A 57,671-nucleotide genomic window follows, 5' to 3' on the forward strand; every position below is an offset into this window, starting at 1 on the left:
TCGCGAGAGCGAAATGAATTACTTCGAACAGTTAAACGTTTCGGCAGGACATTATGGAAAAAATGGTCAGGCTAGCATCGCCGAAGTTTGGTCGAAACTAAGATGCATTGCATCAAATTATTAGGCGATAAACTCAGCGCAAGGAGTTTTGATAGTCAGGTCAATGAAGTTCATGCACGTATAGCCGTGTTAAATAAATTTACAGAATTAGGCAGACCTCATACCCAAGTTGTCACTTAAATTTGAGCAACTTAGGAAAGCTCTATCTTTAAAATCTTTATGCAACAAAGCCACTCAACAGCACAAATTAATGTGTATCATAAAATGAAAAAAATCATCAAATTGATGAAAACCAGTATCTCTCAAAATATTCTGTGAATTTTAGATCTCTTTCATAAATCAAAAAATGTTCAATATTAGATTTTTTAAATCAGCACGGCCTCATTTTATTGATTTAGTTTTTTACCTTTTCGTAGGCAATCTCTCTACTTTTGAAAGGTCAAAATGAGGATCTCAAAATATATTTTGAGTCCGCAAGAAAAACCTTTTGTTTCCCATACACGACTTCCTGAGCCAGTTTTAAGCACTGCTTTAAAATGCAGCGCAAGGGATGGGAAACGTGTGGCATCCATGCCACCCTCATGAATCCAATATTTGCTAAAAATCTATTTTCAATTTTGGTTTTAAGAACAATTTTTAGTTTTTAAAATGATTTATGAAAGAAATTTTTTATAAAGCTTAAATTTTCGTAAAAAATGCAATCTATTGAAAAATAGTAATTTCATACTCAATAAAAAAAACCTCAAGAGTAATCTCTTGAGGTCATGAATATTTTAAAGCAGTATTTTATGCGGAAGCTTGTATACGTGTATTCGGTGACAATAAGCCATGTTTAATTAACCTAGCTCGAATAATATTACGGCTTACACCTAATAATTTAGCCGTGTGTAATTGATTTTGATGACAATACTCATAAGCTGCTTCAGTAATCTCTGCTTCAAACTGTTCATCAAGATCTTCAATGCCCTGCTCAAACCAATTAAATAATATATGTTTTAGTGTTTGATCCGAATTTTGATAAATAGACAAATTGTATTCACTAGATAACAAAGAATGTTTGAAACCAGATAGCTGAAAATCATAACTTTGAATCACACCATTTTTACACACCAGCAAAGCATGATGTATGGCATTTTCTAATTCACGAATATTTCCAGGCCAATGATAATCTTGCAATAACTGTTGAGCTTCTGGACTCAATTCAGGTGATTTACGTTTCAGACTCTGTGAGTAATCATCAATAAAATGTTGTGCTAATGGAAGGATATCCCCTATACGTAAGCGTAATGGCAAAATATTCAAAGAGGCGACTTTTAATCTAAAATATAAATCTTCTCTAAAATTTCCAGCATATACGGCTTCTTCAAGACGAATATTTGTTGCGGCAATTATCCGGACATCAATCTTATGCGTCTTTCGAGAACCTAAACGGACGATTTCATTTTCTTGTAAAATACGTAAGAGTTTAACTTGAATGTTAGGTGATAAATCTCCAATTTCATCTAAAAAAATCGTTCCTCCCTGTGCTGCTTCAAACCAACCAATTTGCTGGTTAATTGCCCCGGTAAAAGCACCTTTTTCATGTCCAAATAGTTCTGTTTCTGCCAAAGTATCGGACAACGCCCCACAATTCACCGCGACAAAAGGCTGATGTTTTCGGTTTGAAAGTAAATGAATTTTTCGAGCAACCAACTCTTTACCAGTACCTGTTTCACCAATAATCAGAGCAGTCGCCTCACTCGGGGCAATTTGTTCGATATAAGACATAAGCCGTTTTGAATTTTGGTCCTCAAATACATATGCACTGGCTTTCACCGTACGCATCAGTTGACGAGATTCGGGATGTTTTACGATATCCAAATTAATCTCCAAAATTCAAAATAAATAAGTTAAATGCAAACCGATTTATCAAATATAATCATATTGATAAAGAAAAAAATGATCTATATATGATGTTTCAATAATTACATCAGTAAATAAGTTCAGTAATGGCTATTAAATAAGTTTTAATAATAAGAAACCAATAATATTAACTGCTATTAATATTAAATTTAATTATTTACCTTTTTACTCTGATTTATTCCACACTCTTTATAATGTTCGTAATAAGTGTTTCTGTTTCAACAGAAAATCAATATTTTATTCTTCCGGAGAATACCAATGAGCCACAATTTTACTGTAAATAATTGAATTTAAAAATTATTTAATTTTAATAATGTTTGTACTCAGCTTAAATGAGATCATAAATTTGAGAATGAAGTATGGATATTTTTTGTTTTTTACTTACCTATGGTAATAGGCAATTTCTTAGAACAAATCTAAGTGCGGATACTTTTGGGATAGTACGGCTTTCTTATTCTAACTGAACGTTCATGTGACGATTCATAATGTGATCCTCATTTCAATTCATATCAAAAATTGGAAATGAAAATCCTCTTTATATTTCTAACCTAATGCTAACCCAAATACAGGATAAAAAATTGTGAATATTTTAAATAAGAGTCATCGTCTTTGTAGTCTTTCAGATGTCATTCCATCTGCACAATTTTTAGCTCAACAGTTCGCCCAAACTGCTATACACCGAGATAGAACTGGTGGTACGCCAAAATATGAACGAGATCTAATCCGTCAAAGTGGGTTATTGGCTTTATCCATTCCTCAGGAATTTGGTGGTTTTTCAGGTACATGGAAAGATACCTTTGATGTTGTCCGAATTTTTGCTCAGACTGACAGTTCAATCGCTCATGTCTTTGGTTTTCATCACTTATTACTTGCAACTATCCGCCTATTTGGCAATGCTCAACAATGGCAACGATGGTATAAAGTCACTGCAGAAAAATCATGGTTTTGGGGTAATGCCTTAAACCCACTTGATAAGCGGACAATTGTTAAACATCAAAATGGATGGTACGAATTTTCAGGGAAAAAAAGTTTTTGTTCTGGTGCTTTAGATTCTGAGATGTTGATTGCATCAGGCATTGATGAAAATAATGGTAAATTACTGATTGCTGCTGTGCCTACTTCCCGTTCAGGTATTACACTCTATCATGATTGGGATAATATTGGGCAACGCCAAACAGATAGTGGGAGTTCAATTTTTGAACGCGTACGTGTCGAAGCTAAAGATATGCTGCTCGATCCTGGGCCGTTAAGTACCCCTTTTTCTTCTCTTAGACCTCTGATTGCCCAGCTGGTTTTTGTCAGCATGTTTTTAGGTGTTGCAGAAGGTGCTTTTACAGAAGCCAAGCATTATACAAGAAATGAATCTAAGGCCTGGTTTTTATCAGGTGTTGATCAAGCAAATGAAGACCCATATATATTGCGTCATTATGGTGAATTTTGGTTAGCATTAGAGTCATTAAAATTACTTAATCAAAATGCTATCGCTAAATTACAGCAGGCATGGGATATCGCTGAAAATTTAACAGAAGCACAACGTGGAGAGGTTGCTCTGGCTGTAGCTACAGCAAAAGTAGCGGCAACTCGTACCAGCCTGGACATCAGTAATCGCATTTTTGAGGTTACAGGAGCCCGAGCCACACATGCTGCTTTATGCTTGGATCGTTTTTGGCGTAATGTTCGAACCCAAAGTCTGCATGATCCCGTGGAATATAAAATTAAGGACTTGGGGCAATGGGCATTGAATGATATTTATCCCAAAGCATCCTTCTATTCATAATCATATTAAAACTCAGCAAATCTCTCATAAAGAACAGATCGGTCCATGTATATGGAAGAAGGAATAAATTAGATGCATCAGGATATTATTACGCTACCCGAAATTAAGGAACGGAGCCATTCACATAAAGCGACAGCACAGGTTTTTCATGATCCTGAATCAAAAAAATTACTGGAATATATTAAACAAATAGCCCCAAGTGAAGCCAGTGTACTCATTCATGGGGAAACCGGTACAGGCAAAGAGCTGATTGCACGCCAAATACATGATCATAGTCATCGCAGAAATAAACCTTTTATTGCAGTCAACTGCGGTGCATTTTCAGAAACACTGGTTGAAAGTGAGCTTTTTGGCCATGAAAAAGGAGCATTTACGGGAGCACTTTCAAGTAATGCTGGATGGTTTGAGGCAGCAAATGGAGGAACGTTATTATTGGATGAAATTGGAGACCTATCAAAACGCATTCAAGTCAAATTGCTTCGAGTACTACAAGAACGTGAAGTCGTGCGGCTAGGTTCACGTAAAAGTATTCCCATCAATGTTCGAGTACTGGCAGCAACCAATGTTAATCTGGAGCAGGCTATCCTCGCTGACCAATTCCGTGAAGATTTATATTATAGATTAAATGTTATTACTTTAAATATTAAACCATTACGTGAACGTAAAGGGGACATTTTACCCCTAGCCTATCATTTCATTGATAAGTACCATGCCCAGCTTGGTTATAATAAAGCTGAGTTTTCAGATGCTGCAAAAGATAAAATCAGAAAATATTCATGGCCTGGCAACATCCGTGAATTAGAAAATGCGATTCATCATGCCCTGCTTATTTGTCAAAATAACATGATTGAAAGTGATGACCTTAGCCTGCTTAAATCACCTTCACAGTCACATCAACCTAAGCTAGATGAACATAAAATTGAACCAGTAATTGATCCAAAATTAAAAGAAGTTTTTCATAGCCTATTCCAGCAACATCAAGGGAAAGTTTATGCTCAGTTTGAAGATCAATTATTGCGCATTGCATATCATTATTGTCATCAAAATCAGGTTAAAACAGCACAACTATTGGGACTAAGCCGCAATGTAATTAGATCACGTCTTATTGAATTAGGTGAACTCATTGTGAGCAAACGTGGAGCAGAATAATTGAAATTCATGGAATTTTAAACATGCAACTCTGATTTTCACCTAGAGCTGCATGTTCTACTATTGAGAACTTTGATTCTATTCTTTACTTCCACCACCTATTTGCCATACATAAACCGGTTCTGTTCCATTAACTTCCCAGTCCCCTATAATTTTTTCTTTATAAATAAGTGGATTATGAGAAGACACTGTACGAGCATTACGCCAGAAACGATCTAAGGATTTTTCACGACTCGCTGCTGATGCACTTAATGCATTAAACAAATTACTGGTTAACTCTAATACTAAATCTGAAATTACAACTTGTCCTTGTGCAGATTCTATCTCGGCCAGAAGATTAGCTTGTTTTTCCGATTCCTGATCCAGAGAAAAATGTGATTGATATGCCTGCTGAGATGCTCTGGCAGCTTGCAAAGCTATAGCTTCAGCTGCATAGGCCTGAGCGGATGCCTTCCCAATGACTTGCAAAACTTGAACATCCTGATCCACACGACTTCCATTACCATGACTAAACACGCGTGTCCGTTGGCGGACTTGATGGCTAAATTCTTCAACAGCTGCGTGTGCAATACCTGCAAGTGTAGATAGATGAAATAACTGATAAAATGCGGTTTGATATTTGAATCTGGTATTAAAGGAAATCACCTCATCTACTTCAGCATTCAATAAGGTTGTGGTTCCGCTTCCCGTAGTTCGTTGACCAAAACCATCCCAGTCATCCTCAATTTTCACCCCGTGCTGTGCTGTACGAGTTGCAGCAATAACAGATTCACCCGTATCAGCATCTTGAGCATATAAATCTAACCAATCCGCAAAAATGCTGCCAGTAGTGTAATATTTTTTCCCACTGACTAACCATTTTTCACCTTCCTGAAAGACTTTGGTAATCACATCACCAATTTTTACCGGACCAACTTCTGTCCAGGCATTACCAACGATTTCACCATCAGTAAAACGCTGAAACCAATGGCTCTGATCTATATCTCGATGCGCATTCAGTCGATCTTCTACGAATGCAAAATGACCACGCAATGTTTGAGTTACATTGGAATCCGCTTTAGCCAACTCAATTAAAAGCTTAAACAATTGAGGAATAGAAGCACCATCCCCTCCCTGTTCAACTGGTACACGGACTGCTCCAAAACCTGCTTTTTTTAACCAATTGATTTGCTCGAAAGGTAAAATACGATCCTGTTCACGCTGTACTGTCCCTTCTGCAATTTTAGTAAAAATGGGACGATATTTTTGTGCAAGTACTTCATAATCCGCACTATGGTTTAAATCAGTAATATTTTGCAAAGTTGTCATATCTGCTTCCTGTATACATCTTTAAACAAGATGTTAAAAATAGAATTTTCTTATGGTTGATTTGGCCAATTTTAACCCGCTGCCTTAATTTGCTCTTTTTCTTGTGCTTCCAGTTCACGCACTAGAGGCAGAACTTTTGCTCCAAAGTATTCAACTTCTTCAATAAAGTGTAAAAAACCAGACAAGATCAGATCTACACCCGCCGCTTTTAATGCAACAATACGCTCAGCAATTTGCTGCGGTGTTCCAATAAGATTGGTTTTAAAACCATCGTTATACTGCACCAGGTCTTCAAAAGTTGATTTTGCCCAGTTGCCTTCACCCTCTGGACTGGCTGCACCAGCCTGACGCGTTGCATCACCAAATGCATGAACCGCTTCTGGATTGGCTTTATCTATGATTTCCTGTAGAACAGCTCTTGCTTCTTCTTCTGTATCTCGAGCAATAATAAAAGCATTCACACCAATCTTGACTTGATGATTATTTTTTTGAGCTTTTTCACGAATATCTTGAATTTGTGCTTCGATACCTTCAACCGTATTTCCATTGGTAAAGTACCAGTCCGATACTCTTGATGCCATATCTCGTGCAGCACGTGAGCTCCCGCCTTGGAAGATTTCCGGGTGCGGTTGCTGCAATGGTTTTGGCTTCAATGTGTAATCTTTGAACTGATAATATTTACCCTTAAAATTAAAGTTATCTTGAGTCCAGATTCCTTTTAAGGCGCGAATAAACTCTTCAGAACGGGCATAGCGTTCATCATGCGTAGGCCATTCTTCACCAATCGCATCAAACTCTCCCTGAAACCAGCCACTGACTACGTTAATAGCGATACGGCCTTGAGTTAAATGATCAATTGTTGCCAACTGTTTCGCAGCTAATGCGGGTTTCCAAGGACCAGGTAAAATAGCTGCAATGACTTTTAATTTTTCAGTTGCAGCCAAAATTGCATGACTGAATGAAACTGATTCATGCTGAAATTCAGCACCATAACCCGCAGTAAAACGGATTTGAGACAATGCATAATCAAAACCACTTTTTTCTGCAACCTGTGCCAAACGACGGTTATAATCAATATTCCACTCAGTACGTTGTTCAATATTACTGACTACAAGGCCACCACTAACATTAGGCACCCAATATGCAAAACGGATGTCGTGAGAATTATTCGTATTTTCTATAGCCATGTTAAAACTCCTTAATTTGTATCATTAGAAAATAAATTAAATAGATAAGAACTAACCCACCTTTTGGGTCACTTTTAAATTTGGAATATGTTTAAAAAACAGGGTGCGATTATCGCTAATATACTGATTAAGCTTAATATCTTTCTCAGCCTGATCTTTACTACTAAAAGCTAAATTGCTGGCAAATAATAATTGGGGAATTGAGCGGCTCACAGCAAGTTTGATTCTTTCAATTAATAATTGATCTACGATTTGATAATTTTCGAAATCTTTGTCTGTTGCAAACACGCCTATAGGTAAAATCTGGGCTTGAAAAAAGCTGAATAGGGGACGAAATTGATGATCAAGCATTAAGGCATGACGCTCACTGCCCCCAGATGCAGCCAATAATACTGGCTTATCAACTAATGCAAATTGATCGACATAGTCGAACAAATGTTTAAATAACCCCGTATATGAAGCCCGGTATACTGGACTAGCCACAATCAAAGCATCTGCTGTTTCAATAAGATCAAGTGCCTGCTGAACTTCAGTTGCAAGCAAATCCCGTCTGGTGGCACCATTCACTAAATGACCAATTTCACTTAATTTTACATATTTTATTTCGATATCAATGTGTTGCTGTAACTCGGCTAATATTGCATCGACCAATGCTTCTGTTTTTGAAGGTGTTTGAGCTGAGCCTGTAACAGCCACTAGCTTTAAAGGGTGAAAAGAAGATATTAAACTCATCATAAATAACCTGAATTGGGCTTAAAATACATAAATCAGTATTCCGTTTAGGTTTATATACGCGAAAATCATGCCAATATATTTATACTTATATTTCAATAACTTAAATAAAATAATATTAAAACCTATTTCTTCTTAAATACATTATTTGTTGGAATAGTGTTCCCCTAACAACACTTATTTATTTTGTCATACAAAAAAAAAGCGCTGATAAATCAGCGCTTTTTTATAAAACTTAGCAGCATATTTCAAGTGACCTTGAAATATGACCTAAAGAACTGTTATCCACAGAATCATACTGCTTTACCTAAATAGGCCTTTTGAATTTCGCCAGCTTCATACAATTCCCTTGTTTGGCCTGAAGCATAAACTGATCCATTGTCAATTACATAAGCATAGTCTGTATATTCAAGTGCCAAACGTATATTTTGCTCTGCAACCAGAAAACTTGTACCTTGCTGCTGACGTAATTGTTGAATTAACTCGAAAATTTCATAACTGATTTTTGGTGCTAATCCCATAGATGGTTCATCCAGTAAAACCAATTCAGGCTCAGTCATCAATGCCCGACCGATGGCCAACATTTGTTGTTCTCCACCTGAAGTATAACCAGCTAATGTCTGCTTTTTATCAGCCAGCCTTGGAAAATAATGATAAATTTTTTCCAAAGCCTGATTGAGTTTTTTCGTAGATAAGTGTTGTATAAAGCCGCCTGTCCGTAGATTTTCATCCACTGTTAAATGTGCAAAACAATGCCTGCCTTCAAGAACTTGAACCAAGCCTTTTTTCACAATATCACTCGGATTTTTACCACGGATTGACTCTCCCTGATATTCGATCTCACCTTGCTGAATTTTTCCATTATCTGCAAAAATCAGCTGCGATATTGCTTTGAGTGTCGTGCTTTTCCCTGCGCCATTTGCACCTAATAAGGCTACAACTGAACCTTTAGGTACAGTCAAACTGACTTGTTTTACAGCTAAAATGCTTTCTTCATAAACAACTTCAATATCTTTGACATTTAATAGCGGGCCAGTTTTGGCTGATTCAATCGTGTTTGATAATCCGGACATGCCGCAATCCCTCTCTTAATCTTCAGTAGCACAGTTCCGGACAGTAATACCCTGTTCTTTAGCATATTGTTGTGATGATTTTTCAATGATAGGGCGCAATAATTCACGATCTGCCTGTACCCAGTCACTAATCACTTTCCATGCTTGGCCATCCCATTGTTGGAAACGCACTGCTCCACCACCTTCGTGATCTTCACAGGACAGTTTTAGAGGTTGTACCAAACCATAAGCACCAAGTTCTTTTAAACGCTCATCTGTTAAATGGATGTTTTCAAAGCCCCAGCGAACTTCTTCACCCGTTAAAGGACGCTTACCAAATTTTTCTTGAGCTACACGAACAGCTTCTACATTTAAAATACCATTCACAACGCCAAGGTTATAATAAACCGTACCAAAACGTTTTTTATCAGCTAAGTCTGACTGGCCTTTATCTAAAACTAAAGATTTGATTTCTTGTAATACTGGAAAATTAGTTCCTGATGGATGGGTGGTGATAGAAATAAAGCCATTTGCAGCATTACCTGCTGGCGCTGCATCTTCTTCAGAGTTTGACCAGATATTCCCAATAATTTTATTTGTTGGATAGCCAACTTTTTGTGCCGTTTTTAAGGCAACTGGATTCATTACCCCCCAGCCCCGTAAAATAACCCAATCTGGCTGAATGCGTCGAATGTTCAACCATTGTGATTGTTGCTCATTACCAGGATGTGGTACTTCAATATGGGTGACTTCAAAACCATATTTTTTAGATAAAATATCAATTACAGGGATTGTTTCTTTACCATAAGGTGATCCATGGTAAAGCACGACAATTTTCTTGCCTTTAAGATTTTCAATACCACCACTTTGTTGTCCTAAATAATTCACAATCGCAGATACTTCACTGTAGGGGTTTAACTGCAAGGGAAATACATAAGGGAAAACACGACCATCTGTAGAATCTGTACGACCATGGTTAATGGTAATCAACGGCAATTTGTCTTTTGTAGAACGTTCTAGTGTTGCATAGGCAATTCCCACAGATAATGGATTGGTTGCTGCTGCTGGTGCTCCATTTAAACCTTTTTTCAAGCGTTCATAGCACTCAACCCCTTTTTCAACAACATATTCGGTTTCACATTCTGACCAGACCATCTTTACACCATTCACACCGCCTTTGGCATTAATCGCTTTGAGATAATCAATAAAGCCGCCAAAGAAACCTGTTCCACCTGATGCATAAGGGCCAACACGGTAACTCTGTAATGGGAAATATTGTGCATTCTGATCAGACAATTGTGCTGGTTCTACAGCAGTTGCTTGTGCCTGTGCTGGTGCTTTTTCTAATGGTTGTTCAGGTTTATCCTTTTTGGTGACCAAAACAATGATTACAAGGATGATCGCAATAGCAACCAACCAGAACCATAAGGATTTAAACAATTTCATTTTATGCCTCTAAATAGATAAGTAAATCAATGGAATTCATTCAAAGTAATTAATAACGTAATGGCCAGGCTCTTAATCGCTGATAAAGCGTGCGTAATAAACGGCTCAGACCTTCAGGCTCTTTGATAAGGAAATAAATAATCAAAGCACCAAAAATAATTTTTTGCAGATTTTGTAATAGCGCCTGGTCAATCCCCTGACCAAAAATAGCTTGGCCAAATACACTCAAAAAAATCGGAAGCAATACAATAAAAGCTGCACCATAGAAGCTGCCTGCTAAACTGCCTAGCCCACCAATAATAATGATGAATAGAATTTGAAATGAGCGGTTCAGATCAAGTCCATTCGCTTCAATTGTTCCAAGATAGGCAAAGGCCCACAGTGCACCGGCAATTCCGAGATAAAAGGAACTGATGGCAAATGCTAGTAACTTGGTTCTTCCGACTGGAATACCAATAGTGACGGCAGCTGTTTCCATGTCTCGGACGGCTCTAAAATTCCGCCCATATTGACTTTGGATAAGATTGCGGGCTAAAAAAGTCAGTACGACCACAATGCTCAATGTCAGCAGATAATGTTCAGCCGGACTACTCAGCGAATAACCCAATATTTCCATAGGTGGGACAGAAATCACCCCTGAAGCATTGTGATTAGTGAACCAGCCATACTGCGTGAATAACCAGGGAACAAAAAATTGAGCAGCCAACGTAGAAACAATTAAATAAAATCCTTTAATTCTCAAACTAGGCAAACCCACCAAAATCCCAAAGAGAGCTGAAATAAGTCCCCCCAAGAGAATACTCAGCAGTAACGGCAATTGAGGAACACGTAACTCCAGGTTATAAGTTGCAAATGCTCCCACAGCCATAAACGCCGCAGATCCTAATGACAATTGCCCTGCATAGCCGGTCAAAATATTTAACCCTAACCCTGCTAATGCCAAAACTAAATAAGGGACTAAAATGGCATTAAACAAATAGTCCGAACCCACAAAAGGCAGGAAGACAAAAGCGATTAACAGACCAAAATAGAACAAAATGCGATGTTCTTTTAAACGAAAAATACGCTGTTCATCTTGATAATGCTGAGGATATTGTCCTGATTGACTAAAAAGAAACATATATTAGACCCTCGCAACTTGCTGCTGACCGAACAAGCCTGTTGGTCGTACCAATAGGAACAGGATGGCGAGCAAGTATGGGAACCAGTTTTCTATACCTGAACCAATTAATCCGCCTAAATAGATTTCTGCGAGCTTTTCACTTGCACCAACAATAAGCCCTGCCACAATAGCGCCTGAAATTGAAGTAAAGCCACCGATGATCAATACCGGTAATGCTTTCAGTACAACCAGTGATAATGAGAATTGCACACCTAAACGAGCTCCCCACAATAGGCCTGCAACTAATGCAACAAAGCCTGCTACAGTCCAGACGAGAATCCAAATTTTATTGAGCTGAATCCCAATTGACTGAGCTGCAAGTGGATCATCAGCAACTGCTCTAAGGGAAATACCAAAACGCGTCTTGCTAAAAAGTAAAGATAAAATGATGACTAAACTTCCTGCTATCGCAGTCGCAAAAAGATCAAATTTGCTGAGCATAATTCCAAAGACATCAATAGGAGTGTCAGAAATTCCCAGATCTAGACCATGAACCTGTGTTCCCCATAGGGTTTGTGCTACACCCTCAATGACATAGCTTAATCCCAGCGTTGCCATAAATAAGGTAATCACAGAGCGGTTAATCAAATGCCGTAAAATCAATGCATCAATCAGCAAAACTAAAATAAAAATCGAGAATAAAGTCACAATGAATGCGACAAAGAATGGAATGCCGAGCTCTGTTAAATTAACAAAGGTCAATGCAGCAAAAAGTACTAACGCTCCCTGAGCAAAGTTAAATACTCCAGATGCACGATAAATCAACACAAAACCGATGGCGACTAAAGAGTACATAACCCCTGCGAAAGTCCCACCGAGTAATACTTCAAGAAAGAAAGACATGAAATAGACCTTAATTTTTTAATGAATTTTTAAGTATTTAACTGGCGTCAATCTCTTGCATCCCCAGATAAGCACTCAACACCTCTGGATGTGCCTGAATATCTGCTGCTGAGCCGTCTGCAATTTTTTGCCCATAGTCCAGTACAACAATGTGATCAGAAATATTCATAACCACACCTAAATCATGCTCAATCATTAAAATAGTGATTCCCAAACGCTGGTTTATCTTTTGAATAAAATTAGCAATACTTTGCTTCTCTTCATGATTCATACCCGCCATTGGCTCATCCAAAAGCAATAACTCAGGTTCAGCTGCCAAAGCACGTGCTAGTTCAACCCTTTTTTGCAAGCCATACGATAAGGTACTGACAATCTGCTCACGATATTCCTGTAAATTAAGCAGCTTTAAAATTTCTTCGACTTTATGACGCTGCTCATCATCATTTTTTTTAGCTTGTGGTAACGATAAAATTGCAGCAAATAACGAATACTTACTTTTTAATACTCGCCCCGCCAAGACATTATCCAATACCGACATTTGTTTAAATAAAGCCAGATTTTGAAAGGTTCGAGCAATTCCTAAATGCGGTGCATGCTTCGCTTTATAGTGATTAAGCATTTTTCCAGATAAAATAATCTGGCCCGACTGTGGCTGGTAAATACCATTAATAATGTTGATAACAGAACTTTTTCCTGCACCGTTCGGCCCGATCAAAGAACAAATATGTCCTTTATCTACCTTAAAACTCAGTTTTTTCAGGATTTGAGATGTGCCAAAAGCCAGATCAATATCCTTGACTTCTAGATAGGTCGTAGTGATTGATGTCATACTCATCTCCTACTGCACTACGCTGACTGAAATTACTGTTGTCTCATGATTAAAGTCAGCAAACTGGGTGATATTCCATTCTGCCTGCTGTCCCCAATACTCTACTTTTACGCCCAAGTTTTCGTAAAAACGTTGAGTAATTTCATCAAGCCCTTCTCCTACAATCAAAGCTGTTTTTAATCGAGAAAATCCTAACTCTTCCAAAATGGCTCGTTTGAATAATCCAAGAAGAATTTTTTGGAGAAGACTCAACGGTAACTGCTGCTGAGCTTGCAGTAATACAGTGTAATAAGCTTTTCTGAGCCAACTGCCTGATTGTGGCAAACGTTGAATAATGAGCTGTTCAACACGCTCATAAGTTGACTTCGTTCCAAGTACCAAGGTAGGTGCGATAACTTGTCTATCCTGATCCCGTGTTTGCAAAGTCTCAGGAATATTTAAGCTGAATCCAGCAAGTAACCATGCTGACCACAAATAACGAATATGCCCAATACTTGAAAATGCTCGAGCAATAAATGCTTCTTCATCTTCATTTAGCTCATGGGTTTGAACCAGTAACTCTGCTTCCTGAATTAGATCTTGATGTGAGTAATCAATACTGAATCTTTGATTGTTTTCAAAATGTTCAAAACTAAATGCAATTTGTGAAGCTGGAATATTTATACTGTTAAAATCAATCAATGGCGTTTTATTTTCAGCTAGCAAACTTGTCAAGTCGACAATATGTTCGTGCTGAATCTGCTTCAGATTATTTTGTTCAAGATAAAAAATATACGCTGGATCGCAATTTAAAGACTCGATTGAGACCAGCCACTCCAATTGCTCAACTAAAATATAGTCAGGTTTTAATGCTGCTAAATATTTGACAAAATCATGCTTAATGGAATTTTCAAAGCTTTGATCAAATAATTGAACCTTTCCACCTAATGCCTGTATGGCCAGACTGATTGCAACAATATCAACATTGGGACTACTACAAATTAAAAAAACCTGATCTTTTTTTAAACCCAATTTATCCAATGCTGATGCATATTTTTCGCTTCTTTTCAGTAATTCATGCCAGGTCCATTGCTCCCATCGACCTAATTTTTTATGTCTGAGTGCTATTGCTTTCGGTCTAAGTTGTGCGTGATAAGCCAACAAAGAAATAAGACTGTGCATAGATGCCGACATTCTGCAAAACTTCCTCCTCATATCGTTTGTAAAAACAATGTGAGACTTGAATAAATATTGCAGTATCTATTTCAATTTATGTGCCAAATATCATTATCAATAATATCAATCACTTATTTAATAGGCATACAGCGCCTTGCTTATTTTTTTCTAAAAAATGTTGAACTACTGTTTTATATGCAACAATTATCAAAATTTTTGGCAGATAGATTTAAAATTTTCTTATTTTATAAGTACTAAAAATATCATTGCTACTAAATACGTCCGGCAAAAGTTACTTTGGTAATTTCAAATCAACGTCTGGAATTACAGTACTTGGTCTGAAATCAACTTTATAGCGATATGTACTCACACCTTTGCTATTAAGTTGCTCGGAGAAATAAGTGACATTATCGGAAATACCTCATGAGTGTTTCTTGAACTCATCCGCACCAGTCTTACAAGTCACATCAACTTTGCGCTCACCAACTGGATCAAAAGAACACTTACCTTCAATTGTTTAGATGTATTCACCAGTGATGCCAATTGTGGAAAACAATACGGCGATCTTGGCATATGACAATTTACGCGAAGCAACTTGAGCATCACGTGAACAACCTACAGCTCCAATTGCACACATCAAGAGCCAACTGTTAGTAGTTTTGTTTTCATTGATTCATTATCCTTTAGCCAATAAAAAAGCCCAATCAAATTAATGATCAGGCTTATGTTATCTGGTTTGGTATTATTCAACTTCTTTCAAGCAATCCCGGCACACCTGGATTTCTTCATCATCAACCGTGTAATCGATTTCAGTGGCACCATGCAGGCCGAATAAACACATTAAGAATTGGAGCATAATTTTTTCCAAAAAAAAGTCCCATGCGAGGGATGCATAGGACTAAAACAAGAGAAACTACAGCGTTTCAATTCGTTGGCGCATTATAAATATGTATTTAAAATATATGAATAGCAAAAACTACCAAATCTATAAAAAATGAAAGTTTATAAATAAAAACCAGAGTATTCTCATACCTTGGTTTTTATACATATCCTAGAAAAAGAAAAGCCCCGACATATGAATGACGAGGCTTATATGTCGTAATACTTTCGACAAAATATAAAAATCTTCAATAAAAAACCTGCTTAACTCTCCCAAATTAAACAGGCCTAATTCTACTAATACCTTAGAATTTTTGGAGTTATTATTTGTTTTCACTGAATATAGAATTAAATTATTTCAAGATTATTAAAATAATAAAAAACATGATTATTAATTTAATTAATCGCATTTTTTTTAATCAATTATTACTTAACCTCTTTCAAACAATCCCGCCACACTTTAATTTCTTCATCATCAATCGTGTAATCGATTTCTGTCGCACCATGCAGGCCGAATAAATACATTAAGAATCGGAGCATATATTACCCTCAACGATATGGTCCCTTCACAAATGTATTTCTAGTTAAAAATATATGAAGGTACCATCAGGATATTTTAATTATGGTGAAACAGGATTTATTTAATTCGATCTAAGTAGCGACCATATGTAATCCATTTACACTTTCCACATTGCCACTCACTGCGAGCATTTAAATGGTTCATCTGATCCCCATGAATAGTTCGAATCAGCTTGTAATCATGCTTACAAAAAATAGATTTGATAATTCTCTTAATCATACCCCACCATCTTGTTAACTGAATTCCCTACACCCAACTCACAATCTAAACCTACAGTACTATTGGGAATTGGAATTAAATAAGGTCTACAGCTTTCCCGCATGCAAAAAAAAGCCCACTCAAGGAAAGTGATGTGGGCTTATAAACTAAGGACCTTGGGAGGTCATTCAGAAACTACAGCAGTTTCTATTGGTTATTTTGTACACTATTCAAATAGTTTTCACTGGCTGAATATTCCAAAAATTAAGATAATACAAAATAAATCAATATATTATAAAAACATAATTAATGATTTGTTAAATATTAAAAAAGTCCACTTAACCTGGGGAAGCTAAGCGGACTAGTACGGGGTATCATCTTTTTTATTTTTATTGCACTTTCTCTTTGGAGCAAAAAAAATATATCACCATGCTTTGATTTACAACGTATAGAGAATGCACAGGAACTGTTTTTACTCGTCTACTTTGGGTTATTTTTCTTTTTAAGGTATGGCAACTTTGATTTAAACATTACTTCATTTTTTGTCACCCTGAACTCTTTTTTTGTTCCAGGATGAATAAAAGTATTTTCATCATTTAGACCAATCACCTTTTCATTAATCACTATTTGAGGCAAAGGTACACATACAGGTTTTGTTCCGTATTCATTGAAAATCTTTTCAAACACCCGCTTTACCACTATCTTCATACCACAACGACTTATAGCTTTTACTTCTTTTAATATAAAAATTTTAGACATTTCCAATAACTCTTTTTATTTTTTTCCAAAGAATTATAGAAGTGCCATCTTTCTGTGTTGTAAATTTTTTATATAAATTTGTGATCAAAAAAAATCTAGTGGCGGCAATTAATCTTAAACCACTACGAATAGGGGAAGCCGCCATAAGGTACCCTGATATTGCTTACACAGAACATTTCTCAGGGCATTAAAAAAACCCACTATTTAGTGAGCTCTTAAATTCAATTCTTTGGCTTCCGTATATACACTTCAGCCTGATCTGTGGCATCGCACAACTTCATATCTTTGGATAGTCAAACCCCAGTATTTGGCCACATCCCATCAACAGGGATTCTTTACCAACAGCCACCATCAAGTGAGCAGATTGCTAAGGCAAATAAAGTTGCCAAGGTTAAGGCGGTTTTAAAAGAGTTTGCTGCTATTTCTTTAATTGGCATCACCGTTGTTTCAACCCTATTTACAGTTCGCAGCTGTTCAGATGATGCAGATCGTCAAACTGTGCAGGTAGTTAAGTTTCAGATGGAGGTGGGGAAATGAATGGTGCACATGAATATGCAGGTTTATTTAAATCTGCTCAGTATGGGAATCTCTACCTTCTTTCTCATCACCATGCTCGTGGACAAACATTCCAAATATTTGTCGTTCCTGAAGGTTTTCAGATTAAACCCGGGGAATTAATGCGCCACATGGTTGTATTGAGGTTTATGGAATTCTTGGTGGTCACCCTGGTTGGACTGAATTTTATGGTTGGATTCATAAAGGCCCTTGGCAGCAAGATTTCTACAAACTTATAGCTGAGCGCAGAGCTGAAATAGAAAAGCTTGAGCAAGAAAAAGCAGAAGTTTGAGCTAAAAGGGAGAAAGAGGAAAGAGTTGCAATGCCATTAGCAACTTATGGAGACCTATCATGAACGCTCAAACTAAACCTGAATTGTTCGCTCCTTGTTTTCCGCTGCTGAATATTGACCTAGTGAAAATTGAACTGGCTCGACTTGATGTTCTGGTTGATCAGGTGGCTGCTGACCTTGTGGGCTTATCGAATGCTGACACCACATCAACAGTAAATACGCATTGGATTACTTTTATGAAGATGCCAGATATAGAAAATTGTATAGAGGTGAATCAATGACAGCAATGGCAAACATGGGTAACTTTATTGTTGCCCTACCACCTTCAGACATTTGGTTGACAGATGATCAGGCGGCAGAATTTTTAAGTTATGAAAAAAGGATATTTCAAAGCATCTATTATTTGCTTAAAAGGATTCCCAAAACCAAAGTATGTTACAGAAACTGTAAAAGGCCGAAGATGGAACTTGAAACAATTATCTGACTGGCTAAATGAAAGGCCGGAAGATTTGAAAAAAGCAGTAGGCAGACCCCGAAAAATATAGCGGGTTTTTTCTTGTCTAAAAAATGGATTACGCCAATATTACGCCAAAGCATATATAGGTTATTGATTTTATAATAAGTTGTGGTGCGCTCAGCGCGCACAATAATCGCTTGATAACATATTGATTTAAAAACATTTAATTTTAAATATTTTTAAATATACCGTATTAAATACCGTTAAAAACTACTCGATCTATTTGATCAATATAATTAAACAATTAAATTATTTTATTAAAATATTAGCCCGATCATAAAGTTCGATTTTAATTCCAGTAAACTTAGGTAACACCAATTGAAATAAGATACTAACTTACTGATTAAAAATAGATTTTATTGAATAAAAAATACATTTCCCTCTTTTTAACCCAATCAGATTTGAAGCTGCATAATAATTATATTAAAAAATTAACATAAGAAAATTAAACTCACTAAAAACCAAACAACCAGTTGATAGAAATAAAATATATTTATAGAATACGAGTGAATAACCATGAAAACTTAAATTTTCATCTATTACAGTACTGATGACAAAATTCATCGAACCATAAAATAATTTTATTAAATTATATTAACTTACAATTTTTAGGCAGCAGAAAATGAATCAAACCTCAGCCGCACCTTCATATACACTCGGTTGGGTATTTTTGCTGACGCTACTGACTGCGTTCAGCGCCTTATCAACAGATATGTATTTGCCCGCCTTGCCCATCATGGCAGATGAATATCACGTTAGCACACAAACCATTGCAAATACGCTCGGTGCCTATTTCTTAGGACTGGCTGGCGGACAGGTAATCTATGGTCCGCTCAGTGACCGTTATGGACGAAAACCTCCACTGTATTTAGGTTTATTTATTTATATTGCTGCCAGTTTCTGCTGTGCAATAGCACCCAATGACACTATTCTGCTAATTTGTCGTGTGTTTCAGGCTTTAGGCGGCTGTGCAGGCGTTGTGATCGCACGGGCGGCTATTCGTGACCGGCTGAATATGGAAGAATCAGCAAAAGTTTTTTCAACCATGTTATTAGCATTAGGCTTAGCACCAATCTTGGCACCCATTTTAGGTGCTTTATTAATTCAGTATTTCCATTGGTCCAGTATTTTTTATTTGCTCACTGCAATTGGCCTAGTTACTTTAATTTTGGTACATCTTTTTTTTCACGAAACACTTGCTCCGTCAAACCGCATAAATATCTCAGCCAAAGAGATTGCACGCAACTACATTAAGTTATTTAAAGATCGATCTTTTGCATTACCCATGTGTGCCGGAGCCCTGCTATACGGGACACTGTATTGCTATATCAGCGCATCTTCCAACTTATTTATAGATTTCTTAAATGTACCAGAGCAATATTTTGCCTATTTGTTTGGAATGAATGCTTTGGGCTTAATGCTGTTTGCATTCTTAAATAAACGCTTAATCCGATATTATTCAGTGAGTCAGTTATTTTTATCTGGCGCACTGATTCAAATGACAGGCATTCTGATCGTCAGTTTTAGTGCTTGGGTATATACAGACTCCCCGTACCTGATATTGTCAGGGTTATTTTTACTGGTCAGCGGTATAGGATTTACAGGCCCTAATTCCATGGCGATCGTCATGCAGAATCAAGCAAAACAAGCGGGTCTTGCCAGTGCTTTAATGGGCAGCGTCCAGTTTTTCTGCGGCTTTGTCATGACGGTACTATTATCTTTACTGCCGTTCAATATTCTGCAAAACATGAGCATTATCATGTTCATTACCGCTTTACCGAGTGTTTATTTTTCACATCATCACTTGCGAGTTGTTCAAGTAAGAACGTGAATCGTAGAAATACTCCCCTTTTCCAGTCGAATATGAAAGCAGCATTGGCTGCTTTTTGACTCATCAAATTGTGAATAGCTGAAAATCATACCCTGTGTATGGATTGATCTTGGAATATTAAAACTTATAAAAATGAGCTGAACTAAATCAGGAAAAATATTCCAGGGAAATAACCCCAGATACTTGTCTTTTGATTTTTCTAAAAGTCATCGCTCAGATCCATAAAAATTTAAAACGTATAGTATCTCTATGCATTCAGGAAAACTTTCAAAATCATAATATGCATATTCACTTAAATATCATAATTATACTGATGCCTGTTCACATAGGATGATGCAACAACATTATATTTCGATGGTCAAACGCATATATATGAATTGTATTTTTGGAATGAGATAAACATCGATTGAAGATGTAATGATATTGACTGAAATGTACTGCTGTTGTTGATTGTATTTTATTCATTTTGAACAATGACAGCCTATAACGCTAACTTAAGGTTCGTTGGAGCTAAAATCTTTATAGAGCCAGGACAATATTGAATATTCGCTAATTTAAAATTGGAGTGTGTAATGGCTTCAAATTCTTTTGCTTTAATCCAAATAAAAAACCAGCGATTTTCATCGCTGGTTTAGCTGTCTTGCGTTGAGATTTATCTGAACTTATACATTTGCATTCTGTAAATTGAGTGCTTCAGTTTTCTTGTTCTTTTTCAGCAAACGAGTCAGCAAGAACATTGAAATTGCTGCCAAGAATGCAGGAATTGTCAATAAATTCACAATCTGCTCACCTGATAAACCAGAAACCATGAGCCAGCCAACTGCGCCAGAACCCACGAATGATCCCAAGCGGCCTGCCCCACCTGCCCAGCTCACGCCGGTTGAACGGCAATGTGTTGGATAATAGCTAGAACAGAACACATGGATGCCCACATGTGAACCACTGATCCCTGCACCGATACCAAATATACCCAGAACAATTAGCATGGTACTTAAGTTGGCTACGCCAGCACTCAGTGCCAATACGCAAATTGCCCCAACAATATAAGAGATTGTTAAAGTGCGGCTATGACCCAATTTATCCATGAAAAAGGCAATGATTAACGCACCTACAGTACCGCCAATTTGGAATGCTGAAGTGATCCATGACGCACTTTGCATATCAAAGCCTTCATTTTTCAGAATCGTTGGCATCCAGCTGGAGATCATATAAATGATGATTGAGCCCATGGTAAAAGCACACCAGAACAAGATAGTGCCTAGGAAATAATCTTTACTGAATAACTCACGTACACTGACATTTTGCTTTTCAGTTACAGAAGCCACCAGCTCAGGAATTGGTTGACCTTTTGGTGACATTTTTTGAATCACCGCATCAATTTTTTCTTTAGGGAATTTATTCAACACCATAAAGCGTAATGATTCAGGCATAAAGCAATACAGCAAAGGTAAAATCACTAATGGTGCAACTCCACCAATGATGAGAATTCCCTGCCATCCAATCATCTGAATGAGCTGACCTGCCAACAACCCGCCCATTGCTGCGCCAATGGTATAGCCACAGAACATCACGGTAACCAAAGTCGAGCGGCGTTTGGTTGGACAATATTCAGAGGTAATGGTCACTGCATTCGGCATCGCACCGCCCAAGCCTAAACCAGTCAGAAAACGTAATACAATTAATACAGTTAAGCTTGGAGAAAAAGCAGAAATTAAAGTACCAATACTGAATATAATGACACTCCAGATGATAATTTTTTTACGGCCAAATTTATCTGCTAATGGCCCAAATATGAATGAACCCAGCATCAATCCAAATACGCCAGATAAAAATAGAGGTGCTAAATCGGCTGGAGTCAATGACCATTCGGCTATTAATGCAGGGGCAATAAATCCGACTGCTGCAATATCGAAACCGTCTAATGCCGCCACAAAAAAGCACAGTAAAATGATTACTTTTTGCAGTCCTGAAACGGGAATGCCATCAATAAATTGTTGAACGTCCATTCGTTCTGTTGTGTGCTGAGTCATCCTGAATCTCACTTAATTTTAGATTTTGTTATAACTGAACTCACATCCTTGTTATTCAGTAACCATGGTTTAAAGCTGCTTTAAAGAAAACTGATTTTCTTTAAAACGTATGAAGGTTTATCTGTTACAACTGCTGCGCCGCGGTCTTTAACAATTGTTCGCGCTCTTCAGTGCTGTAACCAAGCTCATTTAAAATATCCAGCGTATCGACTGCAACCGAATTGACCGGATTACATTGCAAAATTTTAGTTTTGCTGAATTTTGGTGCTGGACTTGGCTGTAAAATATCATTGACCACCGCATAGGTACCACGTGCTTGGTTGTGCGGATGGTTTGGTGCCTCCGACAAACTCAATACAGGTGAAAAACATGCATCTGTTCCTTCAAATATTTCACACCATTCATCGCGCGATTTACTCAGAAAAATCTCGGTTAAACGCTGTTTCAGCTGCGGCCATTTTTTCTGGTTCCATTGCTGCTGAAACTCAGAATCATTGCTTAAATTTAACTTTTCCAAAAACAGCGCATAAAATTGCGGTTCCATTGGACCAATAGAAATATATTTGTCATCCAAACACTTATAGCTATCATAGAAATGCGCTCCACCATCACCATTATTGGTTCCAGCTTCATCATTCCATAAGCCAGAAGATCTCCAGCCCTGAATCAACGCTGTCAGCAAGGCTGAACCGTCTGTAATTGCAGCATCTACGACTTGACCTTCACCTGTCTGCTTTGCATGTAAAGCTGCAGCCAACACCCCTGAAAACAGCAGCATGCCGCCCCCGCCAAAATCACCAATTAAACCAGGTGTTGGCGTCGGTTGACCATGAGCACGCGCAGTTGAGTGCAAGGCGCCAGTCAGTGAAATATAATTAATGTCATGACCTGCAGCTTGAGATAAGGGTCCAGTTTGCCCCCACCCCGTTACACGGCCATACACCAGTGCAGGATTGCATTCTAAACAGATATCTGGACCTAGACCTAATGATTCCATAACGCCCGGTCGGAATCCTTCAATCAAAATATCTGCTTTTTCAATCAGCTTTAAAGCAATTCCTTTCGCCTCAGGTGCTTTCAAATTCAGGGCAATAGATTCACGTCCCCGTGCCAGCACATCAGCGTCTCTTGCTGTTAATGCAGCCATCCCACCTTTTGAAGGCTTCACCGGACGATCTATTCGGATCACCCGTGCGCCTTGATCAGCAAGCATCATTCCTGCAAAAGGTGCAGGTCCAAGACCTGCAAACTCAATTACAGTCAGGTGGGATAATGGCCCTGTACGCACCATTATGCAGCCACCTCATTATTTCCTTCTACCGCACGGCCCTGAACACCCTGAGTTTTGTGGCTCACAAGAAATTCTTCATTCAGCTGAATACCCAAGCCTGGACCTTCATTTGGATAGCACATACCATTTTCGAATTTAGGAATGTTGAGTGCAATATCAGTACCTGCCGCAATATTTTTACTTTCCATCGTGCCATGAATCAATAACGGCCCAATAGATTCATTCAGACCTTGAGATGCCCATTCATTTGCAACCCAAAGATGTGCTGCCGGGCTATGTTCCAAACCGGAACCGATCATACAACCACAGTGAACTGGCAAACCAGCTAAACGTGCCATAGTCAGCCAGCGCTGTGCTTTCACCAAACCACCTACTTTTTGCAGTTTGATAAATAAACCATCAGCTGCGCGGCGGTCAATGATTTCTTTAAGATTGTGAAGTTCTTGAGCAGATTCGTCAGCATAAATTGGGGTCTTCACCTGAGCACGCAAACGCGCCATACCTTCAATATCCCAATGCGCAAGCGGCTGTTCAATCAGATCCAAACCAGCTGAATCAATGCGTCGAATCACGTGCAGTGCTTTTTCATAGCTCCAGAAACCGTTAGCATCAATGGTTAATACGGCATCCTGACCTACTGTGTCACGAACTGCATGCACCATATCAATATCATCTTGCAGCGTACCATGACCGATTTTCATCTTGAACAATTCAAAGCCCAACGCTTTAGCTTTTTGTGCTTCAGCAGCTACATCTTCAGGCTTACCTGCAGAAAGCACCCAGCCTTGACGTGAACCTTCTGAGGTACGTCCGCCTAGCAAATCATATACTGGTACGCCATACAACTTGCCTTTCAGGTCGTGAAGCGCGAAATCTACAGTCGCTTTTGCCTGATTATTGTCACGTACCAGCAAATCCATTTTTGCCACAATTTTTTCAATATTGCGTGGATCTTCACCAATCAAAATACGTGGCGCAATCACGCGCGTGATCATGGCAATAATTGATTCCTGCAATTCACCGCGATACCAAGAAGATGTATCTCCTGAATCTGAAATACCCACTGTTCCATCATCACATGTGATTTTTAACACAACGCTATCGATAGAGGTAATACGCGTGTTCGGCATAATAACTGGCTTTTTCAGTGGGGTAGATACTGGAAAACATTCTACTTTTACAATCTTTGGCATACTTCAATCCCTTCCGTTGTTCTTGCTTGTTTTAGCTTTTTGATCAAGCGCCGCTCAAATCTATGAGCTAAAACTGCGTCCTGATATCACTGTAAATTTTTTGATTCCATATAGATTCTCAGCTTTGGCAAACCTGATTTTTGTTGCCTCTGCTACACACCCTCTCGAAATTTTATTTCCATTCATCTACCAAAATAAGTATTCCGAGCGGTGTTTCAGTAATGTAAATACGAATTTTAAAAATGTCAACCAACAAGTTGGTTGATAAATTAAATAAATCAACCAACCTGTCGGTTGACAAATAATTTTTATTTGTTAAAACTAGCTTTCATAGGAACTGGTCATAAATTTAGGCAAAGCAAAATTGCCCATGATCAAAAATATTTATTAGATGAGAAACAAAAAGGACTGAACATGATTTACGGATATCGCTCTCCATGGATGACAGAAGAACTTGAGCAATTACGCGTGACAGCACGCCGCTTCTTTGAACAGGAAGTTGCACCCAAAGCGGAAAAATTCCGCAAACAGCATTATATTGACCGCGATGTATGGGAAAAAGCTGGCGAGTTAGGCTTGCTCTGCATGAGCGTTCCAGAAGAATATGGCGGTCTCGGTGCTTCATTTGCACATGAAGTGATCATGATGGAAGAACAGGCGCGAATATGCGATACCACATTTGGCTTTATTCCTGGTTCTTTAAACAGTCCTGGATTTTTTCTGGGCACCGCCACACATGAACAGCTGTTGAAATGGATGCCGGGTATCGCCAGCGGCAAAAAAATGATTGCTGTTGCGATTACTGAGCCAGATGCCGGTACAGACGTGAAAGCGCTGCGTACCACTGCGCGCCGTGAAGGTGATGAATATGTACTGAATGGATCAAAAACATTCTGTACCCTGGGCGATCAGGCAGATTATGTATTGGTGGCTGCGCGTACAGGCGATTCAGGTTCAGGCGCCAAAGGTATTTCATTATTCTTGGTTGAAAAAGATAAATGTCCAGGTTTTAAAGTAAACAATATTATTGATAAGATCGGTCAAAATGCACTGAATACCGCTGAAATTTTCTTGGATGATGCACGTATTCCAGCTGAAAACCTGATTGGCGGTGAAGAAGGCAAAGGCTTTTTCCAGTTAATGGATGTGTTTACCCGTGAACGCTTATCTATTGGTATTGTCGGTATTGCCTGCGCTGAACGCGCAATTGAAATGACGGTTGAACATGCGAAAAACCGCAAAATGCTCGGTAAAACCCTGTGGGATTTCCAAAATACCAAATTTGAACTGGCTGAATGCTTGACTGAAGCACGTGTTGGACGTGTCTTTATTGACACCATTATTAAAGATTTGGTGGATGGTAAAGAGCTACAGCCAAACGATGCCATGATGGCAAAATGGTGGGGTTCAGAAAAGCAATGTTCGATCATTGACCGCTGCCTGCAGTTATTTGGCGGCTATGGTTACTGTACTGAATACCCAATCGCACAATTGTTTATGGATGCACGTGTCGCGAAAATTTACGGCGGTTCAAATGAGACCTTAAAAGACGTGATCGCACGTTCAATGTAAAATTTCAGCTTTGTTCATAAAAAAAGAGGCTTTCATGGCCTCTTTTTTATTGTCATTATCTTAGGCTAAAGGTCAGCCCATTCAGCACCAATATTGCAGCAGAAATTTTATATCAATAGCCATGACAGTATATGGATTAAACTTAAACCTGTTTATTGAATTGCTTGAACAGCATTTCGGACATAAAAAAGCCCAAAATGATTTTGGGCTTAAAATGCTAATCTAAGTTATATAAACGGAATGGATTCATCTCACCGCTTAGGCACGGATCCCATCAATAAATGTATCCATAAACGCATCTGCAATTTCAGATACATTGAGTTCATGATCCTCTTTATACCAGCGTGGCACCCAGTTCAAAGCACCAAACAACATGGCCGAGAACATGCCCGGAGAGCATGGCTTAATTTTACCATCAGCAATGCCCTCTTGAATCAATTCACGTACGGTTAAATCCAGACGGCGCTGAAACGATTTAATCTGCTGTCCAGAACCGATATCCAGCGGTCGAGCACCGACAAGCACCAGACAGCGCCCAAATACGTTATTTTGTGCGACTGCAAGCAAACGGGAAAATTTACGCAAACGCACGAATACACAAACATCTTTATCTTTCATCTCTTCAATAATCTCATCCAAATCTTTGAATGAGAGCTGAAGGCAATCGTAAAGTATGCTTTCTTTATTTGAAATATAATGATAGAGCGTCGCCTTATGGATGCCCACATGCTCTGCAATTAAATCTAAAGATGTTGCTTCATAACCCAAAGTTGAAAACAGTTCTGCTGCCGTCATCAGAATCAATAAGCGCTTATCTTCATGACGCGCATCTGTACTTGGGCGACGTTTACGCGGTTGGCGGGTTTTCGTAAGTACACCATGACTACTCAAATCTTTAGACGTTTCAATCTGTTTTGTATCTACTTCGGACATTTAGAAATCCTAAAAAATAAAATCCATGGTTCAATATGTGCAAAAAAAATTGCTTACTAAGCTATTTGAGAGCAATCTAGCCTGTAGACCAACATAAGTGCCTTTAAATAAAATATGAATTTTCAAATATAAATTATATCAGCAGGTTAAAGAATATTATCAACCAACTATTTGGCAGTATTATAAATAAATTATATTATTTTTAATAGTGCTTATTTTATAAGCGAAAGAAAGCTTAATCCAGCTAAAAACAATAATCCGCCTAAACGGATTATTGTTGCAATTTAATTAACAATTTTTAGATTTTAGGCAGCATACAAGATGCCATTTTCGAGCAGCTGTTCAATACGCTGATTGTCCCATCCCATTTCATTTAAAATTTCACGTGTGTGCTCACCTAATTTAGGTGCACGCGTACGAACTTCGCCTGGCGTTAACGACATTTTCACGGGAATGCCAGGTACAGCTGTTGGGGTTGCCGTGCCTGGATGATCAACTAGCGGTAACATATTGCGCGCAGCGAAATGTTCATCCTTGAAGATCTCTTCACCGGTATAAATTGGGCTAAATGGAACACGTCCACCAAAGAGTTCTTTTAATTCCAGTTTGGTCTTCTGTACCGTGTACTTTTCAATGGTCGCATTCAGTTCCAGATGATTTGCCCAGCGCGTACCTTCATTTAAGTATTTAGGTTCATCTTTCAATTCTGGACAGCCGAGTAAATCACAGAGCAAATGGAACTGTGGATCATGTGGCGCAGCAATAGCAATAACGCCATCTTTTACTTTAATAGTACCAAATGGCGCCAGACCCGGAATGCCGTTGCCAACCGGTTTAGCCGACACGCCTAAATATGAAAATTGGCTCACCACAATTTCTGAAAGTGCGAGAATACTGTCGGTCATTGCAACATCTACATATTGGCCCAGACCTGTATTTTTCGCATGCAGCAACGCTGATACTGTACCAAAGGCAGCAAACAAGCCAGATACTGTATCACCTGCACCACCGCCGACTTTTACCGGATGCTGTTCATCCTGACCGGTCACGCCCATCCAGCCGCCCATTGCCTGTGCAACAATGTCAAATGCTGGCCAGTTTTTATACGGGCTTTCACCACCTACGCGGTCACCAAAACCACGGATTGAGGTATAGACCAAACGTGGGTTAATTTCTTTCAACTGTTCATAGCCAAGTCCCATTTTTTCAAGAACGCCGGCACGGTAGTTTTCCACCAGACCATCCGCATTTTTGACCAGTTCAATCAGCGCTTCACGGCCTAATTCGGTTTTCAGGTTCAGTGAAATTGAACGCTTATTACGGTTACAGGATTGAAATAAACCGCCAAAAAAACGGTCCTTATCATCTGGGCGGAATGGTCCCATTTTACGGAAAAAATCGCCTTCTAAAGGTTCAACTTTAATGACATCAGCGCCATGATCCGCCAGCATTTGTGAACAGAATGGACCTGCCAGGGCATGAGTTAAGTCCAGAATACGTAGCCCTTTTAAAGAACCCTGATTGTTATTTTGCATAAACACTCCATTGTTTTATTTCAACCAACCAGTTGGTTATTTAAATCATTATGTGTGAAATAATGAAAGCTGTAAAACGTTTTTAACAGCTTTCATACCAAAGTTTAAAGTTGAACAAATTTGAACGAGGAATTCGCTTTAAACCGCATCTTTCGCTTTAGTTTGTACCGTCACCCAATGCGTGCGGGTAAATTCTTCAATAATCCAGCGACCATTGAAACGACCTAAACCAGAATTTTTCTCACCGCCAAACGGCGCATGTGACTGATCATCCACGGTAATATCATTAATATGGGTCATGCCTGCTTCTATGCCTAACGCAAAATTTACACCACGTTCATGATTGGTGGTGCATACAGCACTGGAGAGACCATATTCGGTGTCATTTGCAAGTTCCAGAGCATGCGCTTCATCACGTGCTTTAATCACCGGCAAAACTGGACCAAAACTTTCTTCTTTCGCTAAAGCTGATTGCGGATCAACATCAATAAAGACATGCGGTGGAATCACCTGACCTTGAGTCTCGCCACCAATAATCATTTTAGCGCCAGAAGCTTTTGCTTCTGCAATAATACGTTGGATGTTTTTGACCTGACTTTGATTGATAATTGGACCAATTAAAGTTCCCATCTCGTTCGGGTCACCGATAACTAATGTTTTAACCTTTTGTTCCAGTAAAGAGATGAAGTCATCATATACTTTTGCATCAACAATCACGCGGTTGGTGCTCATGCAGATTTGCCCCTGATGCATGAAACGGCCCATGACCGTCAGCTCTACAGCCAAGGCTAAATCGGCATCATCTAAAACCACCATCGGTGCATTGCCCCCGAGTTCAAGCGCAATACGCTTAATATACTTGCCACCGACTGCAAGCTGACCGACTCGTTTGCCAATTTCTGTAGAACCGGTAAATGAAATCAGGCTTGGCACAGCATGTTCAACAAAATAGTCACCTATTTCACTGCCGGCACCGACCACGACATTGAGGACACCTGCAGGAAAACCCGCTTCTTCAAAGATTTTTGCCAGTAAAGTACCGCCTGTTACGGGCGTATCGCTTGCTGGTTTAAGCACCACGGTATTGCCCAAAGCAATAGCGGTAATGATTGAACGCATGCTGAGATGAAATGGAAAATTCCATGGACTGATCACGCCGATCACGCCTAAAGCTTTGCGGTAAATACGGCTCTGCTGATGCGGAACGCTGGTTGGCAGAATTTCACCATGGATACGCAGTGGAAAGGTTTTGGCTTCCGCAGTAATACCTTGAGCTGCACCCAGTTCAATGCTGGCTTTTAAACGTGTACTGCCCGACTCCTGAATCAGCCAGTCAATAATCTCTTCACCACGTGTTTTCAACACCTCTTCCAAACGCTGAATCAGTGCAATACGCTCGGCAGGCAAGGTTTTTTCCCATTGAGGCTGCGCTTTTTTTGCTGCTGCATAGGCTGCGTCCACATCTGCAATACTTGCCAGCTGAAACTGATGAATGAGCTGCTGATTATAGGGATTGAAATTTTCAGTTGTGCGGGATGATGAACCCGGCTGCCACTTGCCATCAATATACTGCTGATTTAACTGATCCTGATTGAGCACATTCATGTAAACAACTCCCTGTTTCTTGTTTTGTGTTTATTGCCAGTGATAACTGACAATAAACATACGGCATATTTTTAAAAAATACAACCAACTATTCGGTTGATATTTTAATTTAAAAAAAATCTAATTCTGTATCATCCAGTCATTAGAATTTGTAGGTGTAGTTGGTATAGAAACGATGTTCATCCAATTTGATGCCAGCACCTTCAAAGTCGGTTTTAATCAGCATATATTGAAAGCCCAAGCCCTTGAAACGGCCCTCTTTAATCCCGTAATTCAAGACCAGGTTGAACTCGCTTTCTTTGACATCATCAATGGCCGGATTTTTAATATGATCCGCCATAATATAACGGGTCATCATATTTAAACCATTAATGCCGATATCTGAAAAATCATAGTCGTAGCGGAATTGAACCGAACGTTCCTGCGCTTTATAAAAACTGATGCTACCCCACTGGGTTAAATACGGTGCAGGTGTCCAGCCGCTGAGCAAAGGAAATGCCGTATCGCCAGACATTTGCTGATAGCCCAGACCGAACTTATGCGGACCGTAATGCAGCATGGTCATGAAATTATAGGCTTGGTTATCAATTTTGCCCTGTAAGCTGTCGCCAGAATCTTGGGTATCGTAAATACCGGCATTTGTCGTCAGCTTCAATTGATCTGAAAATTTATGTTGATGCTTTAGTCCGATATAGTGCTGATCATAAATGTCTTCTAAGCCACCATAAAAATAGGAAACATCCAGACTTGGAGCCAATTTATAATCGATACCGAATACGTTTAAGCCATCGGAAACCTGACCGGTTTTATTCACGTCCAGTGTCAGTTTGGCATAGTCTTCTTTATCACGCGCCAAAACACGGTTAATACGTCCAGCCGTAATTCGGGTATTTTGAATATCGTTGGATTCCAGCATGATCCCTTTAAAAGTCGTCGGTAAGTTTCGGCTGTAATCGATATGCACAACCGGTAGCTTCGGCATCAACTGACCATATCGAATTTCAGTATTCGCTATTTTGGCTTTTAGCGTTAATCCTAATTGAGTCTGAGCTTGCTCCTGTTCGCCTGTAACCGGATTATTTGGCATGGTTCCATCACGTACCAGTTCATTGTCATTTTTCATCAAGCGCTCGGCATGCATAACCGTCCCATCCAGACCAAAAGCAACGGGACCAATCGGTTCCGCATAGCCTGATTTAATACTTAGCGATGCACTTTGAGACCAATGTTCAAATTCCGGAACAGGTTGGGTGTCCGGTATGCGATGCATATAAAAATTGCGAAAGTCCGCTTGAACCTGCGCATCTTTGACTACATCTGCTTGAGCAGCGCCCGCTGAACACACCAAGCACCCCAAAGTAAGTAATTTTAATTTCATATCAGCAATCCTCTTTGCTTTCTTTCCAACTTTCCGTAGCTGCAATGGAGTTTCCCTCGTTCTTCTCGTTCAGAATACTTGAGAGCTTTTAGACTCATCTCCATTGCCTTGTTGATTGTGCATTCTTCATATCCATGAAAAATGTTTCCGCCTTCCTGCGGAAATACTTCTTACCCTTGTTTCAATCCTATGAATACAAAGCGGATGAGAAGCTAAACAACATCCCTGTCGTAAAGCCCACCTTTTAATATGCGGTGATCAGATCATGCAGTTCTGTTCAACACGCCTATAATTCCTGTTTAGCCGATTTATCTTTAAAGCCAGGCTTCATGCCTCAGCAGACTCAACGGCGGTCTTTTTGAATCTCACTGATTTTTATAATCAACTGCATCATTTGACTGAACCTATGCAGGTTTCCTTTTCCGGTGCCTACAATGCAAGGGCCGCAAATACCGTAAGTGATCATGAATGCAAGAATTTCAAATCCCTCAAAGGCAGTGGAAATATAGCGTCAAGCACTTCGACAATGCTCAATACTTTAGTCGGATCACTTTTTGTTCATCAGGTCGCCACACTATACAGCCACATCATCCATTTTCTGTGCCAACTAGAAAGTTTGCCATTTATCAAACTTTATACATCCACTGCCTGTTAGGTTTGAGACCTCAAGATTTATTTCAAAAAACTATCTTTCTGATTAGCTTACATTCACAGTTATGCCAGTCAGCCCAGTAATATCCGCACGCATGACATCCCCTTTCACCACAGCACCTACACCTTCTGGCGTGCCGGTAAAGATTAAATCGCCCTGCTTCAGTTCAAATAAAGTCGAAAGATTGGCAATGGTTTCTGCAATATTCCAAATTAAATGATTCACATCGCTACGCTGTTTAGTTTCACCATTGACTGTTAAATGGATTTCTCCTGTATTCAGCTCACCTGTTTGACTTTTAGTGTGGATCAACCCTACTGGCGCCGAGTAATCAAATGCTTTACCCACTTCCCATGGACGACCTTTTTCACGCTGCGCCATTTGTAAATCTCGGCGGGTCATGTCTAGACCTACTGCATAACCGTAAATATAGTCGGCAGCATCTTCCACTGAAATATTTTTCCCGTCTTTGCCAATCGCTACGACCAGCTCGATTTCATAATGGTAATTTGAGGTCATCTCTGGATAAGGAATTGAAATTTCTTCACCTGCAGGCACCGGCACAATTGACTGCGGGTCATTGGGTTTACAGAAGAAAAATGGCGGTTCACGGTCTGGATCGAAACCCATTTCACGCGCATGTGCTGCATAGTTACGGCCAACACAATAAACACGGCGTACCGGGAATAGATCTTGGCTATCTTGGACTGCAAGACCGACAATTGGCATTGGGTTAAATACAAAACTCATGTTCTTTCCTTAATTTAAAATTCGATAGTCTATTTAAATAGCGTCAGGTTGATTGCCGGGCGCTGCTTTCTGAAATGCCGGCAAAGCCATACATGCATCATAAACACGCTGAATATGTGGATATTTGCTCATGTCCACCTGAAAGCGTTTTGATGAATCCACCTGTGGAATTAAGTAAGCGTCGGCTAATGTCGGGGTATTGCCATAACAAAAATCACCACGCTCCAGATCTGCTGCAAGCAGACTTTCCAGCGCACTAAAGCCTTCATCAATCCAGTGCTGGCACCAGTTTTGTACTTGCTCATCATTCAGCGATAAGGTATTGCGTAGATATTCCAAAATCCTTTTATTATTAATGGGATGAATATCACAGCCGATCAGCGCGGCATAACCGCGCACTTTCGCACGGGCAAAAGGCTCAGTCGGTAATAGCGGATGTTCAGGATGGGTTTCCTCTAACCATTCAATAATGGCCGGACTTTGAATCAGCTGCTGATCATTGACCGCCAGCACCGGCACAAAACCCTGCGGATTGATGGCTTTAAAAGCTGCTTGATGATGCTCATTTTTCATCAGTGAGACAGGCAGCAATTCATAAGAAATCTGCTTTAAGTTCAGTACAATACGGGTACGATGTGATGTCCCGCTGCGGAAAAACCCATACATTTTCATGCTGCTGTCCCTGAATAGTGCTTAGCGGCGTCCAGACAGTTATCGACATTCCAGCTATAGAGCCAGGCCATCGCTTCATAAAAGCCTTCACTGCTGCGACCGCGCCATAAATCATTGCGAACCATGCGCTGTACGCCTTTGGCATGGTAAAGCTTGCCCATTTCACGTGACGACAGAACGATGCGTGCAGTACGGGCCACTCGCGCACGCTGATAGATTTCAAATGCTTCAACAATATTGTTATTGGTGATCCGCAGTGCTTCTCCCAAGGTCACTGCATCTTCCATCGCCATACATGCACCCTGCGCCATATACTGGGTGGTTGGATGAGCAGCATCGCCAAGCAGTGTCACACGGCCATAAGTCCACTGATCAATTGGTTCACGGTCAGCAGTTGCCCAGCGGCGCCATGATTGTGGCAATTCAATCAACTGACGGGCTTTTGGACAGATGCCTTCAAAGTAAGACAGCACTTCTTCTTTAGAGCCATCTTTAACGCCCCATTCTTCCTGTTCGCGGCTGTGGAAAGTCACCACGACGTTATATTCTTCACCACCACGCAGTGGATAGTGCACTAAATGGCAATTCGGTCCGACCCAAATGCTGGCCGCGTTCCATTGTAAATCTTCAGGAAATTCCGCTTTTGGTACCACGGCGCGGTATACCACATGGCCCGTCACCAAGGCTGGATCACCGACATATTTTTCACGCACTACCGATTTCACGCCATCAGCGCCAATCAGTGCCTGACCGGTGTAACTATTTCCCTTATGGTCAGTAATGGTTACGCTGTCCTGATCCTGCTCGACATTGACGATACGGCAATCAGTGATGATCTCGATATCACCCACTTCCTGCGCACCTTCAACTAAAGAGCCATGAATGTCGGCACGGTGAATCACGGCATAGGGATTACCAAAACGCTGAATAAACTTTTCATCAGTTTCAATTCGACCCACCTGATACTCATCAATGGCATCATGCATGACCATATAATCGGTATAGACTGCACGGGCACGGGCACGATCACCGATGCCTAATGCATCAAAAGCATTAAAAGCATTCGGCCCCAGCTGGATACCTGCGCCAATTTCACCAATTTCCGGTGCCTGTTCAAAAATCTGAATTTTAAAACCACGCTTAGCCAAAGCGAGTGCAGCTGCAAAGCCACCAATACCGCCTCCGGTAACTAAAATCGGCATATTCTGATTTGACATGTTTTTCTTCCTTAAAAACTAGACGCTGCGTGGACGGGTTGAATACAAACCGAGTTTCTTCTGCAGCGGCGCTTCATCTGCAACAAATACATAGGCTGGCTGTTCACTGCGATTGATTAAATCAATCTGGGCAAAACACGACGCACAAGCGGTGTCTGAACGTGCCAGATCAAAATGATCGCTATTGACTGTAATGCTGAGCTGACCCTCAATCACATGAAAAATTTGTGCAGCAGATCGACGCGTCAGCTGTACCGTTTCATTCGGCGCAACACGAATTGCGGAATAACCAATAATGTTCTGACAGTCCTGACCTGTCTCGGGATTGATAAAGCTAACTTGTGCAGGTGCCTGATGATTTGCATCTGCAGCCAAGGCATCCAGAACATTTTTGGTGTCTGTCCATGCATAACGTAACAGCGGAAAATTAGCGTTTTGCCTTACAAAATGTACCGTTGGCACCACGCCTTTGGCATAGTGATGCCCCAAATCTGTACCTTGAACCTGCTGCACATCGCCACCTTCCACATAGGAAGCTTCCATGTAATACACTAGTGGCAGATCAAGGACATCCAACCAGATCACTGGCTCATCCCCATCATGACCATGTTCATGCCACAACCCAGATGGGGTCAAAATCAGATCGCCATGTTCCATGATGCATTTCTGCCCTTCAACTGTGGTAAAGGCACCTTTACCCTCAACCACCAAACGTACTGCATTTGGCGTATGTCGGTGTGATGGTGCCCATTCATTTGGCAACAGCAGTTGCATACCCAGATAAATCGACGAGGTTGCTTTCATGTTTTCCAGGCCATGACCCGGATTGGCCAAAACCAGTACGCGGCGTTCTGCCTTTTCAATCGGCGTCAGTTCACCCGCTTCAAGCAGTAAAGGTTTGATGTCACGATAATGCCAGGCGGTTGCTTTAGTCAGCGGCACAGGTTGTTTAGGTGGCAATACATTGCGCAGGCTTGGCCATAGCGGTACTAAATTGGATTGGGTTAAATGATCAATATAGGTTTGAGGTAAATCTTCTAATCTCGCCAGTTGTTCCATCTGCTTAATCTCGTCCTGATTCGCTCAAATCGCTTTCATTCATTGAAAGCTATAAAAAAATTACTTGGACTCAATCTAACAATCAGAATGTCTTGAATACATAAGTGAAAATGAATAGGCTGTATTGATAAAATCAATACAGCACCCCCTCAATATGGATATTGACTCAAGACTGGTTCAAATTTTCTTTGAAATTTATAAACATAGAAGTGTTTCAAAGGCTGCAGATGCCTTGAACACTGGTCAATCGACACTCAGTATTGGCTTAAATAAATTGCGCGAACATTTTAATAATCCGCTTTTTGTACGCATTGGCAACCGTATGGAACCGACCGACCTGGCTCGGGATATTTATCCAATTGCGGTCGATTTTTTAAATAATCTGAAACTGATCAATCATTTTAATGTTGATTTTGATCCGCTGACCTCAAATTATGAGTTTACGATCAGCATGACCGATATCAGCCACCTGGTACTGCTGCCTAAACTGGTCAACTTTCTGCGTGAAAATGCCCCGAATATTCGCTTGAATATTGTGCCGATTGATACCGATACGCCGTTAAAAATGGCGGAAGGTGACATTGATTTGGCGATTGGTTTTATACCGCAGCTGGAAGCAGGTTTTTATCAGCAGACGCTTTTCAAGCAGGAATATACGGTCATTTGCAGTCCCGAACATCCGAGGCTAAGCAATACATCTTTGTCTCAGGAAGAATTTAACCAGGAACTGCATATCGATATTTTAGCGACTGGCGGGCATTATGTGATTGAGCATGAATTGCAAAGAATTGGGGTTAAACGCAATATTTTAATGAAATTGCCCAGCTATCTGGGGGTTGGGCTCATGATTAAATACACAGATGCAATCGCGACAATTCCGTTGTATCTGAGTCATTTTCTCACCTCCCGCGGTGACGTAAAAATTTTGACCCCGCCGTATTCATTTCCTCAATACAGCGTCAAGCAGCATTGGCATGCCCGACAACATAACAATCCTAATCTGCAATGGCTGAGAAAAATCTGTTTTGAACTTTTTTCTGAATTTGACAGCAAAGATTTAATTTAAGCGTCAAGGCAGGATTTTTTAATCCTAGGTTTTGTAATTGATCATTCCATATATCGTTGGTTTCGGCTTAAGAGTGCTTTCTTCTAGAATATCGAAAAGGTCCTAAGCCTAAGCAGGTTTAATCAAAGTGCTTTAACCCGCCACCTAATCTTTTAAATTATAGCTGGACAATGCTGTTCTTCATTTGCCTGGACTTGGGCTATGTTTCCTATCAACAATGAACCTACTTATTATTTAAATAACTTTTGTTGTTTCGCGTTTTTCCCTCAACTAATGTTAAAAAATCCCCAAGCTTGCTGCTTAGGGAGTTTATGGGATAAAAGACTTTAATTCTCAAACACTTTCGCTTGGTTAATCAGCTGTAGAAAAACAGAGCCATCCTGGATTTGATTAGCACTGAGTAAAGCCAGTTTCACTAGAAATAATTCACGCTTTTCCACTGGAATTGCATCAATACTTTCAGCCAAGTGGTCATATACTTTTTCTAAATCATCAATTGAGATTGTGCTCATGCTGCTGCTCCTTCTGCAACTTCAGTAAACTGTTGGAAAGTTTGCGTCAACGCATTTTCACGGTAGCTGATCCAACGGCCGTTAATATGGTGACCAGGACGAACAAGATAAATAGCACCCACATCTGCAAGTAAGCGGTTTTCAGCAAGATCAGCTGTAATTGCTAAAGTACGATCCGCACCCTCAACAGCTTGTGCATCTATTGCCAAAGCAATCAGTTGTACAGGTACACCCTTCGCTTTTAAGCTTGCAACTTCAGCAACTAATGTTTGTGACAATTGTCCTTTTTCAGTAATCGCAAGCACTGAGAATTTACCTGAGATCGCATCATATAAGAATGCACCATCAGCAAATTTGATGTTTGGAATTAATGCACCATTTTCAGTTTGCTCTGCCATTTGTGCATTGTCATCAAACTGGCTATTTAATGGTGAATGTGTGTAGGCATGCGGTCGTGAAGTACGCCAATGATAAAGCGGCCGTACAAATTCATGCTCTAAAGACAATGAAAGTACTGCATCACGAAGCAATGTAAAGCCTGATGTTGGTGGCGCCATGAAGCGTGTTGATTTACCTGCTTCTGCAATGATTTCACGCGCTGCACCGACACGGTCATAGGTATAGCTTTCAAGAAGTTTTTCAGTTGCCCAACCTTTTACAACCCCTGCCAATTTCCATGACAAATCTTGCGCATCCTGGAAACCTGTATTCGCGCCGCGTACACCAAAGATTGGTAGTAAGTGTGCAGAGTCGCCTACGAAAATAATGCGGTTGTGTACATAGTTATCAAGCGTTAAAGCACGCGCTGAATACACTGTGCTCCAGTCCATTTCCCATTCAAGGTGATCTTGACCAATCATTTTTAATTGATCTTGAACCGCTTTATGCAGGTTTTCAGGTTTTAATGCTTCTTCAGGTGTAATTGATGTATCTAATTGATAGTCAAAACGCCAAATGCTGTCTGGTTCACGGTGCATTAAAATCGTATTGCCCGGGTTCCAGTCTGGAGAGAAGTAAGCCAAACGCTCAGTTGGATAATCCAATTTGATACGGATATCTGCAATCACGAAACGACCTTCGTAGCTTGCACCTTCCATCCGAAGTTTCATACGTTCACGAATTGGTGAACGACCACCATCAGCTGCAACCACCCATTTAGAAATGTGTTTGTATTCGCCTTCAGGTGTTTGAATGGTTAAAGTCACTTGGTCATCTTTTTGAACGTGATCAACAACGTTGTTACCCCAACGTACTTCGATGTTGTCATTTTCTTTGATACTTTCAAGCAAGAAGTGCTCTAACCAGTTTTGTTGTAGGTTATTTAATGGAGCAAATTGGTCATTTTCATTGGTTGGTGATTCCATACGGAATGCCACCTGACCTTTGTAGATCGAGTTACCATGTGTCCAAGGCAATGCTTTAGACATGATTTTTTCAGCAGCGCCTGCAGCCTGTAAAATCTCCATAGAACGTTTGGTATAAACCAAAGCACGACTACCTTCAGACAGTTGTAATTCTGAAGACAGCAAAATGACCTTCACACCCTGTTTCGCCAACAGCAGCGCAGTGGTCATGCCAATTGGTCCGGCACCGACAATTGTTACCGTGTCTGCATCAGTGATGACAGGTTCTTGACTGTGAAAATGCGGAAACACCTGATAATCGTAATAAAGAGATTTTCGTGGCTGCGTTGCTGGAAAATGCATTTCGAACTCCTTGTCCTTATTATGCTAAAACGATATCAATCGTTTAATTAAAATCATGCACATGCAATTCAGTTAAACACTGAGATTGAATGTTTTCTTATCATCTTTTCATTTTCGCAATGATGCTGGCAGATCCTTTGCAGCCCGATGAACCTTCATAGCCCTTTTCTATGTTTGTCCTTTGGTCACAAAATCTGTAAGTGCCTGAGCAGTGGCTTTTAAAATACGGACTTTTTCATGTTCAAAATCCATCGGTAAATACGCCTCATTGCCCAGTGCTGCAATACAGAACTCAATGTCACCGTGAATATTAAAAACCGGGACACAAAACGAGTTCACACCTACCAACATATCGCCTGAAACAGTTGCTGCACCTTGAGCAACAATGCCCTGTTTCATGTCTAAAAATTCATTCCAGTTTGCCGGATAAACCTGCACACCCTGTTTCTGTTTGTCCCGCCATTCACGTTCAAGTAAAGGGCGAACCACGTTTTCTGGCATAAAGCTCGCAAATGCACGACCCGTTGCCGAATTGAGTAATGGCATGATTGAACCCACTCGGGTGATGACCGAAACCGGCTGATCAGGTTCAATAAACTGCACAATCAATGGCCCTTGCGAGGTCCAGCGACTGATTTGCAAGCCACAATGAATTTCACGATGCAAAGCCTGAATATAGGGCTGCGCTGCCTGTATCACATCGGTACGCTGAATACATTGCAAGCCCAGTCGCCATGCCTGATCACCCAATGCATAACGTCCGTCTTCAAGCTGCTTGGCATAATTCATGCGCACCAAACTCACCACATAGCGGTGCACTTTTGCCGGATGCATCGCCAAAGCCTCAGCCAGTTCCTTCAGCATCATGGGATTACGATGTGCAATTAAGGCATCAAGCACACCTAGACCCACTTCCAAGGATTGCACACCAGCTTGTGTTTTTTCTTCAGACATTAGTCGATAACTCTCATTTTTAATGGCGCCTATTCTACCCGAAGCCATCTGATTACCAAAAATCAAACCGCATGAGAGCATCGAGAAATCTCTATTCAATAATTTTAAATTTACGTAATACGTAATTTATTTATGTATTGCGTAATTTATGAAAATCAGTATGATGAGATTAATCCCAAAAATCAATAGGTCTTAGACTTCAGATTCATGATTTTTTATAAAAATATATAAGTTATTGTTTTTAATATTTTTATATTTAATTTACCTGCTGATTTTAAGCCGATTTGAAACAAAAATTGATATCAGGGTTTTATTCAACCCTGGTGGTTTTACATAAGGAACGTGGACATGACTCGCCAATTAAAATCGTTTATTGAGGTTGCTCAAGATTCAGATTTCCCCATTCAGAACTTGCCTTACGGCGTATTTAGTGAGACGGCTGAAGGCCCACGCCGTATTGGTGTGGCCTTGGGTGAATGGGTGGTTGATCTTGCAGCATTGGAAGCAAATAGCTATTTAGCCATTCAGTCGGGGGAACAGTATTTTAATCAGCCGACCTTGAACAAATTTATTGATTCAGGCAAAGCCAACTGGTCGAAAGTACGCGCAGAACTACAAAACTTGTTATCTGCAGACAATGCCGAATTACGTGATAACACTGCACTTCGTGAGCAGGTGTTCTTTAAGCAAGCAGAGGTAACATTGCACCTACCTGTTCATGTTCCTGGCTATACAGATTTCTATTCTTCTAAAGAACATGCAACAAACGTAGGTTGCATGTTCCGCGACCCTAAAAATGCACTTTTAGCAAACTGGTCAGAGCTTCCTGTAGGTTATAACGGCCGTGCAAGTTCTGTGATTGTCAGCGGTACTGACATTGTTCGCCCATCTGGTCAAATCAAACTTCCAACTGAAGATCGTCCTCAATTCTCAGCATGTCGTAAGCTCGACTTTGAATTAGAAACGGGCTTTATCATTGGTAAACCAAACACATTGGGCGAGCCAATTTCAATTGAAAATGCATGGGATCACATCTTCGGGATGGTGTTATTCAATGACTGGTCTGCTCGTGATTTACAACAATGGGAATACGTGCCACTCGGTCCATTCAACTCAAAAACATTCGCATCTTCAATTTCTCCATGGATCGTGACTTTAGAAGCACTTGCGCCATTTAAAATCAGCTCACCTGTTCAAGAACCACAGCCATTGGCTTACTTACGTGAAGACCATTCAGCAAACAGCTACGACATTCACCTGTCTGTAGAAATTCAAGCCGAGCAGGCTGAACAGGCTGACGTGATTTGTGAAACAAACTTCAAATACATGTACTGGTCGATGGCACAGCAACTTGTACACCACACCATTGCTGGCTGTAACGTACAAGTGGGTGACTTGATGGGCTCAGGTACCATTTCAGGTCCAACTCCAGATTCTTATGGGTCTTTACTCGAAATCAGCTGGAATGCGACTAAACCCTTAACTCTGAGCAATGGCGAACAACGTACCTTTATTCAGGATGGCGACACCGTGATCATGAAAGGTCACTGCGAAAAAAATGGTCTACGTATTGGTTTCGGTGAAGTGACAGGTAAGATTTTGCCTGCAGTGAAATTCGATTTCCAATAAGGTCATAGGACAGATCACATGCAACTGTATACCTATTTTCGTAGTTCAGCAGCGTACCGTGTACGCATTGCGCTGAATTTAAAAGGTTTAAATGCCGATTATATTCCTGTGCATTTGGTCAATAACGGCGGCGAACAACATAGCGATGCCTATAAAGCAGTGAATCCTTCTGAACTTGTACCGACATGGGTTGAAGATGAGTTTCAGCTGAGCCAGTCATTGAGCATTCTAGAATACTTAAATGAACAACATCCTGAGGTGGCTTTGCTCCCTCCTCAAGATACACAGCAACGTGCCTTGGTTCGTGCATTCAGCTTAACAATTGCTTGTGATATTCACCCATTGAACAACCTACGTGTTTTGCAATATCTCAGCGGCACTTTACAAGTGACTGATGAGCAAAAAACCACATGGTACAAACACTGGGTTGAAACAGGTTTTAAAACACTTGAAGCCCTACTTGCTCAATCGAATGGCAAGTTCTGCTTCGGTGAACAAGCAACCATTGCAGATTGTTGCTTAATTCCTCAATTTTACAACGCACTACGCTTCAATGTGGATTTATCTGCATATCCAAAAATCGAAGCCATTTATAACCACTGCAATACGCTTGAAGCATTTAAAAATGCTGCCCCAGAAGCACAGCAAGAAGCTGCATAATTTAAGATAAGGACATTCATATGGCGATACAAATCGAAAAAATTCACCACGTGGCTTACCGCTGTAAAGATGCCAAAGAAACGGTGGATTGGTACAAAAAGAACCTCAACATGGATTTCATCTTGGCCTTTGCTGAAGACTATGTACCTTCAACCAAAGCTTTTGACCCATACATGCATTTATTCCTGGATGCAGGTAATGGTAACGTTTTGGCATTCTTTGAGCTTCCAACACAACCTGAAATGGGCCGTGACGAAAACACGCCTAAATGGGTTCAGCACATTGCATTAAAAGTCAAAGACCGTGCTGCATTGATTGAAGCAAAAGAACATTTAGAAGCCAATGGTGTGAATGTTCTTGGTATTACCAATCACGGTATCTTCCACTCAATTTACTTCTTCGATCCTAATGGTCACCGCTTAGAGTTGGCGTATGACGACGAAAAAGCGCCAGCGAAAATCGCCATGATTACTGAAGAAATGAAATACGAAATGCTGGAAGAATGGTCGAAGACCAAACGTGCGCCACACCACACACACTTCCTTCATGCAGATGAGCTAGAAAATAATTCTGCTACTGCAAAAGTTGATCACTGATTTTTAAAGGATTAGAGACGTGAATAAATTGGTTGCAAGTGCTGCTGAAGCACTTGATGGCATCATAGCAGATGGACAAATCTTAGCCGTTGGTGGTTTTGGTCTTTGCGGTATTCCTGAAGCACTGATTGATGCATTAAAAGAAACAGGCGTTAAAAATCTAACCTGTATTTCCAACAATGCTGGTGTTGATGATTTTGGTTTGGGCAAATTACTCCAAACCAAGCAGATCAAAAAAATGATTTCATCCTATGTTGGTGAAAACAAAGAATTTGAACGCCAGTACTTAAATGGTGAGCTTGAAGTTGAACTTACTCCACAAGGCACGTTAGCCGAAAAATTACGTTCAGGTGGTGCTGGTATTCCTGCATTTTACACCCGTACAGGTGTCGGCACTTTAATTGCTGAGGGCAAAGAAGTGCGTGAATTTGATGGCAAAGAATACATTCTTGAACCATCACTGACTGCGGATGTTGCTTTGGTGAAAGCTTATAAAGCAGATAAGGCAGGCAATCTGGTATTCCGCAAAACTGCGCGTAACTTTAACCCTGAATGTGCTGTTGCAGGCAAATTCACGATAGTCGAAGTAGAACAAGTGGTTGAAATTGGCGATATTGATCCGGATGACATTCATTTGCCTGGCATCTATGTCAACCGCATAGTGGTGAATACTTCACCTGAAAAACGCATTGAACAAATGACTTTAAAAGCGGAGGCATAATCATGGCTTGGACTCGCAATGAAATGGCGCAGCGCGCTGCTTTGGAACTTGAAGACGGCTTCTATGTCAATTTGGGGATTGGCTTGCCGACTTTGGTTGCCAACTACATTCCAGAAAACATCAATGTTTGGCTGCAGTCTGAAAATGGCCTGCTGGGCATCGATGAATTCCCAACTGCGGAAACTGTAGATGCTGACTTGATTAATGCTGGCAAGCAAACCGTCACTGCCCGCAAAGGTGCAGCCTTCTTCTCTAGCTCGGAATCGTTTGCCATGATCCGCGGCGGCCACGTGAATATCGCTATTCTTGGCGCTATGGAAGTATCTTCAAGCGGCGATCTAGCGAACTGGATGATTCCAGGCAAGAAAGTCAAAGGTATGGGTGGCGCAATGGACTTGGTTGCTGGCGTTCAGAAAGTTGTGGTGCTTATGGAACACAATGCCAAAGACGGCAGCGCGAAAGTTGTTCCTCAATGCGCTCTGCCATTAACTGGCAAAGGTGTCGTCAATCGCGTGATTACCGATCTTGGCGTATTGGACATCACTGAGCGTGGAGTGGTATTGGTTGAATTAGCAAAAGATGTGACTCTTGAACAGATCAAAGCTGCTACAGGTGTTGAACTCATCACGGATGCGCTGGAAGCTGCTTAAGCTTCCCCCCTTACATATTCATCAAAGCAGCTTCGGCTGCTTTGATTGTATTTATACTGCTGAAATAACGAGAAATCGCATGAAAAAAATTGTCATTGCTGCTAGCCGTATTGCTATGGGCAACTTCCAAGGTAGCCTGTCCAGCTTAAGTGCACCTCAACTAGGTGCAGCTGCGGTGGTGACAGCCTAACTCAACATGTAAATATCTCATCTATCGATATTTAACATATCCGATGTTACCCAATTTAACCCAAGCGAAAAATCACAAGTTATGAATCTCAAATAGTTCGATCAATTAAATGCTCTACAAATGACGAATGCTTTCCTTCAAGACTTTCATCCAAATCAAAAGGAATCACCCTTAACCTAGAGTTACCATGTTTAAACTTCATGATTGGCAATGCTTGATCGAACTCACCCTTGCGTGCCGGATAAACCATCACAATTTCATGTTCAAGACCTAAATAATAAGCACTGTAAGCGAACATTTGCTGCACATCGCTATCTTTAATCCCAAATTTAGCTTTAGTATCTACTTGGTCAATTAACTTCCATTTGGTATCTAAAACTTTAATGTCATGACCTGATTTATGTTGCATGTAAATATCAGGTTTCAACTTAAACATTGATCGTCCATTTTGCTCACACATATAACGATCTTGTTTTTGTAATGAGACATTCCATTCAGGTAATAATCTTTGGATTTTACGACCTACATAAACCTCAAATAGCCTTTCCATAGGGAATAACAAACTTATTCCTCGTGCCACACCATGCGTAGAAACTGGCATATATTCGCCTAGAATAATCTCAGCCCAAGGTTTAATATCTTCATACAGAGTGAGCAATCGACCGGACTGCCACTGTCTAAAATCATTTTTGATATTCTGACTTCGCGGAATCTCGCCGGTCATTAAACGCAGTTCTTGAGCTAACTTCCAATTCGATGCATCTTTAGTTTTTTTACACACTACTTCAAGTGCTGTTCGTATTAAACGATTCTCTGCTCGATTAATTTCATAAACATCATGCTCGATTGGAAATATATGCCTTTTTGCAGGTGGCTGACGCATATATTGAGCATGCTGTAATTGCCCCCTTAAAAACTTTTGTTCCTCTTGCACACGATTATAGTCAAAGCGTAAACCACGTTGTATCAAGTTTTCAAAACACTTAAGAAATTGCTTGATGATCCATTCATGCAAAGGTTGTACAAATTTATTTAATGATGCTTCACCCGCTTCTCTATAATTGAGATCTAGTGCAGTACGAAGCATACGCTGTAAAAGAAGGCGTTCCTTTTTAATCACCTCTTCTACACTTTGCCCCTCACTAACCACAATATGCTTTGGCAAAATCTCAATGCGTGTTCCGCATTGAGTTTCGATAATACCCACATATTGATCAAGTTTAATTTTCTTACGTCCAGCCAATTCGAACACTTTTGCACCGTGCTTTGAAAATGACGCTGACAAATCACAAATGGCATTAAAAGTACTTTGACTGATATAAGCACAATCTAAGTTATTAGGCGGATGGTTGCTAAATTCAACACAAAGATAAGCGTATTCTCGAACCGTAATGTCCTTCATTACGAAGCCACCTGAGTTCCTAGAATTGTTTTATAACTTTCTATCGCATCAAATGCATCTTTTTCAATTTTCCAAACTGCTTTTTGATCTAAGTATCCCAACTCTTCCAACACATCTGCTGGAAATAATGCCGAAATTGAAGAGTGACGATCTTTGCTCAGCATACCATTTCGGTTTAGCACCAAATCAATTTTCCCCCAATCATCAAAGAAATACTCTTGAAGTTGTGGAATGATCTTTTGCTTAAATATTTCTGCCAAATGCGCCAATGAAGGTGTTTTCTTCAATGACATGAAGTTTGCATGCCCAATACAGTGATCACGATCTAGTAATACTTCAATTCGTTGATTCATTTTTTTGAGTATATCTGCAACAACAATTTTCTCAGGCTGTCCCTTCTGATTTAGTCCCGTAATCGTTATGAGATTCCCCGTGTCATCTTTAATCTTTTGAGGATCTGGTTGCATTTCCACAAAAGTAAAACGACGACGTAAAGCGATATCCAAACCAGTAAGGGACCGATCAGATGAGTTCATCGTACCGATAATATAAACATTTTTTGGCACACCAAATTCTTTTTTAGAATAAGGCAAAGTAACTCTTAGCTCCTCATCAGCCTCTAATCGTTTTGAGTCCTCAATTAAGGTTATCAGTTCGCCAAAAATACGAGAAATGTTTCCTCGGTTAATTTCATCAATAATTAAAATATATGGATCTTTATTTTTTTCTTCTTGATCCAAAAGATAACCGGCCTGATTAAGTGCTTCCAACAAATCATTCCAAGTGAAACGCCATAAACGATACATTGTCTTTAATGTCAGACCACCCCCATCATTCAGTTCACGAATATTGAATGCAATATCCTTCAATATCCAATTTACCTCTCTACAATGCAGATAGTCCTCTCGAACTGCATTTGGTCGTTGTTCATCAAAGAAATAATCACCTGTTACTATAGCTATACCACAGATTTCACTTGTATTTTTAAGACAAAGTACGACATCACCTACTTCCACACCACTGACAAATTGTTCAAGTGTATGGTGATCCGTAGCACTGAATTGCTGATAGTCTTCACTATATTTAGTTTGTTCATTCAATAAATTACCCGTTTGCCCCCAGCCTACACGTATCTGATTATTTCCAAAACAATATTGTCGGGTAGATAGATCCCCTATTGAAAGTTTCCAAACACTTGCATTGGATCGTACGCCCAGATCTTTCATTATCTTTTTATTTTCTTTAGCACGATCACATATTTTTTTGAATACGCCAGCTTTTACATCATAACTTAACTGACCTTGTTCGGTTTCTGCACGAATTCCCTCAACAAAGTCTTCATAACTAAAGCTCTGATGAAAGGTCACAAATTCGATCCGACCTTCTTTTTTAAATCGATCAAAATGATCCTTTAACTTTTTTCTGCCATCAGGCTGTTTTTCTTCTAATTCAATTTCATCTATTGTCTTGTTTTGTAAAATAGCTAAGGCATGGTTAATGCTATGATAAGTTTTACCGGTTCCTGCTGCACCGAATAAAATACGGTTTAAAGCATGTTCTGATTCTTTCATATTTATTGTGTCCACATTTCCATTGAATTTTTTAGATTTCTTTTTTCCAATTTCAGTCGCTCTTTGCTCAAGAATCCGCTCACTTAATTGCTTCACATAGTCAAAATAGGAATACTGCGCTCTATCAGCCTCAACCTCTTTATAGGTCGTTAAGTAAGTAAATGCTGAGGATTTTACCAAGCGCTCATAGCCTGCTCTTTTGAAGTCTTCTTTGGTAAAAATTGGATAAATATTCGGCTGGATAAAATCCTGATATACAAATGCAATTTTCCACTTTAATGCACTATTAAGCTCTATTGTTTCAATTTCAGCAAAATCTCCCTGTCTTGCTAATTCAGCAATACATAGTACTCGGTCTTTAACTGTCTCAAAAGCTTCATCAAAGGTCTGACCAAATTTCTTTTCCCAAGCGAGTTTATTTTCATATCGATAAACTTCATGCTCTCTCGTTTCTTTCTTTTCATCCGCAGGTTTCCATACATGAAAATTATTTCCGTAGGTCTCACCCATACTGATGTCAAATAAATCCAAGTAACGTGCAAAGCTATCATATTGTTTTACATGGTAATAATCTTTAAATTTCAGTTTTTGAATACTTTCTAAAGGCCATAACGATAAAAACTGATCAATGCGCTCTTCAATACCACCGGCTTCAGGAAGTTCATACCAATCACAAAGACTTGCTAAATCTTCCTCATTTGAAATTCTGATCAGTACACTTGGGCGCGCTATGCCTAAGCGATCACTATAAATCTCTAAATGATGATTACGTTTTTCAGCTATTCCATAGATACGATCAATTTGGTTAAAAAAGTCAATTTGAGGCAAACATTCTATAAATAATTTAGCGCTATGTAATTTTGGATCTAGAGCGATTTCACGATTTTGGTTATTTATAAAAACCTGAATGTGTGTAGAACCTCTAGCAACACCATAACGACTTTCTAAATATTGAATTGCTTGTGTTGCCGAATATTTCTTACCATGTCTAGCCCATGCATCAAATGATAACTTAGCAAAAAAATCACTATATTTTTGTTTTATTTCAGCTAAACATTTTTGATATTCTTCCCACGCTAGACGATAAGTCTTGGTATTTTTAACTTTGCTCGCTTGTGGTAATTGTATATTTTCTAAATAAAGTACTGTTTGACCATCAATGGGTAAATATAGTTCTGGTGCATACCAAAATAACCCTTGAGTCAATTTGGAAAAGCCGACCGAATGAATCCCTAAAATATCTCCGAACAGTTGAGCTGATACTTTTGCAGGGCTATCTATACACTCAAATAAGTCCCACAATAAATCTACATCATGGCTGTTACGATGGTATTTGTAAGGGAAAAATAGTGCTGCAGTTCCATGTGCAGTTGGTACACCTGAAAAATTTTCTGCATCTACATTTAACAGGTCTTTTCCCAAAATTTTATTTACGAATTCAGCACGTCGACTCACATTTGGGAATTTATTAATGAGTGATAAAAACGAGAAAGGATCCATTTGTTCTAATGGAATTTTGGTGCCTTTAGGATTTTCATCTGCCGGCACAGCAATGCCAGCATCTTTTAACAGATCTATTAAAGCTTGTTGATTATTTCTAAATCCTTTTACTAGCGTTTTAATTTCTTTAAATGCTTTTATCCAATCGTAGTTTTCTTGATGTGTCACCCTGCCCCCTTTATTAAGTGAAATCTGAATTACTTTCACTTAGTTATTTTCTTACAACAACTTAAATAAATCCAAGTTATTTGAATAATTCTGCCAAAGTATAAAACTCATTTAAATGCTAACAATACGACATAAGTTGACGCACATTTCAACTAATTCTTATTTTTTTTAAGCCTTACGTACTTTTAAAATTTTATTTTGCTAATATTTGCTTCAACTTTCTTTTAATCTTTTATATTGCAGTTACTATGGCTATTAAAAAATCAGAACTCTATTCTTCACTTTGGGAAAGCTGTGACAACCTACGTGGAGGCATGGATTCAAGCCAATATAAAGACTACATTTTAGTTTTACTCTTTATTAAATATGTCAGCGATAAAAAAGAACAATTAGATTTTATCGACATCCCAGAGTCTGCAACTTTTAGTGCCATGATTGAGCTAAAAGGTAATGCTGAAATCGGCGACCTGATTAACAAGCAAATTGTGGCGCCACTTGCCGAAGCATGTGCCCTCAATGTTAAGGCAATGCCGGACTTTAACGATTCAACCAAACTTGGTGATGGTCAAGAAAAAGTAGACCGTTTAACCGACTTAATTGCAATTTTCCAGCGTCCAGAACTTGACTTCTCAAATCATCTTGCTAATGGCGATGACTTACTTGGTGATGCTTTTGAATATCTTATGGGTCACTTTGCTTCTGAAAGTGGTAAGAGTAAAGGTCAATTCTATACACCAACGGAGGTCAGCCGTATTGTTGCCTCGATTGTTGGAATTGATGAATTTGAAGCTCGTGGCGATACCACTGTTTACGATCCAACCTGTGGTTCAGGCTCATTATTGCTTCGTGTAGCTGCTAAAGCCAACCGTGATGATATTTCGTTGTATGGTCAAGAAAAAGATGCTTCGACTAGCGTTTTGGCACAGATGAATATGTTCTTACATGGTTCTGCCTTGGCCGAAATCCGCCAAGGCAATACCCTTGCAAGTCCTAAATTTATTGTCGATGGTGAGCTACAACACTTTGATTTCATTGTAGCCAACCCACCATTCTCTGATAAAAAATGGTCGATGGGTTTAGATATTTCGACGGCTGATGCAGATCAATATGGTCGCTTTGAAGAGTTTGGTATTCCTCCTTCAAAGCAAGGTGACTATGCTTACCTGCTGCATATCATCAAATCTTTAAAATCGACAGGTAAAGCCGCATGTATTCTTCCTCATGGCGTTTTATTCCGTGGTAATGCTGAAGCAGATATTCGCCAAAAATTAGTAGATTATGGTTTTATTAAAGCCATTATTGGTCTACCTGCTAACTTGTTCTATGGTACAGGTATCCCTGCTTGTATTATCGTGATTGATCGTGACAATGCCTCAGCACGTAAAGGCATTCTCATGATTGATGCGAGCCAAGGCTTTATTAAAGATGGCGCAAAAAACCGTCTGCGTGAGCGTGATTTGCATAAAATCATTGATGCCTTTAAACATCCTGAAGAGCATGACAAACGTTATGCTCGTGTGGTTGGTTTAGATGAAATCATTAAAAATGGTTATAACCTGAATTTGCCACGTTATATCGACAATAGTGAAGCTGAAGATATCCAAGATATTGAAGCGCATTTACAAGGCGGTATTCCAAATGCCGACGTTGAAGATTTAGCCGACTATTGGAAAGTGTGTCCTCAGCTTAAGACCAAACTCTTTAGCCCACTACGTGATGGTTATGCCACACTTAATTGTGCGACACATGAAGTAAAAAGCTTTATTAACCAAGATGCAGAATTCATTGCATTTAAAGAAAAAATGCAAGCGCATTTCCAAGTCTGGGCAGATCAAGCTGAAGTTAAACTGAAAGCACTAAAAGCGAATGAATTCGAGCCTAAAGAATTAATTACCGAACTGTCAGAATCATTACTTGCCCACTACCAAGGTCAAGATCTTGTCAATCATTACAGTATTTACCAAATCTTGATGGATTACTGGGAAGGCATTATGCAAGATGATGCTTATATCATTGCTGCCGATGATTGGAAGGTCAATGCTGAACGTATTATTGAAACAGTAAAAGCTAAAAAACAAGGTGGTAAAGACCAAGTTAAAGATAAGGGTTGGAAAGCTGATCTTGTTACAAAAGAAAGCGTAATTAATCGTTATTTCAAAGATCGTCATAATGAGCTGGTACGTGAACAAGCGAAGCTAGATGAGCTCACTCAAGAACTAACCGAGCATGAAGAAAATCATTCAGGTGATGAAGATATCCTTGAGCAAGGGATTAAAGATGTAAAAGAACTTTGGCAGGCAGAAATTTTAGATGCTGCACCAAAAGCATATGCAGCCGATTACTGTCAATATGAAAAAGCGCTACAACAAGAGGAAATGGCGAAAACTGAGTTAGCACAGCTTGAGCTTGCTCACCCGATTGTGCGACAGATGGTTAAAGATAAAATTAATACGACGAATAAGATTAAAGCATTTGCTGAAAATCAAGCTCAAGAGTTGGTCGATATTATTTTTAACTACGATGAAACGTTAAAGTCTTTAAAGACAGCTCAGCGAACCATAAAGACCAAGTATGAGATCTTTGATTCAGGTATTTCGGCAACGTTAAGGGCTTTGTTGCATAAAGATTTTAAAGATAGAGCTTTCCTAAGTTGCTCAAATTTAAGTGACAACTTGGGTATGAGGTCTGCCTAATTCTGTAAATTTATTTAACACGGCTATACGTGCATGAACTTCATTGACCTGACTATCAAAACTCCTTGCGCTGAGTTTATCGCCTAATAATTTGATGCAATGCATCTTAGTTTCGACCAAACTTCGGCGATGCTAGCCTGACCATTTTTTCCATAATGTCCTGCCGAAACGTTTAACTGTTCGAAGTAATTCATTTCGCTCTCGCGAATGAACTTTGTTACCTTTCCAAGGCTTTGCATTTTTTCTTGGTGGAATCACCGCATGCGCTTGCCGATCTGCAATGATCTGACGGCATTGCTTGGTGTCATAAGCGCCATCCGTATAAACAAAGTCAATCTGCTCATCTTGAGGGATCTGATCAAGCAAGTTTCCAAGAACCTGAGCGTCACTCACATTATTTGTTGTGAGCTGAACAGCCCGTATTTGCAGAGTTTTAGCATCTATGCCGATATGTAGTTTACGCCATTGGCGACGATATTCAGGTTGATGTTTCTTACGTTTCCACTCACCTTCGCCTAAAAACTTCAAGCCAGTAGAGTCCACTAATAGATGTAGCCCATCACTACTTTTCTGATAGCTAATCAAAATATCAATATGCTTTTGTCTTCTACAAAGTGTGGTGTAATCTGGTGCTGTCCAATCTAGACCACATAGTTTAATCAGGCTTTGAACAAAGCCGGTGACCATGCGTAAAGACAGACGAAATAAGGATTTAATCATTAAGCAGCATTGGATTGCTGCATCAGAATAGATTTGATTTCGCCCTTGTTTACCGATGGACGGAGCATACCATTGGGTCGCTGAATCAAACCAAATTGATATATTTCCTCGATTGATCAAGGCTTTATTGTAGGTCGACCAATTGGTTGTACGATAGATTTTTGGTGTGAGCTTATTCATTTGAAAATTATATTGTGGAATAAGTCTTTAGAGATACGTTTGTGCAACAAAGCCCTGTTGAGTGAACAGCAGCTATTCATCAATATTAAAATAAAATTGAGCAATATAAGTATATATTTTAAATAAAAATGTAATAAATACAATATCTTATTTCTGGTACGTTTTATGCAAAACAGATCAGGTATTTATTGAAAATAGGCATACAAATGAAAGGTAAAATATATTTTACATTGTTAAATACCATTCTAATTTTAGGGGCAGTTAATACTCAGGCGAATGCCGCTGACTATCGTTGGCAAATTCGTGGCGCAGTTAGCAATATAGATCCAACATCATCTCCAGGAAGTATTTTTGATAAAACTGCAAAAGTTGATATTGAAGATACTTTCGGATTAACAGGAACGATTGGATATTTTGTTACTCCGAATGTTGCTTTAGATTTGTTGGTAGGCTTACCTCCAAAACACGACATTATTGTTGCTGGTGCCAATGCGGCGACCACTAAACATTTACCTCCCATTTTAAGTGTGCAATATCACTTTTCACCCAACGCAAAAATTAGCCCCTATATTGGTGCGGGGATTAACTATACCTACTTCTTTGATGAAAAATTGAAAAGTGGAGGGGATTTACATCTTTCTAGCTCTGTTGGATGGGCAGCACAGCTTGGTGCGGATATTCGCTTAACACCAGAGTGGAGTGTGGGTGCAGATGTTCGTTATGCCGATATTAAGACTGATGTCAAAATTAATGGCGATAAAGTGGGAAGTGTGGATGTAGATCCAACTATATATAGTTTAAATGTGGGCTATCGTTTCTAACAAAAAACAATTTTTATGGGTTATCAAATCCTACTGAACAGGAAAATAAAATGACAAACTTAAATATCGATCAATTTATTCAAACTTTGCCTACACAAGCAGCTCATCGTATTCAATCAGAGGATGAGGCAATTCGTATAGCTCAACAATTGGCTGAACAATTTGCAAAAGAAGCATCTCTACGTGATCAAAAACGGCAACTACCTGTTGATGAATTGAATGCTTTTTCACAGAGTGGGTTATGGGCGATTACAGTTCCTAAACAGTATGGCGGTGCTGGTGTTTCATGGCGTACTGCTTTAGAAGTCATCAAAATTATTTCATCTGTTGACCCGTCATTAGGCCAATTACCACAAAATCACTTGGTCATTTTGGAACATATTCGTTTAGATGGCACAGAAGCACAGAAAAAGTTCTTTTTTGAGTTAGTGCTAAATGGTGTACGTTTTGGTAATGCATTCTCAGAAATAGGCAATAAACATGTTGCTGATTTTAAAACTATTATTAAGCCTATAGCAGATAATGCTAATCAACATGGTTTTGAAGTGAATGGTAAAAAATTCTTTGCGACAGGTGCTTTATTAGCACATTGGGTACCTATCGTAACAGTGAATACAGAAGGCCTTCCACATTTAGCATTAGTTCCAAGAGAAACTCATGGTTTAACTGTGATTAATGATTGGTCCGGTTTTGGCCAGAGAACCACAGCTAGTGGCACTGTGATAATTGAGCAAGTAAAAGTACCTGTTGAACATGTTGTTCCAATTTATCAAGCCTTTGCAAAGCCAACAGTCGCAGGACCTGTTTCACAAATTATTCAAGCGGCTATAGATGCAGGAATTGCACGAGGCGCTATTCAGGAAACGATTCAATACGTTAAACAGTATGCTCGCCCATGGATTGATGCCAATCAAGAAAAGGCAACAGATGATCACTATACGATTGCAGCAATTGGGGATTTGAAAATTAAGTTGCGTGCTGCTGAGGCAGTTCTAGATTTGGCGGCAGACCAGATTGAAGTAGCCACGAATCAAGCTGATGAAGAAAGTGTTGCTGAGGCATCTGTGCTGGTTGCTGAAGCGAAGGTACTAACAACGGAAGTAGCTATTCTTGCAGCGAATAAATTGTTTGAATTAAGTGGTACACGTTCGACTCTGGCAGAACTTAACCTTGATAGACACTGGAGAAATGCGCGGACTCATACTTTACACGATCCAGTGCGCTGGAAATATCATTTAGTAGGAAATTACTTTTTAAATGGTGTTAAACCACCACGACATCCTTGGGCATAGCCTATCAGTGAAAAGCTCCATTATTAAAATAATGGAGCTTTCTTATTTTTTAAGCCCATAAAAACAGGCTGGCGTAACAGAATCAATTAAAAAGAAAAGGATTTACTTAATCCTAGGATCACTTTATTGTCATGACCATCAAGATCAATTCCGACATAAGAGAATTTTGCAGAAATACCATCATTAAAGGATTTGGTTAGAGAAAGAGAATATGTGAAAAACTCATCTAGTCCACCAATGCGTTCCTGATCAAAGGTATCACCGAATGCATAGCCAAGTTGAGGAGTTAATGTCACACTTGGTTTGAGCTGAATATCTGCCTGAGTTGTAATATACCATGCAGATTCATCCTGATTCTTTGGATCTGGTAAATATGCATTACGGTCAGGTGTAAAATGTACTTTCGCACTTAAATTAACAGGATGTACATTTTCTACTTTGTAGTTAAGTCCAGCATATACTTCATAAGTATTGTATTTTGTTTGATTGGGATAATTTAAATAATATAAACCAACATCAACTCCCAAATTGTTATTAAGCTGAGTTGCATAACCTCCATAAATATCCCATTCAACATCACTGTCTGCATTTCCATTGCCATCTTTATCATACCATTTTACATTAGAAGCAAAACTGCCTAAATAAAGACCAGAAGCATGTTGATAATCAATGCTGCCTTGAAGGCTTACTCCTCCAGTTTGATCCAAACCCCGGGCATAATAATCACTCACTGCACTAATATTTCCAGTAGTCGCTGCATAACTGTAGATACTTGATAAAGACATCATGGCCAGTAAACTAGAACGAATATAGTGCTTAAGACGTGATTTTGATTGAGCCATAGTAAAGTTCCAGAAAAAATAAGTCTTTTGTATTGGCATTTTCCATGCCAAAATTAAATTATTGATTTATAATAATTATTTTTTATTTTATAAACAGTGGTTGTATATTTTTTTTAATATTTGTGGATTTAATGTTGTATTTTATAAATGGTGAAATTATTTATTCTGAAACTTTTTCATAAATCGAGCTTCATCATTAAGATTTAAAAAATTACCTTATCCGTGAGTATGTCTAAAATAATACATCAAAAAAAACGTTAAATTAATGATATGCCACATCATTTTTATATTACTGTCAATGCTGATGCAATTAGTACACCATTTCAAATCCCAAGACAGGATTTGAACAAGATTTTTAAGTAATTCAAAACACTAAATCTAATTTGGGTACAAAATTTTTAAAGTCTTAAAAATCATTTATTTAGGACTGGAGTTGTTTTATTAAATCTTATAAAGATTTTAATTGTTCCAAACAATGACAATCATAATTAAAACACCAACTGAGTATGGTCTTTAAAAGGCCTCATAATTTCGTGAGGTTTTTTGATTTTTCAGAGGAATTAATTTGAGCAAACAGCTAAATTTTTTAATGCATGGTGGAAACGCGCTCAGTAAAAAGAATTAAATGGTTATAAAATACTAGTTCGCTTACCTCCATCTGGTTAAGCGGGCTTTTTTAATATTTAATAAATCATTAATTAAGTTTTTCTAATAATGTGATTTAATTAACATTATTTTATATTTTGGCATATTAAGCCACTGAATATTATTTGATTAGTGTACAAAATAGCCAATAGAAACTAGCTGTAGTTTCTAAAAGGACTTTTCCATGGTCCTTATTTTATAAGCCCCATACCAATTCTAAGTGTGGGCTTTTTTTATATGAGGGAAAGCTGTAGATCTTATTTAATTCCACTTAACACTCGCACTGTATTAGGCATGGGTTGTGAGTGGGGTTTCAGGAATTCAGTTAAAAAAACGGTGGGGTATGATTAAGAAAATTATCAAATCTATTTTTTGCAAGCATGATTACAAATTGATTCGAACTATTCATGGGGATCAGATTAATCAATTAAATGCCCGTAGTGAATGGCAATGTAAAAAGTGTAAGTGGATTACCTATAGTTGTTATGTAGACCGAATCAAATAGCATCATATAACAAATACTATCTCTATTATTGATATTTGATATGGCATTTTTAATGCTTGATAAATCATTAATTAGCATCGATTAATAGTTTGATTTGGTTAATATTATTTTATTTTTTTGGCATATTATGTCACTGAAAATTTATTGAATAGTATGCAAAATAACCATCAGAAACAGCTATAGTTTCTAAATTACCCTCCAGGAGCCCCAATCCCCTGGAGGGTTTCTAGTTTATATAAGTCCAATCACCCTTACCAAAGTGTTTTTTTGCCTGGAGAAAAATGATGCTCCAATTCTTGATGTGTTTATTCGGCCTGCATGATGCCACTGAAATCGATTACACGATTGATGATAAAGAAATCAAAGTTGCCGGGATTGTTTGAAAGAAGTTAAGTGATAATTGATCAAAAAAATACGATTAATTAAATTAATAAACCCAAATCCTGTTTAAGCCAATCATTCCATTACTCGAATAGCTGGCTTGTTTTGATGGCATAACGGGTAAGCACATAAAGATGCATAAATTCCAGCTAAGTATCCTTCAATGC

At 39.3% G+C, this 57,671-nt stretch carries 46 protein-coding genes and 5 pseudogenes (1 of these 51 running past the window's edge); 19 read left to right on the forward strand and 32 right to left on the reverse strand.

The genetic code is table 11. The annotated features are described in order from the left end of the window. Nucleotides 1-240: pseudogene (locus tag B9T29_RS16635) on the forward strand (IS5/IS1182 family transposase); the annotation flags it as partial. A 245-nt stretch (nucleotides 241-485) separates the two neighbouring features. Here B9T29_RS16635 and B9T29_RS16315 read toward each other — a convergent pair. Beyond that, complete coding sequence (locus B9T29_RS16315; protein WP_171264064.1) at nucleotides 486-632, reverse strand: hypothetical protein; 147 nt, start codon at nucleotides 630-632, stop codon at nucleotides 486-488. Between the two features lie 214 nt (nucleotides 633-846). After that, a complete protein-coding gene (locus B9T29_RS14435; protein ID WP_086176594.1) occupies nucleotides 847-1,920 on the reverse strand; it encodes a sigma-54 interaction domain-containing protein in 1,074 nt (357 codons plus the stop codon). Between the two features lie 622 nt (nucleotides 1,921-2,542). Here B9T29_RS14435 and B9T29_RS14440 point away from each other — a divergent pair. Both B9T29_RS14440 and B9T29_RS14445 read left to right on the forward strand, forming a co-directional pair. Further along, complete coding sequence (locus B9T29_RS14440) at nucleotides 2,543-3,739, forward strand: acyl-CoA dehydrogenase family protein (RefSeq protein ID WP_086176595.1); 1,197 nt, start codon at nucleotides 2,543-2,545, stop codon at nucleotides 3,737-3,739. A 72-nt stretch (nucleotides 3,740-3,811) separates the two neighbouring features. Next, nucleotides 3,812-4,888 carry a sigma-54 interaction domain-containing protein gene (locus tag B9T29_RS14445; protein WP_086176596.1) on the forward strand — a complete coding sequence of 359 codons (1,077 nt, stop codon included), beginning with the start codon at nucleotides 3,812-3,814 and terminating at the stop codon, nucleotides 4,886-4,888. Between the two features lie 78 nt (nucleotides 4,889-4,966). On the opposite strand, the gene B9T29_RS14450 is transcribed toward B9T29_RS14445, so the two are convergent. The 11 genes from B9T29_RS14450 to B9T29_RS16320 all read right to left on the reverse strand — a co-directional run bounded on the left by B9T29_RS14450 (nucleotide 4,967) and on the right by B9T29_RS16320 (nucleotide 17,163). Then, nucleotides 4,967-6,196: a monooxygenase gene (locus B9T29_RS14450; RefSeq protein WP_086176597.1), complete on the reverse strand. Its 1,230-nt coding sequence runs from the start codon at nucleotides 6,194-6,196 to the stop codon at nucleotides 4,967-4,969. 71 nt (nucleotides 6,197-6,267) lie between these two features. Further along, nucleotides 6,268-7,383, reverse strand: coding sequence for a dimethylsulfone monooxygenase SfnG (sfnG, locus tag B9T29_RS14455; protein ID WP_086176598.1), 1,116 nt, complete (start codon nucleotides 7,381-7,383; stop codon nucleotides 6,268-6,270). Between the two features lie 51 nt (nucleotides 7,384-7,434). Next, nucleotides 7,435-8,115 (reverse strand): FMN reductase, encoded by a 681-nt coding sequence (msuE, locus tag B9T29_RS14460; RefSeq protein WP_086176599.1) that lies wholly within the window; start codon nucleotides 8,113-8,115, stop codon nucleotides 7,435-7,437. A 293-nt stretch (nucleotides 8,116-8,408) separates the two neighbouring features. Next, the gene (locus tag B9T29_RS14465) at nucleotides 8,409-9,188 is read right to left on the reverse strand and encodes an ABC transporter ATP-binding protein (protein ID WP_086176600.1); all 780 of its coding nucleotides are present in this window, start codon (nucleotides 9,186-9,188) and stop codon (nucleotides 8,409-8,411) included. A 15-nt stretch (nucleotides 9,189-9,203) separates the two neighbouring features. Further along, a complete protein-coding gene (locus B9T29_RS14470; protein ID WP_086176601.1) occupies nucleotides 9,204-10,613 on the reverse strand; it encodes an ABC transporter substrate-binding protein in 1,410 nt (469 codons plus the stop codon). 49 nt (nucleotides 10,614-10,662) lie between these two features. Next, nucleotides 10,663-11,733 carry a branched-chain amino acid ABC transporter permease gene (locus B9T29_RS14475; RefSeq protein ID WP_086176602.1) on the reverse strand — a complete coding sequence of 357 codons (1,071 nt, stop codon included), beginning with the start codon at nucleotides 11,731-11,733 and terminating at the stop codon, nucleotides 10,663-10,665. Between the two features lie 3 nt (nucleotides 11,734-11,736). Beyond that, nucleotides 11,737-12,618 carry a branched-chain amino acid ABC transporter permease gene (locus B9T29_RS14480; RefSeq protein ID WP_086176603.1) on the reverse strand — a complete coding sequence of 294 codons (882 nt, stop codon included), beginning with the start codon at nucleotides 12,616-12,618 and terminating at the stop codon, nucleotides 11,737-11,739. A 37-nt stretch (nucleotides 12,619-12,655) separates the two neighbouring features. Then, the gene (locus B9T29_RS14485; protein ID WP_086176604.1) at nucleotides 12,656-13,453 is read right to left on the reverse strand and encodes an ABC transporter ATP-binding protein; all 798 of its coding nucleotides are present in this window, start codon (nucleotides 13,451-13,453) and stop codon (nucleotides 12,656-12,658) included. Nucleotides 13,454-13,456: 3 nt separating this feature from the next. Beyond that, the gene (locus B9T29_RS14490; protein ID WP_086176605.1) at nucleotides 13,457-14,620 is read right to left on the reverse strand and encodes an AMP-binding protein; all 1,164 of its coding nucleotides are present in this window, start codon (nucleotides 14,618-14,620) and stop codon (nucleotides 13,457-13,459) included. A gap of 2,119 nt (nucleotides 14,621-16,739) precedes the next feature. Then, entirely contained in the window at nucleotides 16,740-17,018 is a 279-nt protein-coding gene (locus tag B9T29_RS14505) for a hypothetical protein (protein ID WP_213033307.1), read from the reverse strand. Further along, on the reverse strand, nucleotides 17,011-17,163 hold the full coding sequence (locus B9T29_RS16320; protein WP_171264065.1) for a hypothetical protein: 153 nt from the start codon (nucleotides 17,161-17,163) through the stop codon (nucleotides 17,011-17,013). The genes B9T29_RS14505 and B9T29_RS16320 overlap by 8 nt, the downstream gene beginning before the upstream one ends. Nucleotides 17,164-17,303: 140 nt before the next feature. On the opposite strand from B9T29_RS16320, the gene B9T29_RS14510 reads away from it, so the two are divergent. From B9T29_RS14510 to B9T29_RS14530, 5 genes and pseudogenes are all read left to right on the forward strand, one after another. Beyond that, the gene (locus B9T29_RS14510) at nucleotides 17,304-17,555 is read left to right on the forward strand and encodes a hypothetical protein (protein ID WP_143223897.1); all 252 of its coding nucleotides are present in this window, start codon (nucleotides 17,304-17,306) and stop codon (nucleotides 17,553-17,555) included. Beyond that, complete coding sequence (locus tag B9T29_RS14515; RefSeq protein WP_086176608.1) at nucleotides 17,552-17,812, forward strand: hypothetical protein; 261 nt, start codon at nucleotides 17,552-17,554, stop codon at nucleotides 17,810-17,812. The genes B9T29_RS14510 and B9T29_RS14515 overlap by 4 nt, the downstream gene beginning before the upstream one ends. 112 nt (nucleotides 17,813-17,924) lie before the next feature. Beyond that, nucleotides 17,925-18,146 carry a hypothetical protein gene (locus B9T29_RS14520; protein WP_086176609.1) on the forward strand — a complete coding sequence of 74 codons (222 nt, stop codon included), beginning with the start codon at nucleotides 17,925-17,927 and terminating at the stop codon, nucleotides 18,144-18,146. After that, nucleotides 18,143-18,410: pseudogene (locus B9T29_RS14525) on the forward strand (hypothetical protein). Before B9T29_RS14520 ends, B9T29_RS14525 begins: the two are co-directional and overlap by 4 nt. 594 nt (nucleotides 18,411-19,004) lie before the next feature. After that, entirely contained in the window at nucleotides 19,005-20,213 is a 1,209-nt protein-coding gene (locus tag B9T29_RS14530; protein WP_086176610.1) for a multidrug effflux MFS transporter, read from the forward strand. Nucleotides 20,214-20,875: 662 nt separating this feature from the next. On the opposite strand, the gene B9T29_RS14535 is transcribed toward B9T29_RS14530, so the two are convergent. From B9T29_RS14535 to B9T29_RS14545, 3 genes are all read right to left on the reverse strand, one after another. Further along, nucleotides 20,876-22,243 carry an MFS transporter gene (locus tag B9T29_RS14535; RefSeq protein ID WP_086176611.1) on the reverse strand — a complete coding sequence of 456 codons (1,368 nt, stop codon included), beginning with the start codon at nucleotides 22,241-22,243 and terminating at the stop codon, nucleotides 20,876-20,878. A gap of 124 nt (nucleotides 22,244-22,367) precedes the next feature. Further along, on the reverse strand, nucleotides 22,368-23,534 hold the full coding sequence (locus tag B9T29_RS14540; RefSeq protein ID WP_086176612.1) for a CaiB/BaiF CoA transferase family protein: 1,167 nt from the start codon (nucleotides 23,532-23,534) through the stop codon (nucleotides 22,368-22,370). Next, nucleotides 23,534-24,727 carry a mandelate racemase/muconate lactonizing enzyme family protein gene (locus B9T29_RS14545; protein WP_086176613.1) on the reverse strand — a complete coding sequence of 398 codons (1,194 nt, stop codon included), beginning with the start codon at nucleotides 24,725-24,727 and terminating at the stop codon, nucleotides 23,534-23,536. Before B9T29_RS14545 ends, B9T29_RS14540 begins: the two co-directional genes overlap by 1 nt. A 414-nt stretch (nucleotides 24,728-25,141) precedes the next feature. Here B9T29_RS14545 and B9T29_RS14550 point away from each other — a divergent pair, with 414 nt between their 5' ends. Further along, nucleotides 25,142-26,299, forward strand: a complete 1,158-nt coding sequence (locus tag B9T29_RS14550) for an acyl-CoA dehydrogenase family protein (protein WP_213033308.1) — start codon at nucleotides 25,142-25,144, stop codon at nucleotides 26,297-26,299. Between the two features lie 258 nt (nucleotides 26,300-26,557). On the opposite strand, the gene B9T29_RS14555 is transcribed toward B9T29_RS14550, so the two are convergent. From B9T29_RS14555 to B9T29_RS14590, 8 genes are all read right to left on the reverse strand, one after another. Next, a complete protein-coding gene (locus B9T29_RS14555) occupies nucleotides 26,558-27,232 on the reverse strand; it encodes a TetR/AcrR family transcriptional regulator (RefSeq protein ID WP_086176615.1) in 675 nt (224 codons plus the stop codon). A 305-nt stretch (nucleotides 27,233-27,537) separates the two neighbouring features. Beyond that, complete coding sequence (locus B9T29_RS14560; protein WP_086176616.1) at nucleotides 27,538-28,767, reverse strand: CaiB/BaiF CoA transferase family protein; 1,230 nt, start codon at nucleotides 28,765-28,767, stop codon at nucleotides 27,538-27,540. A gap of 138 nt (nucleotides 28,768-28,905) precedes the next feature. Next, nucleotides 28,906-30,372, reverse strand: coding sequence for an aldehyde dehydrogenase family protein (locus B9T29_RS14565; RefSeq protein ID WP_086176617.1), 1,467 nt, complete (start codon nucleotides 30,370-30,372; stop codon nucleotides 28,906-28,908). A gap of 142 nt (nucleotides 30,373-30,514) precedes the next feature. After that, entirely contained in the window at nucleotides 30,515-31,750 is a 1,236-nt protein-coding gene (locus tag B9T29_RS14570) for an OprD family outer membrane porin (RefSeq protein ID WP_086176618.1), read from the reverse strand. 697 nt (nucleotides 31,751-32,447) lie between these two features. Then, complete coding sequence (locus tag B9T29_RS14575; RefSeq protein ID WP_086176619.1) at nucleotides 32,448-33,152, reverse strand: fumarylacetoacetate hydrolase family protein; 705 nt, start codon at nucleotides 33,150-33,152, stop codon at nucleotides 32,448-32,450. A gap of 33 nt (nucleotides 33,153-33,185) precedes the next feature. Then, nucleotides 33,186-33,824 carry a maleylacetoacetate isomerase gene (gene maiA, locus B9T29_RS14580; protein ID WP_086176620.1) on the reverse strand — a complete coding sequence of 213 codons (639 nt, stop codon included), beginning with the start codon at nucleotides 33,822-33,824 and terminating at the stop codon, nucleotides 33,186-33,188. Further along, on the reverse strand, nucleotides 33,821-35,041 hold the full coding sequence (locus B9T29_RS14585) for a 3-hydroxybenzoate 6-monooxygenase (protein ID WP_086176621.1): 1,221 nt from the start codon (nucleotides 35,039-35,041) through the stop codon (nucleotides 33,821-33,823). Before B9T29_RS14585 ends, maiA (B9T29_RS14580) begins: the two co-directional genes overlap by 4 nt. 18 nt (nucleotides 35,042-35,059) lie before the next feature. Further along, the gene (locus tag B9T29_RS14590) at nucleotides 35,060-36,100 is read right to left on the reverse strand and encodes a cupin domain-containing protein (protein WP_086176622.1); all 1,041 of its coding nucleotides are present in this window, start codon (nucleotides 36,098-36,100) and stop codon (nucleotides 35,060-35,062) included. A 154-nt stretch (nucleotides 36,101-36,254) separates the two neighbouring features. Between B9T29_RS14590 and B9T29_RS14595 the strand changes: the two genes are divergently transcribed. Next, entirely contained in the window at nucleotides 36,255-37,166 is a 912-nt protein-coding gene (locus tag B9T29_RS14595; RefSeq protein ID WP_086176623.1) for a LysR family transcriptional regulator, read from the forward strand. Nucleotides 37,167-37,492: 326 nt separating this feature from the next. Here the strand turns inward: B9T29_RS14595 and B9T29_RS14600 are convergent, their stop codons facing one another. The 3 genes from B9T29_RS14600 to B9T29_RS14610 all read right to left on the reverse strand — a co-directional run bounded on the left by B9T29_RS14600 (nucleotide 37,493) and on the right by B9T29_RS14610 (nucleotide 40,338). After that, the gene (locus tag B9T29_RS14600) at nucleotides 37,493-37,678 is read right to left on the reverse strand and encodes a hypothetical protein (protein WP_086176624.1); all 186 of its coding nucleotides are present in this window, start codon (nucleotides 37,676-37,678) and stop codon (nucleotides 37,493-37,495) included. Further along, a complete protein-coding gene (locus tag B9T29_RS14605) occupies nucleotides 37,675-39,384 on the reverse strand; it encodes an FAD-dependent monooxygenase (protein ID WP_086176625.1) in 1,710 nt (569 codons plus the stop codon). The genes B9T29_RS14600 and B9T29_RS14605 overlap by 4 nt, the downstream gene beginning before the upstream one ends. 168 nt (nucleotides 39,385-39,552) lie before the next feature. After that, nucleotides 39,553-40,338 (reverse strand): IclR family transcriptional regulator, encoded by a 786-nt coding sequence (locus B9T29_RS14610; protein WP_086176626.1) that lies wholly within the window; start codon nucleotides 40,336-40,338, stop codon nucleotides 39,553-39,555. 348 nt (nucleotides 40,339-40,686) lie between these two features. On the opposite strand from B9T29_RS14610, the gene fahA reads away from it, so the two are divergent. From fahA to B9T29_RS16640, 6 genes and pseudogenes are all read left to right on the forward strand, one after another. Next, nucleotides 40,687-41,967: a fumarylacetoacetase gene (fahA, locus tag B9T29_RS14615; RefSeq protein WP_086176627.1), complete on the forward strand. Its 1,281-nt coding sequence runs from the start codon at nucleotides 40,687-40,689 to the stop codon at nucleotides 41,965-41,967. Between the two features lie 18 nt (nucleotides 41,968-41,985). After that, nucleotides 41,986-42,627, forward strand: a complete 642-nt coding sequence (maiA, locus tag B9T29_RS14620; RefSeq protein WP_086176628.1) for a maleylacetoacetate isomerase — start codon at nucleotides 41,986-41,988, stop codon at nucleotides 42,625-42,627. 20 nt (nucleotides 42,628-42,647) lie between these two features. Next, nucleotides 42,648-43,223 (forward strand): VOC family protein, encoded by a 576-nt coding sequence (locus tag B9T29_RS14625; RefSeq protein WP_086176629.1) that lies wholly within the window; start codon nucleotides 42,648-42,650, stop codon nucleotides 43,221-43,223. 19 nt (nucleotides 43,224-43,242) lie between these two features. Continuing rightward, nucleotides 43,243-43,944 carry a CoA transferase subunit A gene (locus B9T29_RS14630; RefSeq protein WP_086176630.1) on the forward strand — a complete coding sequence of 234 codons (702 nt, stop codon included), beginning with the start codon at nucleotides 43,243-43,245 and terminating at the stop codon, nucleotides 43,942-43,944. A gap of 2 nt (nucleotides 43,945-43,946) precedes the next feature. Continuing rightward, nucleotides 43,947-44,594: a 3-oxoacid CoA-transferase subunit B gene (locus B9T29_RS14635; protein WP_086176631.1), complete on the forward strand. Its 648-nt coding sequence runs from the start codon at nucleotides 43,947-43,949 to the stop codon at nucleotides 44,592-44,594. A gap of 79 nt (nucleotides 44,595-44,673) precedes the next feature. Beyond that, nucleotides 44,674-44,772, forward strand: a pseudogene (locus B9T29_RS16640) (hypothetical protein); the annotation flags it as partial. Nucleotides 44,773-44,872: 100 nt separating this feature from the next. Here B9T29_RS16640 and B9T29_RS14645 read toward each other — a convergent pair. Next, a complete protein-coding gene (locus B9T29_RS14645; RefSeq protein WP_086176633.1) occupies nucleotides 44,873-46,186 on the reverse strand; it encodes an McrC family protein in 1,314 nt (437 codons plus the stop codon). After that, a complete protein-coding gene (locus B9T29_RS16645; RefSeq protein WP_086176638.1) occupies nucleotides 46,186-49,425 on the reverse strand; it encodes an AAA family ATPase in 3,240 nt (1,079 codons plus the stop codon). Before B9T29_RS16645 ends, B9T29_RS14645 begins: the two co-directional genes overlap by 1 nt. Before the next feature lie 248 nt (nucleotides 49,426-49,673). On the opposite strand from B9T29_RS16645, the gene B9T29_RS14655 reads away from it, so the two are divergent. Continuing rightward, the gene (locus B9T29_RS14655; protein ID WP_171264066.1) at nucleotides 49,674-52,118 is read left to right on the forward strand and encodes a type I restriction-modification system subunit M; all 2,445 of its coding nucleotides are present in this window, start codon (nucleotides 49,674-49,676) and stop codon (nucleotides 52,116-52,118) included. On the opposite strand, the pseudogene B9T29_RS14660 reads toward B9T29_RS14655, so the two are convergent. Further along, a pseudogene (locus B9T29_RS14660) lies at nucleotides 52,086-53,018 on the reverse strand (IS5 family transposase). The gene B9T29_RS14655 and the pseudogene B9T29_RS14660 overlap by 33 nt on opposite strands. 206 nt (nucleotides 53,019-53,224) lie before the next feature. Between B9T29_RS14660 and B9T29_RS14665 the strand changes: the two are divergent. Both B9T29_RS14665 and B9T29_RS14670 read left to right on the forward strand, forming a co-directional pair. After that, nucleotides 53,225-53,839 (forward strand): OmpW/AlkL family protein, encoded by a 615-nt coding sequence (locus tag B9T29_RS14665; RefSeq protein ID WP_086176634.1) that lies wholly within the window; start codon nucleotides 53,225-53,227, stop codon nucleotides 53,837-53,839. A 50-nt stretch (nucleotides 53,840-53,889) separates the two neighbouring features. Then, nucleotides 53,890-55,131, forward strand: a complete 1,242-nt coding sequence (locus B9T29_RS14670; RefSeq protein ID WP_086176635.1) for an SfnB family sulfur acquisition oxidoreductase — start codon at nucleotides 53,890-53,892, stop codon at nucleotides 55,129-55,131. 86 nt (nucleotides 55,132-55,217) lie between these two features. Here the strand turns inward: B9T29_RS14670 and B9T29_RS14675 are convergent, their stop codons facing one another. Both B9T29_RS14675 and B9T29_RS14685 read right to left on the reverse strand, forming a co-directional pair. Next, nucleotides 55,218-55,973, reverse strand: a complete 756-nt coding sequence (locus B9T29_RS14675; protein ID WP_086176636.1) for a TorF family putative porin — start codon at nucleotides 55,971-55,973, stop codon at nucleotides 55,218-55,220. Nucleotides 55,974-57,579: 1,606 nt separating this feature from the next. Further along, nucleotides 57,580-57,671: pseudogene (locus B9T29_RS14685) on the reverse strand (IS982 family transposase); its annotated part runs 76 nt beyond the window's last position; the annotation flags it as partial.

Origin of the sequence: Acinetobacter sp. ANC 3903, from assembly GCF_002135315.1 — a bacterium.
Lineage (GTDB): Bacteria > Pseudomonadota > Gammaproteobacteria > Pseudomonadales > Moraxellaceae > Acinetobacter.

Bases quoted from the DNA above. Each gene is read 5' to 3' on its own strand.
- B9T29_RS16315 (WP_171264064.1), bottom strand. From the start codon at position 632: ATGGATGCCACACGTTTCCCATCCCTTGCGCTGCATTTTAAAGCAGTG.
- B9T29_RS14445 (WP_086176596.1), top strand. From the start codon at position 3,812: ATGCATCAGGATATTATTACGCTACCCGAAATTAAGGAACGGAGCCAT.
- B9T29_RS14450 (WP_086176597.1), bottom strand. From the start codon at position 6,196: ATGACAACTTTGCAAAATATTACTGATTTAAACCATAGTGCGGATTAT.
- sfnG (WP_086176598.1), bottom strand. From the start codon at position 7,383: ATGGCTATAGAAAATACGAATAATTCTCACGACATCCGTTTTGCATAT.
- msuE (WP_086176599.1), bottom strand. From the start codon at position 8,115: ATGAGTTTAATATCTTCTTTTCACCCTTTAAAGCTAGTGGCTGTTACA.
- B9T29_RS14465 (WP_086176600.1), bottom strand. From the start codon at position 9,188: ATGTCCGGATTATCAAACACGATTGAATCAGCCAAAACTGGCCCGCTA.
- B9T29_RS14470 (WP_086176601.1), bottom strand. From the start codon at position 10,613: ATGAAATTGTTTAAATCCTTATGGTTCTGGTTGGTTGCTATTGCGATC.
- B9T29_RS14475 (WP_086176602.1), bottom strand. From the start codon at position 11,733: ATGTTTCTTTTTAGTCAATCAGGACAATATCCTCAGCATTATCAAGAT.
- B9T29_RS14480 (WP_086176603.1), bottom strand. From the start codon at position 12,618: ATGTCTTTCTTTCTTGAAGTATTACTCGGTGGGACTTTCGCAGGGGTT.
- B9T29_RS14485 (WP_086176604.1), bottom strand. From the start codon at position 13,453: ATGAGTATGACATCAATCACTACGACCTATCTAGAAGTCAAGGATATT.
- B9T29_RS14490 (WP_086176605.1), bottom strand. From the start codon at position 14,620: ATGTCGGCATCTATGCACAGTCTTATTTCTTTGTTGGCTTATCACGCA.
- B9T29_RS14505 (WP_213033307.1), bottom strand. From the start codon at position 17,018: ATGTCTAAAATTTTTATATTAAAAGAAGTAAAAGCTATAAGTCGTTGT.
- B9T29_RS16320 (WP_171264065.1), bottom strand. From the start codon at position 17,163: ATGGCGGCTTCCCCTATTCGTAGTGGTTTAAGATTAATTGCCGCCACT.
- B9T29_RS14515 (WP_086176608.1), top strand. From the start codon at position 17,552: ATGAATGGTGCACATGAATATGCAGGTTTATTTAAATCTGCTCAGTAT.
- B9T29_RS14520 (WP_086176609.1), top strand. From the start codon at position 17,925: ATGAACGCTCAAACTAAACCTGAATTGTTCGCTCCTTGTTTTCCGCTG.
- B9T29_RS14530 (WP_086176610.1), top strand. From the start codon at position 19,005: ATGAATCAAACCTCAGCCGCACCTTCATATACACTCGGTTGGGTATTT.
- B9T29_RS14535 (WP_086176611.1), bottom strand. From the start codon at position 22,243: ATGACTCAGCACACAACAGAACGAATGGACGTTCAACAATTTATTGAT.
- B9T29_RS14540 (WP_086176612.1), bottom strand. From the start codon at position 23,534: ATGGTGCGTACAGGGCCATTATCCCACCTGACTGTAATTGAGTTTGCA.
- B9T29_RS14545 (WP_086176613.1), bottom strand. From the start codon at position 24,727: ATGCCAAAGATTGTAAAAGTAGAATGTTTTCCAGTATCTACCCCACTG.
- B9T29_RS14550 (WP_213033308.1), top strand. From the start codon at position 25,142: ATGATTTACGGATATCGCTCTCCATGGATGACAGAAGAACTTGAGCAA.
- B9T29_RS14555 (WP_086176615.1), bottom strand. From the start codon at position 27,232: ATGTCCGAAGTAGATACAAAACAGATTGAAACGTCTAAAGATTTGAGT.
- B9T29_RS14560 (WP_086176616.1), bottom strand. From the start codon at position 28,767: ATGCAAAATAACAATCAGGGTTCTTTAAAAGGGCTACGTATTCTGGAC.
- B9T29_RS14565 (WP_086176617.1), bottom strand. From the start codon at position 30,372: ATGAATGTGCTCAATCAGGATCAGTTAAATCAGCAGTATATTGATGGC.
- B9T29_RS14570 (WP_086176618.1), bottom strand. From the start codon at position 31,750: ATGAAATTAAAATTACTTACTTTGGGGTGCTTGGTGTGTTCAGCGGGC.
- B9T29_RS14575 (WP_086176619.1), bottom strand. From the start codon at position 33,152: ATGAGTTTTGTATTTAACCCAATGCCAATTGTCGGTCTTGCAGTCCAA.
- maiA (WP_086176620.1), bottom strand. From the start codon at position 33,824: ATGAAAATGTATGGGTTTTTCCGCAGCGGGACATCACATCGTACCCGT.
- B9T29_RS14585 (WP_086176621.1), bottom strand. From the start codon at position 35,041: ATGTCAAATCAGAATATGCCGATTTTAGTTACCGGAGGCGGTATTGGT.
- B9T29_RS14590 (WP_086176622.1), bottom strand. From the start codon at position 36,100: ATGGAACAACTGGCGAGATTAGAAGATTTACCTCAAACCTATATTGAT.
- B9T29_RS14595 (WP_086176623.1), top strand. From the start codon at position 36,255: ATGGATATTGACTCAAGACTGGTTCAAATTTTCTTTGAAATTTATAAA.
- B9T29_RS14600 (WP_086176624.1), bottom strand. From the start codon at position 37,678: ATGAGCACAATCTCAATTGATGATTTAGAAAAAGTATATGACCACTTG.
- B9T29_RS14605 (WP_086176625.1), bottom strand. From the start codon at position 39,384: ATGCATTTTCCAGCAACGCAGCCACGAAAATCTCTTTATTACGATTAT.
- B9T29_RS14610 (WP_086176626.1), bottom strand. From the start codon at position 40,338: ATGTCTGAAGAAAAAACACAAGCTGGTGTGCAATCCTTGGAAGTGGGT.
- fahA (WP_086176627.1), top strand. From the start codon at position 40,687: ATGACTCGCCAATTAAAATCGTTTATTGAGGTTGCTCAAGATTCAGAT.
- maiA (WP_086176628.1), top strand. From the start codon at position 41,986: ATGCAACTGTATACCTATTTTCGTAGTTCAGCAGCGTACCGTGTACGC.
- B9T29_RS14625 (WP_086176629.1), top strand. From the start codon at position 42,648: ATGGCGATACAAATCGAAAAAATTCACCACGTGGCTTACCGCTGTAAA.
- B9T29_RS14635 (WP_086176631.1), top strand. From the start codon at position 43,947: ATGGCTTGGACTCGCAATGAAATGGCGCAGCGCGCTGCTTTGGAACTT.
- B9T29_RS14645 (WP_086176633.1), bottom strand. From the start codon at position 46,186: ATGAAGGACATTACGGTTCGAGAATACGCTTATCTTTGTGTTGAATTT.
- B9T29_RS14655 (WP_171264066.1), top strand. From the start codon at position 49,674: ATGGCTATTAAAAAATCAGAACTCTATTCTTCACTTTGGGAAAGCTGT.
- B9T29_RS14665 (WP_086176634.1), top strand. From the start codon at position 53,225: ATGAAAGGTAAAATATATTTTACATTGTTAAATACCATTCTAATTTTA.
- B9T29_RS14670 (WP_086176635.1), top strand. From the start codon at position 53,890: ATGACAAACTTAAATATCGATCAATTTATTCAAACTTTGCCTACACAA.
- B9T29_RS14675 (WP_086176636.1), bottom strand. From the start codon at position 55,973: ATGGCTCAATCAAAATCACGTCTTAAGCACTATATTCGTTCTAGTTTA.